Here is a 45,727-nt window from a genome sequence, read left to right as displayed (position 1 = left end):
TGGCGCGCTCCCGGGCCTGGCGCTGCGTCTGGGATCCACCGCGCTCCGCCGGGGCGGCGCGACGGCCCGCCGCGATGCCGCCTTCTGTCGCGAGACCGTCCCGCGTGGTGCGGCCGTACGCCCGCGCCGTCCGCGCGTGCGGGCGGCCGGCAGCTCGGCGGCGGGTGACGGTACGCGTCCGAGCGGAAGGACGGTGCCGGCCACGGCGGCCGCGCAGGGGCGTCAGGCTGCCGCGCGATCGTTTACGAACCGGGCGGGGAGGCTCAGGCCGCCAGCCACTCCTTGACCCCCGAGCGCAGGCGTTCCTTGAGCTCGGGGCGGGCGAAGGAGGCGTCGATCCCGGCCAGGGCCAGCTCCGCCAGCACCTCGTCCCCGTACCCGAAGACCTCCCGGACCCGCGCGTACTCGGCGGCGAGCTCGCTCTCGCCGTCGGTGTTGAGCGTGACGGCGAGCCCCGCCTCGCGCAGCCGCGGCAGCGGGTGGGCGGCGAGCGAGGGGACGATGCCGAGCAGGACGTTGGACGTGGGGCACACCTCCAGCGGGACGCCCCGCTCGCGCAGCTCCGCCACCAGCGACGGATCCTCCAGCACGCGGATGCCGTGGCCCAGCCGCTCGGCGTGGCCCAGCGTGAGGGCCTCGCGGACGCTGGCGGGCCCGGCGAACTCGCCCGCGTGGTGCACCAGCCGCAGCCCGGCGTCCCTGGCCGCGTCGAACACCTCGGCGAACGGGGCCAGCGGATGGCTCTCGTCACCGGCCAGCCCGATGCCGATCACCGCGTCGTAGCGGCGGGCCAGCTCGAAGGTGGCCCACAGCCGTTCGACGGGCCTGCGGCGCGAGTGGTCGAGCAGCACGCGGCACTCGACGCCGTAGCGGGAGCCGCCCTCGGCCAGGCCGTCGAGCACCGCCTCCAGCGGCATCTCCGGCGCGCCGAGCCGCTCGCCGTGGGAGGCGGCGGTGAACGTGACCTCGGCGTAGCCGGTGCCCTGGGCGGCCTCGTCGGCGCAGAACTCCAGGGCGATCCGGCGGAAGTCGTCCGCGGTGCGCAGCAGCCCGCGCACCAGCGCCCGGCGGTCGGCGAACTCGCGGAAGCTCGAGAAGCCCCGCTCGGCCCCCTGTCCGGGCAGGGCCTCGCCGCCGAGGTCGCGCACGGTCTCCGGGCGTACGGTGCTCTCCAGGTGGACGTGCAGGTGGGCCTTGGGCAGCAGGCGTACGTCTCTCACGCGCGCCACCCTAGGACACCGGCGGTCAGCTCCTGCGGGTGACCCGGATCTTCGACTGCTTGTGCGGGGTGCGCTCCCAGTCGTCCATGAACACCGCGTCGAGCCCGTGCTGCCCGGCCAGCCGCACCAGCGTCTCGGTGCGGTAGTAGAAGTCCTCGCGCAGCACCTGGTGCTCCTTGCCCTCGGTGCGGTCGAAGGTGAAGTCGAACCAGCCGTCGGGCCGCATGATCCGCCCGACGTGGGCGAAGCACTCGTCGATCACCTCCAGCGGCGAGTGCGAGAAGACGCTGTGCGCGTGCACGACGTCGAAGTGCTCGTCCGGCAGGAACGCGAAGCGCAGGTCGCGGACCGGGGTGAGGTGCGGCAGCTTGTCGCGCAGGCCGTGGTCGGCGACGGTGTCCTGCGCGGCCATGAGGATGTCGGGCGAGATGTCGATGCCGTAGTAGTTGCCGGTGTGCAGGTAGTCGATGAACAGCCGGCCGGCCCGCAGGTTGCCGCAGCCGATCTCCAGCATCCGGCACTCGGGTTTGAGCCCGTGCTCCAGCAGGTAGTCGAACTGCATCTGGCCCAGGGCCAGCCAGCGCTTGTGCGTGTGGGAGCCGACCGCGCCCTCGGGGCTGCGCGCCGTGTCGGACCGCATGACCGCCCGGTAGTAGGAGATGTGGTCGCGGCTGTGCAGGCGCAGCCAGGTGTCGCGGGCCAGCCGCCGCAGGTGCGGGATCACCTTGTGCGGGTGCCTGAGCGCGTAGGACGCCTGGTGCGCCAGGCTCGAACGGGGGCGTGTCACGAGGGGCACCGCCAAAAGTCAGTGGACTGGGCCTTCATGATGGGAATGTAAGTCAGCTACCCGGCCGTGCCCTCGGCTCACGTGAAAATCTTGGATGCCCGTTTGCCCAGGCTTTCTGGGCGGCGGAGCACCCGCTGGGAGTTCGATGCCACACGTCCGTTACGCGACCGCCGCCGCCCCGGCGCGGGGCGGCGAGCACCGCAACGAGGACTACGTCGTCGCCGGGCCGTCGTGGGTGGCGCTGTTCGACGGGGCGAGCGCGCCGCCCGGCGTCCCGTCCGGCTGCGTGCACGACGTCCGGTGGCTGGTGCGGGCGCTGGCCACCGGGGTGGCGGCGCGGATGGACGGCGGCGAGCCGCTGGCGGACGTGCTGGCCGGGGCGATCGCGGACGTGATGGCGCGGCACGCGGGCACCTGCGACCTGTCGAACCCCGATTCGCCGTCGGCCACGGCCGCGCTGGCCCGGCTGCGCGGCGACCGGCTCGACTACCTGGTGCTGTGCGACTCGGCGATCGGGTTGCGGGGGCGCGACGGCGGCGTGACGATGCTGCGCGACGACCGGCTCGACCGCCTGCCGGGCGGGCGGCCGTACTCGGTGGAGCTCGTGTCGTCGCTGCGCAACCGGCCGGGCGGCTTCTGGGTGGCGAGCACCTGCCCGTCGGCCGCCGCGCGGGCGCTGACCGGCACGGTCGAGGCCGCCGGGCTGAGCGGGGTCGCCCTGTTCACCGACGGCGTCACGCGGCTGGCCGACTGGTACGGGCGCGCCTGGGCGGACCTGGTCGAGGGGGCGCGGGAGCCGGAGGCGCTGATCGCCGAGGTGCGCCGCCTGGAGCGCGAGCGCGGCCCGGTCAGCGGCAAGCGCCACGACGACGCGACGGCGGCCTGGATGTCCGTGAGTGCTGTCCTGTGAGTCGGCCTGGGCCGACTCTGAGACGGCGGTCACAACCTGTCGTAGGCGTTGGGTAGCTTGAAGGGGAAGACGCGCTTTGGAGGTCGATGGCCCGCCCCTGTGACGCCCGATCCCGTCCGACCCGAGCGAGGAGATTGTCTTGACCCAAACAGCAGAGGCTCTCGAACTGGACGAAACCCCCGCTGACGGCGTGTCCGTCAGCGCCGATTCCGTCAAGACATACCTGAAGGAGATCGGGCGGGTGCCCCTCCTGACCGCCGATCAGGAGATCGAGCTGGCCAAGCGGATCGAGGCCGGGCTGTTCGCCAGGGAGCGCCTCGACACCGAGCCCGGCCTCGACCGCGAGCTGCGGGCCGACCTGGAGTGGATCGCCGACGACGGCGAGCGGGCCAAGCGCCGCATGCTGGAGGCCAACCTGCGGCTCGTGGTGTCGATCGCCAAGCGCTATACGGGCCGCGGCATGCTGTTCCTCGACCTGATCCAGGAAGGCAACCTGGGGCTGATCCGCACGATCGAGAAGTTCGACTACCGCCTGGGCTACAAGTTCTCCACCTACGCCACCTGGTGGATCAAGCAGGCGATCACCCGGGCGATGGCCGACCAGGCGCGGACGATCCGCATCCCGGTGCACATGGTCGAGCTGATCAACAAGGTGGCGCGGGCCCAGCGGCGCCTGCAGATCGACCTGGGCCGCGAGCCCACCCCCGAGGAGATCGCGGCCGAGACCGAGCTCGACCCGGCGCGGGTCGTCGAGGTGCAGGGCTACGGCCGCGAGCCGATCTCGCTGCACACGCCGCTGGGCGAGGAGGGCGACAGCGAGTTCGGCGACCTCATCGAGGACACCGAGGCGGTCTCCCCCGCCGACGCCGTCTCCTTCACGCTGCTCCAGCAGCAGTTGCGCGCCCTGCTCGACGAGCTGTCGGAGCGGGAGGCGGGGGTGATCTCGATGCGTTACGGGCTGGTCGACGGCAAGCCGATGACGCTGGACGAGATCGGGCGCATCTACGGGGTGACGCGCGAGCGCATCCGCCAGATCGAGGCCAAGACGATGTCCAAGCTGCGTCACCCGTCACGGGCGATGGCGCTGCGCGACTACCTGGGCTGAGCCGCTACCGGGCCGCCGGCCGGTCCGGGCCGACGAGCAGGAGCGACTTGCCGATCGTGCGGCGCTCCTCCAGCGAGACGTGGGCGTCGCGGGCCCGCTCCAGCGGGAAGGTGGCGCCGATGACCGGGCGCAGGCGGCCCCGGGCGACCAGGTCGAGCGCCTCGGCGAGCCACGCCCTGGAGTCCGCCGGGTCGGGCGGCCCCGACGCGAGGGCGTTGACCGCGTCCACGCGGCGGCGCGCGGCCTCCTCGGCGTCGACCTCGGTGAACCCGCCGTCGGCGGTGCCGTAGCTGACGAACCGGCCGCCGTCGGCGACGGCCTCGAAGGCCGCGCGGCCGAGCCCGCCGCCCGCGCCGTCGAAGACGAGCCGGGCGCCGCCGCCGGTCAGGTCGCGGACGCGCTCCTGCCAGCCTTCCTCGCTGTAGTCGACGGCGTGCTCGGCGCCCAGCTCGCGGGCGAGGCCGAGCTTGCGCTCGCCCCGGGCGGCGGCGACGACGCGGGCTCCGGCGTCGCGGGCGAGCTGCACGAGCGTCGATCCGGCGCCTCCGGCGGCGGCGGTCACCAGCACCCACTCGTCCTTCTCCGGGGGTCCCAGCCGGGTGAGCATGAGCGCGGTGACGCCGTCGTGCAGGACGGCGGCCGCCTGCTCGAAGCTCACCTTCCCGGGCAGCTCGGTGAGCTCCTCGACGCCGGCGACGACCTGCTCGGCGTAGCCGCTGCCGAGGCTGGCGACGACGCGCCGGCCGGTCCAGCCCGGGTCCACGCCTTCGCCGGTGGACAGGACGGTGCCCGCGCCGCCGGTGCCGGGCACGTACGGGGGCGTCCTGGGGAACATCTCGACGCCCCAGCCTCGGCGCAGCAGGGTGTCGAGGTAGATGACGTCGGCGGCGGCCAGCCCGATGACGACCTGGCCGGGGCCGGCGACGGGGTCGGGCAGCTCGGTGGCGGCGAGCACGTCGGGTCCGCCGAATTCACGCGCCTGGATCGCACGCACAGGGATCACTCCTCGGAGTCGGTGTCCGTTTCGGTGGACCCAGCCTCCAACCTCAACTTTGGATGAGGTCAAGCGCGATCGCCGCGTCCTTCTCACCGGCGAAGGCCAGCAGCCGCTCCCCCTCGGCGGTCAGCTCCTCCATGACCGGGCCGGGCAGCGGCCGGAAAGGGCGCAAGGTCAGAGTGTCGTCCTTGAGGTCCCACATGCCCGCGACGACGCCGTCGACCAGGAACGTCGGGTGGATGACCGCGCCCACGCAGACGGCCTTGCGCCGCTCGGCGGTCATGAGCCGGGACCGGTCGGCGTAGGCGACGATCAGGTTGTCGAAGTACGGCAGGAACCGTACGGGCGCGGGTGTCTCAGGGTCGGCCAGCGGCGCGTCCGGCAGGTCGTACAGGACGCGCCCGTCCTCGTCGCGGTAGGCGCGCAGGTCCATCGCCTCGATCACCGGGCGCAGCCGGGTCAGCCCGGACCACGCCTGCACGTCCATGACGCCCGCCGGGCCGAAGGCGGCCAGGTAGCGAGTGACCAGGCGTTCCACCGGGGGCGCGGTGTCGAGGGGGCGGCCGAGCCACTCCTCGGCGAGCGTGAACGGGACGGCGCCGCCCCGGTTCCACTCGCCGCTGGGCGGGGTGTGGATCACGGGGAGGACGGCCTGGACGGTCCAGTTGAGCGCGAGCCGGTCGACGCCGGGCCAGCGTTCGGCGAGCAGGTCGCGCACCTGGGTGCGGGTGAGGGTGCGCCCCTTCAGGTGGGCCCGGGTCAGGTGGGCACGGGCCAGGCGGGCGAGCTCGTCGAGGTCGACGTCGCGCAGCGCGCCGCCGAAGGCGCCCCGCAGGCCGCGTGACAGGCGCGGCTGCAGGAGCGGGCGCAGCCACACGTAGTCGCCGGCCAGCGTCAGGTGCTGGGTGGCGCGCAGCAGCGACCCGCGCACGACCTGCCTGCTGTGGAGCAGGGAGGTGAGGTCGTCCTGGGTGAAGGACGACAGCCGCGACCAGAGGCCGTAGTAGGGCGGGTTGACGTCCTGCCCCTGGAGGGCGACCAGCCGTTCGACGGCCTGCGCGGGCGTCATGGCCGAGCGGGCGAGCAGGAGCTGGCGGTCGAGCGTCGTGCGGTTGAGCGTGCGACGGTCGAGTACGCGGCTGTTCGGCGTCATGACGCCCACGGTAGGGACTATCGCGGCAAGGGAGGTTCCGCGTTGAGGAGCTCGTCGAGGGCGGCGCGGAGGTCGGCGGCCAGCTCCCAGGCGTCGGGCACCATGTCGCGGTCGGTGATGACGCCGATGTCGAGCGAGCCGTCGTAGGAGAACGCGGTGATGTTGATGCCGCCGCTCACGTCGGTGATCACCGAGACCGGGTAGAGGCTGAGCAGCCGCGCCCCGCACACGTACAGCGGGAACTGCGGCCCCGGCACGTTGGAGACGCCCACGTTGATGGGCGGCGCGGTCTGGCCGACGAGCTCGAACGCCGAGCGGGCGGCCAGCCCCATGAGGGCGGCGGGCATCGACTCGCTGAACTCGCGCAGCCAGCGGGCCGGCGACAGCGAGAACCGGTCCTTGATCCGCCGCATCGCCTGCCGCACCTGGGCCAGCCGGGCGGCGGGGTCCTCCAGGTGCACGCCGAGCGGCGCGGTCATGATCGCGACCTGGTTGCCGGGGGCCTCGTCGCCGGCGGCGCGCAGCGAGAGCGGGATGCCGGCGATCAGCGGCTGGCGCGGGACGCCGCCGTGCGCGGCCAGCCAGCGGCGCAGCGCGCCCGCGCACACGGCCATCACCACGTCGTTGACCGTGACGCCGAACGCCTTGCGCACCGCCTTGACCTCCTCCAGCGGCAGCGAGACGAACGAGAAGCGGCGGTGCCGGGAGACCGGGCCGCTGAACGGGGTGCGCGGCGCGGGCAGCACGGGCAGCTCCGGCGCCTGCCCGGTGCCGGCCGCCTTGCGGGCCAGCCGGGCGGCGACGCTGCTGCCGGGCAGCCACGACAGGACGGGGATCTCGTCCAGGTGCGGCACCGCCCGGGCGGCGAACCGCACCGCCTGCGCCGGGTTGCGGGCCATCCTGGCCAGGCCGCGCGCCAGCATCTCGGCGCGGGGCGGCAGCGGCGCGTCGGGCTCCGGCTCGCCCGAGGGCGGCGGCGCGGGCTCGGGACCGAGGTCGAGCAGCGCGGCCAGCACGTCGGCGCCGCCGATCCCGTCGACGGCCGCGTGGTGGATCTTCGTGTAGAGGCCGGTGCGGCCGCCGGCCAGGCCGTGGATGAGGTAGATCTCCCACAGCGGCCGGCTGCGGTCCAGGCGGCGCGGGTGCAGCCGCGACACCTGCTCGGCGAGCTGCCGGTCGTCGCCGGGCGGCGGCAGGCCGATCTCGCGCACGTGGTAGTCGAGGTCGAGGTCGTCCTCGCGCACCCAGTACGGGTGGTCCAGGTCGAACGGGACGCGGGCGAGCTTGCGGCGCAGCGCGGGCACGTGCGGCAGCCGGGCCTCCAGCAGGGACTGCAGGCTCGCGCGGTCGAGAGGGCCGTCGAGCACGGCCAGGCCGGCGATGTTGGCGACGTTGGTCTCGGTCTCGAAGTGGAGGAATCCCGCGTCGAGGGCGGTCAGCTGGGCCATGTCAGTCCTCCGCGACTTCGAGCGTGCGCTGCGTGGCGTCGGGTTCGGCGAAGGCCAGCAGCGCCGTCGCCTCCTCCTCCAGGATGTCCGGCCGGTGCGGCGCGAACGGGGTGACGATCAGCCTGGCCTTCTTGCCCGAGCGCTTGATCTGCCACGTCCCGGCGGCGAACCCGTCGATCAGGTACGTGGCGCGTACCCGCAGGTTCTTGGTCGTGACCAGGCCCCGGTGCTCGTCGGCGACGATGCGCCTGCGGTCGGCGTGGCCGAGGACGAGCGTGTCGAAGTCGGGCAGGAACCGCACCGGGGCGGGGACGTCGCCGCCCGGCCGGGGCGCGTCCGGCAGGTCGTACAGGACCCTGCCGTCCTCGCCGGTCAGCACCTCCAGCCGGTCGCGCATGCCGTCCAGGACGGGGGCCAGGCCGCCCAGCCCGGACCACGCCTGGAGGTCGGCGGCGGTGGCGGGGCCGAAGGCGGCCAGGTAGCGCTCGGCGAACGCCTCCGCCGAGGGCGCCGGGTCGAGGGTGACGCCGGCCGGGGCGAAGGCGGGGTCGCGCGGGAAGCTCCACCGGTCCTGCGTCGGCACCATGACCAGCGGCATCAGCATGCGCACCGCGTAGCCGAGGTGCCGCTGGTCCGCCTCGGGGAACTCCTTGAGCAGCTTCGGCCGCAGCTCGTTGAACGTGTGCGGCCCCTCGGCGAGCAGCCGCGCGGCGGCGGCCACCACGGCGTCGGCGTCGACGCCCTCGAAGCGGCGGGCGGCGGCGGCCAGCACCGGGTGCAGCAGCGGCCGGAACGCGGCGTAGTCGCCGGCGGTCACCAGGTGCAGCGTGGCGCGGTGCAGCGTCGCGCGGACGAGCGTGCCGGCGTGCAGGTCGCGGTGCAGCTCGTCGCGGCCGAACCCGGCGAGCCGGGTCCACACGCCCAGGTACGGCGGGCGCGGCTCCTGCGCCTGGAGACCGGCCAGGCGGTGCACGACGTCGGCCGCGCTGCCCTCGTGGCGTCGCAGGAGGTGCTGGCGGGCCAGGGTGGCCCGGTTGAGGTCGCGCAGGCTGAGCATGAACACATCATGCCTTTCCCCATCGAAGCTGTACGAGCCGCCTACCCCGCTCTCGCCGACGGCCACGCGTATCTGGACGGCGCCGCCGGCACGCAGGTCCCTCAGCCGGTGATCGACGCCATCGCCGGGGCCTACCGAGGCGGCCTCGGCAACGCGGGCGGGGCGTTCCCCGCCGCCCGCCGCTCCGAGGCGATCGTGGCGGCCTGCCGCCAGGCCGTGGCCGACCTGGTCGGCGGGCACCCGGACGGGGTGATCCTGGGGCCCAACATGACGACGCTCACCTATCGGCTGGCCGGCGCGCTGTCACGCGGGTGGGGCCCCGGCGACGAGGTCGTGCTGTCGCGGCTGGACCACGACGCGAACGTGCGGCCGTGGACGACGACCGGCGCGACCGTCCGGTGGGCGGAGGTCGATCCGGTGACCGGCGAGCTGCCGGTGGAGCAGTACGCCCGGCTCATCGGGCCGCGCACCCGGCTGGTGGCGGTGACGGCGGCGGGCAACGTGCTCGGCACCCGGCCCGACGTGGCCGCGATCAGCGCGCTGGCGCACGAGGCGGGCGCGCTCACGTACGTCGACGGCGTGCACGCCACCGCGCACGGGCCGGTCGACATGCGGGCGCTCGGCGCCGACTTCTACGCGACCAGCGCCTACAAGTGGTCGGGGCCGCACGTCGGCGCGGTGGTCGCCGATCCGGCGCTGCTGGAGACGATCCGGCCGGACAAGCTGGCCCCCGCGCCGGACACGGTGCCGGACCGGTTCGAGCGCGGCACGGCGCCGTTCGCGGACCTGGCCGGGGTGAGCGCCGCCGTGGACCACCTGGCCGGCCTGGTGCCGGGCACGGGGACGCGGCGCGAGCGGCTGACCGCCTCGCTGGCCGCGGCGGAGGCGCACGAGATGGAGCTGTTCGCGGTGCTGCTGGCGGGCCTGGAGACGATGCCGCACGTCACCCTGTACGGCAAGCCGGCCCGGCGGACGGCCACCGCCTACTTCACCGTCGCCGGGCGCACCCCGCGCCAGGTGGCCGAGCATCTGGCGGCGCGCGGCGTGAACGTGTGGAACGGGCACAACTACGCCTGGGAGCTGACCGGCGTGCTCGGCATCCGCGAGAGCGGCGCGGTGCGGGTCGGGCTGGTCCACTACAACGACCGCCCGGACGTGGACCGGCTGCTGGAAGGGGTGGCCGAGCTGCGGTAGCCGCCGGGCGTCGTGCCGTACCACTGCTTGAACGCCAGGTGGAAGCCCACCGTGGAGCCGTAGCCGACGCGGTGGGCGACGGCGGCGTGCGGGAGCCGGGTGGCGGTGAGCAGCCTGGCGGCCTCGTGCATGCGGCGGGCGGTCAGGTGGCGCATGGGCGTCTCGCCGACGAGCTCGCGGAAGGTCGCGGCGAAGGCGGAGCGGGACAGCCCGGCCTCGGCGGCCAGTGTCTCGACGGTCCACGGCTCGGCGTAGCGGGTCTGCACGGCCAGCAGCGCGGCCCCGACGGCCGGGTGGCGCAGCGCCCGCAGAACGGGCGCACCCCCCGATGTGCCTTCCGGGCCGGGTTCGGGCTCGGCCAGGGCGGCGCGCAGGGCCAGGACGAAGGCGAGCTCGAAGGCGCGCACGGCCACCAGGGGGAGCCCCGGCTCGTCGCCGTCCCACTCCCGCGCCAGCCCGGCCAGCGTGCCCGCGAGCAGCGGCTGCCGGGCGACGGCGGCCCGGCCGAGCACGAGCACGGGCGGCAGCGCCCGGTAGAGCGGCGGGGCGGGCTCGTCGTAGTGCAGGCCGGCGCAGAGCATGGTGGTGGCCGGGCCGTCCCCGTCGATGCGGACGGCGCCGGTCGCGCCGGGGTCGCGGGCGGGCAGCAGGCTCTCCAGCGGGACGGCCGGGCGGCCGGGCGCGTCGGCGAGGCGGTGGGCGGCGCCGTGCGGGAACACGGCCAGGTCCCCGGCGGCGAGCCGGACCGGCGCGGGCAGCCCGGGCAGCTCCACGACGCAGCCGCCGTCCTGGACGTAGTGGATCAGCGCGCACCGCTCCGCCGGGCCGGCCACGCCCCAGGGGGCGCGCATGGTCCAGCGGCTGTGGAAGACGGCCCGCAGGCGCAGGGGTGCCAGAAGCTCGCTCAGCAGATCCATCCGGACGATCCTTAAACAGCGGTGGAGGTCGCTTTATCGAGCGTATCGGGGATCGGCGCGAGGCTGGACCCATGAGATTCCTGGTGTTCGGCGCCACGGGCGCGCAGGGGGGCGCGGTGGCGCGCAGGCTGGTCGCGGAGGGGCACGCCGTGCGCGGCTTCGCCCGCACGGAGCGGGTCCCGGAGGGGGTGGAGGCGTTCGCGGGCGAGCTGGGGGACGCGGCGCGGGTGAAGGCGGCCTTCGACGGCGTCACGCACGCGTCGGTGACGCTGCCGCTGGTGTACGAGCCGGACCTGGTGCGCGCGTACACCCGCAACGTGATCGAGGGGGCACGGGCGGCCGGGGTGCGGCGGCTGGTGTTCGCCACGGGCAACCGGCTGCCGGACGCCGAGACGGGGGTGGCCGCGTTCGACACGCGGCGGGAGGCGGCGCGGGCGATGCTGGCGTCCGGGCTGCCGGTCGTGGTGCTGCGACCGGCGCTCTACCTGGACAACCTGCTCATGCCGGGCGTGCTGGAGGACGGGGTGCTGCGTTACCCGCTGCCGGGCGACCTGCCGGTGGCGTGGCTGAGCCATGCGGACCTGGGCGCGATCACGGTGGCGGCGCTGACGCGGGACGGCCTGGCGGGCGTGGTCGACGCGGGCGGCCCGGAGGCGGTGACGGGGGCCGAGCTGGCCGCCGCCGCCGGGGCCCGCTACGAGGAGCTGGACGTGGACGCGTTCGCCGCCGGGCTGGCCGGGGCGCTCGGCGCCGAGGTCGCCCGTGAGGTGGCGGCCACCTACCGCTGGATCGGCGCGGCCCGCCCGGCCGGGCTGTTCGCGGCCGATCCCTGGCACGGGCTGGCGCTGACGCCGCCGCGTGACTGGATGGTCGGCGCGGAGATCGTCCGGCATCACCGGGTGATCGAACGCTGGCTGGCCGGGACGGGCGGGTTCGAGGCGTTCGCGGAGGCGCACGCGCCGGACTTCACGCTGGTCACGCCCGACGGCCAGGCGCTGTCGCGGGAGCGGGTGCTGGCGGAGGTGGCGGCGGCGCGCGGGGCGGACCCGGGGCTGCGCGTGGAGATCCGCGACGCCCGCGTGGTGGCGGGGTCCGGGCCGCTGGTGGTGGCCGCCTACGAGGAGTGGCAGCGCGGGCGGGGCCGCCGGGCGACGGCGGTGCTGCGCCGCGAGGGCGGTGCCCTGCGCTGGGCGCACCTGCACGAGACCTGGATCGGCTGACCTCTCAGGCGGGGCCGGGCTCCAGCAGGCCGAACGCCACCCCGGCGGCGCGTACGGCCTCCGGCTCCAGCTCGGCCAGCGGCACGCCGTCGGCCAGCGCCCGCCAGTTGCGGCGGGCCAGCACCCGCTGGACGGCGAGCGCCTGCGCGGCCAGCAGGCTCGCGGTCAGCTCGTCGTACGGCCCCGTCAGCGCCTCGGCCAGCGTCCGCTCGTCGTGCTCGACGTACGTGGACACGCGCGCGCCCAGGCTCGGCGTGCCGAACACCATCCGGTGGAAGCCCATCACCTCCGGATGGTCGTTCAGTCCGGTGACGGGGTCGTGGCGGGCCAGGCCGTCGAGGAAGTGGCGGCGCAGGGCCGCGACCGGCGACTCGCCCGGCCCCCGCCCGCGCACCACGCGGGCCGGCTCGCCCCGGTGGTCGGCGATGCGGTGCAGGACCAGGTCCTCCTTGGTCGGGAAGTACTTGAACAGCGTCGGCTTGGACACCTGCGCCGCCGCCGCGATCTCGGTGACCGGCACCTCGTCGAAGCCGCGCGCCAGGAAGAGCCGGATGGCCGCCGAGGAGATGGCCTCACGCACCCGCTGCCGCTGCAGCTCCCGCAGTCCCGTCATGGGTCCACCCTACCAAAGTGTTAACCTGGTTAATCTATTAACCGAGTTAACGCCAGGAGGTGCCATGACCACACTCGACGAGGAGCGCAGGCACATCGAGCGCTGCGCCGCCGGGCTGCGCAGGATGCTCGACGCCGCCCGCGAGAACGTCGTCGTCGGCGAGACCGTCGCCGGCGACCGCTACAGCGCCGAACGGCTCGGCCGCCACCTGAAGAGCCTGGCCAAGCAGCTCGGCGAGGAGCCGGCCGGGCCGCCGTTCTTCGGCCGGCTCGACTTCGGGCCGGGCTCGGCCGACCATCCCGGCCGCAGCTACCACCTCGGCAGGCGGCACATCAGCGGCGAGCACGGCGGCCCGCCGGTCGTCGTCGACTGGCGGGCGCCGGTCTCGCGCGCCTTCTACCGGGCGAGCGCCCGCGACCCGCAGGGCGTGGCCGTGCGCCGCCGGTTCGGCTGGTCCGGCACCACGCTCACCTCCTACGAGGACGAGCGGCTCGACCGGGGCGAGGAGCAGCGCGACAGCCGCATTCTGGCCGCCGAGATCGAACGGCCGCGCGTCGGCCCCATGCGCGACATCGTCGCCACCATCCAGCCCGAGCAGGACGACCTGGTCAGGGCCGCCCTGTCCGAGTCGATCTGCGTGCAGGGCGCGCCCGGCACCGGCAAGACCGCCGTCGGCCTGCACCGGGCCGCGTTCCTGCTGTACGCGCACCGCCAGCGGCTGGAACGCGGCGGCGTGCTCGTGCTCGGCCCCAACCGGGCCTTCCTCGGCTACATCTCCGCCGTGCTGCCCGCGCTCGGCGAGATGGACGTCGAGCAGACCACGCTGGAGCGGCTGCTCGCCTCCGCCCCGGTGCGGGCCGCCGACAGCCCGGCCGCCGCGCTGGTCAAGCACGACGCCCGGATGGCCGAGGTGCTGCGCGAGGCCCTGTACGCGCGCGTACGCAAGCCGGTCGAGCCGCTGGCGGTGCCCGACGGCTCGGCCACCTGGCGGGTCGGCGAGGCCGAGCTGCGGCGGATCGTGGACGACACCCGCCGCGACGCGCTGCCGTACCTGACGGGCCGCGAGCGGGTCCGCGCCCGCGTGGTGGAGCTGGTGCGGCGGCAGGCCGAGGCGCGCGGGCTCAGCGCCACCGCCGCCTGGACCCGTAAGGCCGGGCGGGCGGTGACGCCGTTCCTTGACGCGGTGTGGCCGACCGTGCGGCCGGAGGAGGTGCTGTTCGAGGTGCTGAGCGGCCGCTCCCCCGCCACCGCGCTGACGGACGCCGAACGGGCGGCCGTCACCTGGGAGCGCCCGCCGCGCGGCCACCGCGGCGCCCGCTGGACGGAGGCCGACCTGGTGCTGCTCGACGAGCTGGCCGGGCTGCTGGAACGGCCGCGCGGCTACGGCCACGTCATCGTGGACGAGGCGCAGGATCTGTCCCCGATGCAGTGCCGGGCCGTCGCCCGGCGCAGCGAGCACGGCTCGCTCACCGTGCTCGGCGACCTGGCGCAGGGCACCACCCCGTGGGCGGCCCGCTCCTGGGCCCGGCACCTGGAGCTCCTGGGCAAGCCGGACGGCCGGATCGTCGAGCTGACCACCGGCTACCGGGTGCCCGCCACGGTCGTCGAGCTGGCCAACCGGCTGCTGCCCGCGCTCGACGCCGACGTGCCCGTCACCCGCTCGCACCGCTCCGACGGCAGGCTGCGGCTGATCCGCGCCGACCGGCTGGAGAGCGGCGTGACGGCGGCGGCGCGGGAGGCGCTGGAGTTCGAGGGCTCGATCGGCGTGATCGCCGCCGACGACGCCGCCGAGAAGGTCACGGCCGCGCTGTGGGACGACGGGCTCGACGTCGGCGGCCGGCTCGCCGTGGTGGCCGCGTCCACGGCCAAGGGGCTGGAGTACGACCACGTGGTCGTGTGCGAGCCCGCCGCCATCGCCGCGAGCAGGCCGCGCGGGCTCAACCTGCTGTACGTGGCGCTGACCCGGGCGGTGTCGCGGCTGGACGTCGTGCACGCCCTGCCGCTCCCCCGGCCGCTCGACAGCGCCCGCGCCCCGGGTGTGTGATGAGGGTCCCGTCCCTCCGAGGAGCGGCCATGGACGACCCGCTGCGGACCACGCAGGTTCTGTCGATCGCCGGGTTCGGGTGCGCGGCGGTCGCGCTGGTGTTCGTCCCGATCCTGTTCGGCCCGGCCGGGATCGTGCTGGGCCTGGTGGGGCACAGCCAGGGCGAGCGGCTCGGCAGGTGGGCGGCGGTCACGGCCGCCGTCGCGACGGCCGCCGGCATGGTTCTCGGCTACCTGCTGCTGCCGGCGTGAGATCCTGCCGGTGTGCTGCCCCCGATCGACGCCCTGCGTGAGCTGATCACCGCCCGGCTCGGCCGCTTCCCCAGGCGGGAGGTGCCGCCCGCCGCGGGCATCCGCCGCGCCGCCGTGACCGTGTGCGTGCTGGAGGACTCCGCGCGCGAGCCGTACACGATCCTCATCAGGCGGGCCCCGCACGGGCGCAACCCCGGCCAGTGGGCGCTGCCGGGCGGCCGGCTCGACGACGGCGAGCGGCCGGTGGAGGCGGCGCTGCGCGAGCTGGCCGAGGAGACGGCGGTGACCGGGGTGGAGGTGGCCGGGCTGCTCGACGACTTCGTCACCGACTCCGGGTTCGTGATCACGCCGGTGGTGGCGTTCGGCGGCGCGCAGCAGCCGGTCGCCGACCCGCGCGAGGTCGCCTCCGTGCACGCCGTGCCGCTGGAGCGCTTCCTCGCGCCGGGCGTGCCGCGCTGGCGCGACGGGCTGCTGCAGATGCCGCTCGGGCCGTCGATCGTCGTGCACGCGCCGACCGGGGCCATCCTGTGGCAGTTCGCCGAGGTGGCGCTGCGCGGCCGGGAGACCCGCGTCCTCGACGTCGCCCAGCCCCACTGGACCCGCACCTGATCTCGCTATCCTGCCCGTCATGACGCTCGAGGGCATGGCCTACGGCAAGAGCCACCTGCGCGGCCTGGCCAGGGGCGTGGGCGACATGGAGGAGGCCGTGCGCGGCGTGGCCGTCCGCTACGAGCCGGTCACGAAGGCCGTGCGGGTCGCGCTCGGCGCCGACGAGTACGGCGACGCCTACTGGCAGGCCAGGGGCGAGCGGATGGCGGCCATCGGGACGGCGCTGGACCTGCTCTCCGACGCGATGGGCAGGCAGAGCGACGACCTCACGCGCTCCAAGGGCAACTACGCGGCCGGCGAGGACGCCAGCACCCTCCGCACCTGAGAGCGGCGGGCCGAGGGGAATTCGCGGTGATTCGCGGGAGTTGGGTGGGGGCTGTGAGCTGGGCGTCCTTGGCGCCGGCCGGTCGCTGCGGACCAGAAGATGACCCGCTCTTTGGGCCCGGTGGAATACGGGCCGCCGGATGTCCGTTAGCATCGAAAGGCCGATGTGGTCTGTGTCCCCCGGGCCGCAAATTACCGCCTTCACGGAATACCGTTCGGCTGGAGCCGTGTTGTGCACCTCGCCGAGGAGGCGACCGCCACATCGGCCTTAACAGCTTCCCAGGCGCCCCGTCCCCGGACGGGGCGCCTGCCTTATGGTGGGTGGCCGAGCCGACGATCGTCCAGGAGAGCCCGTTGCTATATCAAGTGGTCAAGTTCGCCGCCGCGCCCCTCGCTCACGCGATGTGCCGTCCGTACATCTCGGGCGCCGCGCACGTGCCGCGGAGCGGACCGGCGATCCTGGCCGCCAACCATCTCTCGGTGCTCGACTCGTTCCTGCTGCCCGCGCTGCTGCCCCGGCACGTCACGTTCGCGGCCAAGAACGAGTATTTCTCCGGCAACCCGGTCGCCGGCTGGTTCATGCGGCTCGGCGGGAGCCTGCCGACCGACCGGGAGAGCGCGCACGCGGCCCAGGACATGCTCGACGCCGCCGCGGCGCTGCTGGAGCGCGGCGAGCTGTTCGGCATCCATCCGGAGGGCACCCGCTCCCCCGACGGCCGCCTCTACCGGGGGAAGATCGGCGTGGCGTGGCTGGCGCTGAAGACGGGCGCGCCGGTGCTGCCCGTGGCGCTCAGCGGCACCGAGAAGGTGCTGCCGCTCGGCGCCAAGGTGCCGCGCCCGGCCAGGATCGGCATCGCGATCGGCGCGCCGATGACGTTCACCGGCGACCACACCAGGGCCCAGGACCGCCGCCGCGTCACCGACGAGATCATGGCGGCCATCCAGGAGCTGTCCGGCCAGGAGTACGTGCCGACCTACGCGGCCAGCCACAAGGCGGCCATCGGAACCGGAGGGGGCTGACCCGTGGCGCGTGGCCGCACCATCGCGATCGTGTCCGGCGCCACCGTGCTGGCGCTGGGAGCCGCCGGCGGGGGCGCCTACTACCTGCTGCACACCCGCGGCACGCCCGCCGAGACCGCGCAGCGCTTCGCCGCGGCGTGGCAGGCGGGCGACCGGGCCCGGATGAGCGCCGAGCTGGCGGCGCCGCGGGAGCTCGGCGTCTACGACCAGTTCCGGCAGGGGCTCGGCGTGGAGTCCTCGACGATCCAGGTGGGCGCCCCGCGCGAGCGCGACGGCCGCGCCACCGTCCCCTACACCGCCACCCACCGGCTGAAGAACGCCGGGGAGTGGACGTACGAGGGCGAGCTCGCGCTGAAGGTCGCCGACCGCCACTGGAAGGTCGACTGGACGCCCGCCGCCCTGCACCCGCAGCTGACGCCGGGCGCGACGTTCGCGCTCAAGACGTCGTGGCCGGAGCGCGCGGCGATCACCGACGCGGGCGGCGGCCGCATCGACGGCGGCGACGTGGGCGGCTCGGTGCAGCAGCTCGTCGGCTATCTGGACAAGGCGACCAAGAAGGACGTGGCCAAGCTCGGCTCCGCCTACAAGGTGGGCCAGGCGGTCGGCCGGGGCGGGCTCCAGCAGGCGTTCCAGGAGCGGCTGGCCGGCACGCCGACGACGGAGATCCAGGCGGGCGGCAAGACCCTGGAGAAGATCGAGGGCACCGACGGCGAGCCGCTGCGCACCACGCTCGACCCCGGCGTGCAGGCCGCCGCCGTCACCGCCGTCAAGGACGTGGACAAGCCCGCCTCGATGGTGGCGATCGAGCCCGGCTCGGGTGAGATCCTGGCCGTGGTCAACAACCGGGGCGGCTTCAACCGGGCGCTCGACGGCCGCTACGCGCCCGGCTCGACGTTCAAGGCCGTCACCGCCATCGGGCTGCTCGCCGACGGGCTGTCGCCGCGCGACACCGTGACGTGCCCCAAGTACGTGACCGTCGGCGGGCTGCGGATCCGCAACTCGGAGAAGGCGGAGTTCGGGTCGCTGTCGTTCTCCGACTCCTTCGCCCACTCGTGCAACACGACGTTCGCGCCGCTGGCCGAGGAGCGGCTGGGGGCGGACAAGCTGCTCCGGACCGCCGAGCTGGTGGGCTTCAACCAGCCGCTGTCGATCGGCGTGCCGGCCACGAAGGCGAGCTTCCCCCGCGCCGAGACCGACGCGGAGCTGGCCGCCGAGTCGTTCGGCCAGGGCCGGATCACGGCCAGCCCGCTGTCGATGGCGTCGGTGGCCGCCGCGATCGCCGACGGCACCTGGCGCCCGCCGACGCTGGTCCCCGAGCTGAAGCAGAAGGCCGAGGCCCGCAAGCTGCCCGGCGGCGTCACCGAGGCGCTGCACGGCATGATGGCGGCCGTCGTCACCAAGGGCACCGCGAAGTCGGCCGGGCTGCCGTCGGGCACCCGCGGCAAGACGGGCACCGCCGAGTACGGCAGCGGGCCGAAGCTCGACTCGCACGCCTGGTTCATCGGCTTCACCGAGGACGTGGCGTTCGCGGTGGTGGTCGAGGGCGGCGGAGGCGGCGGCAAGGTCGCGGCCCCGATCGCCGCCGACTTCCTGCGCGCCCTCCCGTCCGTGTGACCGCGCGCCCTCCGGGGCGGGTGACCCGGTAGTCGGTCCGCTCGCGGCGCCGCCGGACGCGCGTCCGCGTCCCGTACGGGCGCCGCGCGCCCGGTGGATCTCCGGTGGAATCCTGGCGGCATGACGGAGATCACGGAGTGCGTCCGGTGCGGCGGCACGGTGGCCCCCGACGGGCACTGCTGGCACTGCGGCGCCGCGCAGCCGGCCTTCCGCGCGCACCTGGAGATCACCGCCGGTCCGGGCGCGGCCGGGGTGAGCGACCGCGGCCTGCGGCGTGAGGTGAACGCCGACGCGATGGCGCTGGCCACGCCGGGCCCGTGGACGGCGGGGGTGGTGTGCGACGGGGTGTCGATGTCGCCGAGAGCGGAGCGGGCCGCCCGGGTCGCCGCCGAGACGGGCGTCGCGGCGCTGGCCTCCCTGCTGGCCGTGCCGCTGCTGCCGGAGGAGGCGCTGGCGGCCTCCGCGGTCCGCGCCGGGCGCGCGGTGGCGGCGCTGGCGTCGTCCGTCCGGGCCGCCCCGGCCTGCACGTACGTGGCGGGGATCGCCGGGCCGCAGGGCGTGTGGTGCGCGTGGGTGGGCGACAGCAGGGCGTACTGGCTGCCCGACGAGGGCACGGCGATGGCGCTGACCGAGGACGACGTGGACGGCGACGAGGTGATCACCGCCTGGCTGGGCGCCGACGCGGGCGAGCCCGTGCCGCGCGTGCGCGGCTACCGGCCGCGCGGGCCGGGCCGCCTCCTGCTGTGCACGGACGGGCTGTGGCGATATCTGCCGGACGCGGCGTCGCTGCGGGAGGCGCTGGGGCCGGGCGGCGGCCCGCTGGAGGACGCGCGCCGGCTGGTCCGTCACGCGCTCGCCGAGGGCGGGCGGGACAACGTCACCGTCGTTTGCATGCAATGCATGCAATGACTAGGGTCAGGTGCCATGCAGAACGACGTGGCACATCGCCGGCTGCGCGAGCTGATCCTCGACGGCACCTACCCGCCGGGCGCGCGCCTGACGGAGCTGGACGCCGCGGCCGCCCTCCAGATGTCGCGCACCCCCGTCCGCGAGGCGCTGCGCGCGCTCGCGGCCCACGGGCTGGTGCGGCCCACCGGCCGGGGCGTGGTCGTGGTCGCCCTCGACCCGGCCGCCCTGGAGGACGCCTATCAGGTACGGGCCGCGCTGGAGGCGCTGACCGCCGAGACCGCCGCCCGCAGGCAGCGCGAGGGCCGCATCGCCCCCGCCGACCTGGCGGCCCTGGACGACCTGGCCGCCACCACCGCCGAGGCCACCGGCGCCGGGCGCCTGGCGGAGGCGGTCACGCTCAACCGGCGCTTCCACCGCCGCGTCGCCGAGCTGGCCGGCAACGCCATCGCCCTCGACACGCTGGACCGGGTGTGGGACCAGATCCACGTCTCCACCCTGCGTTCGCTGGCGCCCCCGGCCCGCCACGCGCACGTCAGCGCGCAGCACGACGACCTGCTCGCGGCGATCCGGCGCGGCGACGCCGAGGAGGCCGGCCGCGTCGCCCGCCTGCACGTCCTCGACACCCGCGCCAGCGCCGGCGACCCGCCCACCGATCACTGACACGAGGAGCACCCATGTCCCACCTGCACACCTACGCCACCACCGTCACCTGGACCGGCAACCTGGGGACGGGCACCAGCGGCTACCGCGCCTACGACCGCGCGCACGAGCTCACCGCCGACGGCCCGGCGCCCATCGCGGGCAGCTCGGACCCGGCCTTCCGCGGCGACCCCGCGCGCTGGAACCCCGAGCAGCTCCTGCTGGGCGCGCTCTCCCAGTGCCACCTGCTGTCCTACCTGCACGTGTGCGCCGTCGCGGGCGTCGTCGTCACCGCGTACGCCGACCACGCGACCGGCACCATGACGCAGACCGCGACCGGCGGGCACTTCACCGAGGCGACGCTGCGCCCGCACGTCACCGTGGCCTCGCCCGACATGGTGGAGGCCGCCGTCCGGCTGCACGAGGACGCGCAGAAGGCGTGCTTCATCGCGAGTTCGGTCAACTTCCCGGTGCACCACGAGCCGACGGTCGAGGTGGGCTGAGAGCGTACGAGCGGACCGCAGGCGGGCCGGGTCCGGCGGCGCGGGTCAGCGGCGGGCGGTGAGCGTGAGCGCTTCGGCGGCGGGCGGCGCGGCCTGGGCGGGCACGGGAACAGGGGCGGGACGGCTCGCGGAGCCGCTCATCGCCAGCGCGCCGGCGGCCTCGTGCCGCAGCACCATGATCAGGAGTGTGGTGACCAGCGTGGCGATGAGCAGCCAGCTGACCAGGATGATGACGGTCGACCTGCGGGGCCTGCGGCGCGCCCCCGGTGTCCGTCCGGACCTCTCCTCGCTGCGACGCACCCGCTCGTTGAACGACTCGAGCCGTGCCACGAGTCGCGGATCGTCCTCGACGAGGTGCTGCTCGATCTGGGCCAGCATCCGCTCCTCGTCCTGCGACCAGGCCATGGGTGCACCTCCGGAACGCAAGCTCTGTGCGGGGTTTCCTGCCCAACCATGAAGATCATTAGCCCCGCCCTGACCAGGTAATTGCGACCTCTTTCCATTTGCGATCACCGTCGAACCTTTGTTCTAATCATGGCATGCGCTGGGACAACCTGCGCCTGGCCGACTCCGGCCGGGACGATCCGGCCGCGCCGCTGTTCGCCCGCGGCGCGGTCACCCGCACGTTCGACACGCCCGGATTCCGGGGGATGACCTTTTACGAGATCCAGGCCCGTTCGATCATCAACCGGGTCCCGGCGGCGAGCCGGGTGCCGTTCGAGTTCACGATCAACCCCTACCGGGGCTGCGGCCACCGGTGCGTCTACTGCTTCGCCCGCAAGACCCACGAATACCTCGACCTCGACGCGGGCGCCGACTTCGACTCGAAGATCGTGGTCAAGGTCAACGCGGCCGAGCTGGCCCGCAGGGAGCTGGCCTCGCCGCGCTGGCGGGGGCAGCACGTGGCGATGGGCACCAACGTCGACTGCTACCAGCGCGCCGAGGGCCGCTACCGGCTCATGCGCGGCATCCTGTCGGCGCTGCGCGACGCGGCCAACCCGTTCTCGGTGCTGACCAAGGGCACGCTGATCCTGCGCGACCTCGACCTGCTCACCGAGGCCGCCGAGCGCGCCGAGGTGGGAGCCAACCTGTCGGTGGGGTTCGTCGACGCCGACGTGTGGCGCGCGGTCGAGCCCGGCACCCCCTCGCCCCGGCGCCGCCTGGAGACGTGCGCCACGCTCAACGACAACGGCATCGCGACCGGCGTGCTGATGGCGCCGATCCTGCCCTACCTCACCGACTCCCCCGCCCAGCTCGACCGCACGGTCCGGGAGATCGCCGAGGCGGGCGCGACCCACATCGCGCCCATCGTGCTGCACCTGCGGCCGGGGGCGCGCGAGTGGTGGCTGGCCTGGCTGTCGCGCGAGCACCCTCGGCTCGTCCCGCGTTACCTGGAGCTCTACGGCAGGGGCGCCTACGCGCCCAGGTCCTACCAGGAGCGCGTCACGGCCCAGGTCAGGGCCCTGGCCGAGCGTCACGGCGTGGGCCGCGCCACCCCGGCCACGGCCCGCCGCCTCCCGCCCCGCCCGGCCCCAGGCGGGGCCGCCCCGCAGGCCGCCCCTGAGCAGCTGACGCTCCTGTGAGCCCTTAGGATCAGGCCGTTCCCGGCGAAGATCAGTGCGTGGAGGTGGGGGGCATCAGCTTCCGGTTGGCGGCGTACGCCGTGTGTGTCGAGGACGGGCGGGTGCTGCTCGCCCGGCACGTGCCGCCCGAGGGCGGGTCCGCGTGGACGCTGCCCGGCGGGCGGGTCGGGCACGGGGAGGACCCGTTCGACGCGGTGATCCGCGAGGTCGCCGAGGAGACCGGCTGCGACGCGGTGGCCGAGCGGCTGCTGGGCGTGGACTCCCGGGTGATCCCGGCCGCCGAGGCCCGCGCGGGCGTCGAGCACCACAACGTCGGCGTCTTCTACCGGGTCCGGATCACGGGCGGGCGGCTGCGGCCCGAGCCCGGCGGCGAGATCGCCGAGTCGGTCTGGACCCCGGTGGCCGACGTCGTGGGTCTGCGCCGGTCGTCGCTGGTCGACGTGGGCCTCGCGCTGGCCCTGACCGTGCCGCCGACCGGCCACGTCGCCCCCGTCCCGGTCGGCGGGCTGGTCCAGCACTGACCGGCTGTCAGGCCGGGACCTGTTCGGGAGCCGGGCGGGGGTCCGGGCGGGGGTCCGGGTCGAGGGCGTCACGAGGGCTGACTGCGTGGGCCGGGAGGCCGCGTTCGGCGTACAGGAGGATGGCCGCGCCGGACAGGACCGTCACCGCGAGCACGGCCCACAGCAGCCACGGGCCGGCCTCCAGCAGAAACCCGAGCAGCAGGGGCGCGACGGTCCGGCACAGCGACCAGGAGAGTTGGTAGACCGACAGGTACCGGCCGCGCAGGTGCGCGGGGGCGGCCTGGACCGACAGGCTCTGCGCGGGCGCGGAGTGGACGAGCTCCCCGGCGGTGTAGACGGCCGCGACCGCCAGCACGGCGACGATCGCGTACGTGCCGGCCGCGACCTGCGGGAGGACGGCGAAGGCGGCGAAGGAGATCGCGAAGACGAGCGCGCCGAGCGCGGCTCCCCGGGTGCGCCGGCCGCGCAGGGCCAGGCGGGCGGCCGGGACGCCGAGCAGCGCGACGAGCGCGGTGTTGACCGCGAACACGACCCCGGCCAGCGCGCCCGGGAGGCCGGCGTCGCGGGTGAGGAAGATCGGCAGGGCGATGGCCTGGGCGGTGTAGCCGAAGGCGATGAGGAAGTTCGCGGCGGTGAGCAGCAGGTAGGGCCGGTCGGCGAGGACGCGGCGGTAGCCCTCCCCCGCCTCCCCGGGACGCCTGACGCCCCGGCGGGCGGCCGGGATGCGGGTGACCAGCACCGCGGCGACGGCGAAGACGGCGGCCAGGGCGACGGTGGCGGCGGTGTACCCGGCGTCGCCGTTGACGGCGAGCAGGCCCGCCGCGGCCAGGCTGCCGAAGCCCATGCCGCCGTTGCGCAGGCTGCGGTCCCAGGCGAGCAGCCGGTCGCGTTCGGCGCCTTCGGCGAGCTCGCCGATGAGCGCGTGCTGGCCGGGCGAGGAGGCCCACATGCCGACGGCGACGACCAGCGCGACCGCCAGGAACGCCGGGTAGCCGCCGGCGAACGGGTAGGCGGCGAACCCGGCGGCCCGCAGGACCAGCGCGCCGATCACCACGCGCCGGGCGCCGGCCCGGTCGATGAGGACGCCCACGACCGGCATGAACGCCAGCGCGCACAGCCCGGCGGCGGTCAGCCCGGCGCCGATCGCGGTCAGCGACAGGCCGGTGAGCGAGTGGATGAACAGCAGGGTGAGCGGCACGTAGATGCCGTCGCCTATCGACCCGGCCAGGCTCGCGGCGATGAGCCTGCGCGGCGCGCCGCGCTCAGGCGAGGTCGAGCGCACCGCGTCCCCGCTTGAGCTCGGCGAAGGCGCGCAGGCCGGCCAGGGTCCGTACGGCGTCGAACAGCCGGGCGGCCGCCTCGCCCGTGGGGGCGGCGGTGAGGACGGGGCCGAAGAACGCGGCGCCGTCCACGGTGACGACGGGCGTGCCGGCCTCCTCGCCGACGGCGTCCTGGGCGGCCTGGTGACTGGCGCGCAGGGCGGCGTCGAACCGGTCGCCGGTGGCGGCGCCGGCCAGCGACGCGGGCAGGCCCAGCTCGTCGAGGGCGGCGGCGATGACGGCGGGGTAGTCCTTGTCGCCCGCGCGGTGAATGCGCTCGCCGAGCGCGGTGTAGAGGTCGCGCAGGATCGCGGTGCCGTGCCCGGCCTCGGCGGCGGCGCACACGCGGGCGGGCCCCCAGGCGCGGTCGTTGAACTCCCGGTACCAGGGTTCGAGCTCGCGGTGCTCGTTGAGCACGGACAGGCTCATGATCCGGAAGGTCAGGTCGATCGGCCGGAGGCGTTCGACCTCCAGGAGCCAGCGGGAGGTGACCCAGGCGAAGGGGCAGGCGGGGTCGAAGTAGCAGACGACGGGCACGACGGCCGAAGAATCTTCCATGGAAGGCATTTTATCTTCCACGGAAGCTATAATGGAAGCCATGCAGCCAGACGCCATCGCCGCCATGGTCGAGCAGTGGAAACGCGAACGGCCGGACCTCGACACCGCCCCGATGCTCGTCATCGGCCGCCTCTTCCGGCTCACCGACGCGCTCGACCAGCGCCTGCGGCCGCCCTTCGCCGCCGCCGGGCTGGGCAACGGCGACTTCGACGTGCTCGCCGCGCTCCGGCGCGCCGGCGAGCCCTACACGCTGTCGGCGGGCGAGCTCAGCCGCACGGTCCTGGTCACCACCGGCGCGATCACCAAGCGGGTCGACCGGCTGGAGGCGCGCGGCCTGGTCAGCCGGAGCGTGGCCGAGGGCGACTCGCGCGGCCGGCTGATCACGCTCACCGCCGAGGGCGTGGCGCTGACCGGCGAGCTCATGGCCGCCCACCTGGACAACCAGCGCAGGCTCCTGGCCGGGCTCACCCCGGACGAGCGCGACCGGCTCGCCGCCCTCCTCGAACGGCTCGCCGCCACCCTGGACTGATCGCCGGTGGGCGATAGCCGCCTGAAAGGGTGTCGAAATAGTGGTATGTCGGATTATGGCGATAGATGGGTAGTAACGCCATTGGTTGCGCCAATCCGGCGCTCCTGTCCGTACAGGGGGGAAACACCATGGCTGACACGAAGAAGAAACCCAGCGCGAAGTCCGGCAAGGGCAAGAAGCAGGCGATCAAGGCGAATCGCCAGGCCAAGGAGACGAAGAAGGAAGCCACCACGCGCCCCGAAGAGGCGTGACGCGGTGACGTGATCAGGCAGCCGGGGTTCCGGCTGCCTGATCGGCTGTTGGGGAGGGCCTCATGTCCGGATATCTGCGCTTCCCCGCGGTGCTGCGGGACGTCGTGGTGTTCGCCGCCGAGGACGACCTGTGGATGGTGTCGGCCGAGGGCGGCCGGGCGTTCCGGCTGACGGCGGGCGTGGCCGAGGCCGGGTATCCGCGCATCTCGCCGCGCGGCGACCAGGTCGCGTTCGTGGGGCGGGAGGAGGGGCCCGAGGAGGTGTACGTGCTGCCGACCGGCGGCGGGGCGGCGCGGCGGGTGACGTTCCACGGGGCGCGCTGCACGGTGACCGGGTGGGATCCCGAGGGGCGCATCCTGTACGCCAGCGACCAGGGGCAGCCGTTCGAGGGGCGCAAGTGGCTGCACCGGGTGGAGCCGGGCGGGGTGCCGGAGAGGCTGCCGTACGGTCCGGCGAACTCGATCGCCCACGGACCGGGCGGCATGATCGTGCTGGGCCGGAACACGGCCGATCCGGCGCGGTGGAAGCGCTACCGGGGCGGCACGGTGGGCGACCTGTGGATCGACCGCGAGGGCGACGGCGAGTTCCGGCGGCTCATCCGGCTGCCGGGCAACCTGGCCTCGCCCTGCTGGAGCGGCGAGCGGGTGTGCTTCCTGTCCGACCACGAGGGCGTCGGCAACGTCTACTCGTGCACGCCCGGCGGCGACGACCTGCGCAAGCACACCCACCACGACGGCTACTACGCGCGCAACCTGTCGAGCGACGGGCACCGGCTCGTCTACCACGCGGGCGCCGACCTGTACCTGCTGGACCCGGGCGAGGAGCCGCGCCGGCTGCGGGTGTCGCTGGCCAGCACGCGCACGCAGCGCAACCGCCGCTTCGTCGACGCCGCCGACTACCTCGACCACGCCACGCTCAGCCCGGACGGCAGCGCGCTGGCCGTCACCGCGCGCGGCAAGGCGTACGGGATGGCGGGCTGGGAGGGGCCGGTGCGGCAGTACGGGGAGCCGGACGGGGTCCGCTACCGGTTCCTCACCTGGCTGAACGACGGCAGCCGCCTGATCGCCGCCGCCAGCGGTGACGGCGACGAGGAGGAGCTGGTCGTCCTGCACGGCAGCGACCGGACGGGCGGCGGGGGCGCGCGGCCGGTGGCGCGGCTGGGGCGGATCACCGCGCTGGCTCCCGACCCGGCCCATGACCGGGTGGCCGTCACCAACCACCGGCACGAGCTGCACCTGGTGGACCTGGCGGCGGGCCGTACCGTGCTGGTGGAGGCCAACCCGCACGGCGCGCCCGAGGATCCGGCGTGGTCGCACGACGGCGAGTGGCTCGCGTACGCCGGGCCGCTCAACGCGCAGACCACCGCGATCAAGCTGTACCACCCCGGCACGGCCCGCACGGTGACGGCCACCGAGCCGCTGCTGCGCGACTCGCGGCCGAGCTTCGACCCCGAGGGCCGCTACCTGTACTTCATCGGCCAGCGGGTCTTCTCCCCCGCCTACGACCAGCTCCAGTTCGACCTGTGCTTCCCGCTGGGCACCCGCCCGTACGCGGTGGCGCTGCGCGCGGACGCGGCCGACCCGTTCGTGCCGGAGCCGAGGCCGCTGCACGCCAAGGACGACGAGGACGCCGAGCCGGAGCCGGTGCGGGTCGACGAGGACGGGCTGGCGCGGCGCGTCACCGCGTTCCCGCTGCCGGAGGGCCGCTACGAGCGGGTGGCCGGGCTCAAGGGCAAGGCGCTCGTGCTCGCCGGCCCGCTCCAGGGCGACAGCAAGCTGCTGCTGTACGACTTCGCCAAGGGAGAGGCCGAGACGTTCGCCGAGGGGGTGGCGGACTTCGAGCTGGGCCGCGACCACCGCACGCTGCTCTACCGCACGACGGGCGAGCGGCTGCGGGTGGTGAAGGCGGGCGAGCAGCCGGGCGACGACGACACGCCGGGGCGCGAGAGCGGCTGGATCGACCTGTCGCGGATCAGGGTGTCGGTGTGCCCGGAGGCGGAGTGGCGGCAGATGTTCCGCGAGGCGTGGCGGCTGCAGCGCGAGCACTTCTGGACCGAGGACATGGCGGGCGTCGACTGGCCGGCCGTGTACGACCGCTACCGGCCGCTGGTGGAGCGGGTCACGACCCGGGGCGAGTTCTCCGACCTGCTGTGGGAGCTGCACGGCGAGCTGGCCACCAGCCACGCCTACGAGAGCGGCGGCGAGTACCGGCCCGGACCCGACTACAGCCAGGGCAAGCTGGGCGTCGACTGGGAGCACCATGACGGCGTCTACCACATCCGCGCGATCGTCACCGGCGACCCGTGGGACCCGCGCGCGACCTCACCGCTGAACCGGCTCGGCCTGGACGTGCGGCCCGGCGACGCTGTGCTGGCGATCAACGGGGCGCCGATCGGCGCGGCGGCCACCCCGAACGAGCGGCTGGTCAACCAGGCCGGGGAGGAGGTGGAGCTGACGCTGCGGCGCGGCGAGCGGGTGTTCGCGGTGACGGTGCGGGCGATCGCCGACGAGCGGCCGGCCCGCTACCGCGACTGGGTGAACCTCAACCGGGCGCGCTGCCACCAGCGTTCCGGCGGCCGGATCGGCTACCTGCACGTGCCGGACATGGGGCGGGCCGGGTTCGCCGAGTTCCACCGGGGGTTCCTGGCCGAGTACGACCGGCACGCGCTGATCGTGGACGTGCGCTTCAACGGCGGCGGGAACGTGTCGGCGCTGCTGCTGGAGAAGCTGGCCCGGCGCCGCCTGGGCTACGACTACCCGCGCTGGGGCGACCCCGAGCCGTACCCGCCGGAGTCGCCGCGCGGCCCGCTGGTGGCGATCACGAACGAGTGGGCGGGCTCCGACGGCGACATCTTCAGCCACACCTTCAAGCTGCTCGGGCTCGGCCCGCTGGTGGGCAAGCGGACGTGGGGCGGGGTGATCGGCATCTGGCCGCGGCACACGCTGGCCGACGGGACGGTGACGACGCAGCCGGAGTTCTCCTTCGCCTTCGACGACGTGGGCTGGCAGGTGGAGAACTACGGCACCGACCCGGACATCGAGGTGGACATCACCCCGCAGGACTACGCGGCGGGCGTGGACCGGCAGCTGGAGAAGGCGATCGAAGTGGCGCTCGACCTGCTGGAGAAGGGGCCGGTGCACACTCCTGATCCATCGCATAGACCGCGGATGCAACCTTAATACCCCCTATGGCGTCTAAAGATCATAGAAGTGGATAGCGCCACGGGGATGGACGGTGCAGACCACTCGCTCGACACGCTGCCGGTGGTGAGATCCGCTCTCGCCGCCGGCCTCGCGTTTGACCGTATTGTCGGCTGATCGGGGGTTCTACAGGTGCGCGGACTGGCGCGTAAAGGCAAATCGGCGATGGCCCGCCTGTATCGGGGCTACAACCAGCGCAAGGCACGGCATGCGCCACCGCCGTCCACCCGGCGCATCAGGATCCTCCTGCTGCACGCCAACGGGATGGGCGGCACCATCAAGACCGTGTTCAACCTGGCGGGCTACCTGGCCGAACGGCACGAGGTGGAGATCGTCAGCATCCTGCGCGAGGCCGAGGAGCCGTTCTTCCCCATCGACCCGCGGGTGCGTTTAACGTATCTGGACGACCGGCTGAACCCCGGGCCCGACCCGGTGCGCACGCTGCTGTCGAAGCGGCCCAGCAAGCTCATCCCCGAGGAGGAGAGCGCCTACCACCGCTTCAACCTCTGGACCGACCTCAAGCTCGCGCGCTTCATCCGCTCCCTCGACAGCGGCGTGCTGATGGCCACCCGGCCGGGCCTGAACCTGGCCGTCGCCCAGCTCGCGCTGCCCAGCGTGATCACGATCGGCCAGGAGCACGTGGCGCTGCGCACCCAGCCCGAATCGGTGCAGAAGCTCATCAAGTGGCGCTACCGGCGGCTGGACGCGCTCGTCTCGCTGACCAAGGCCGACCAGCGCGACTACCGCGAGGCCCTGCCCAAGGGCCCCAAGCTCGCCCGCATCCCGAACGGCGTGCCGCCGATGGCCGGCGACCTGGCCAAGCTGGACGCCAAGGTGGCGATCGCGATCGGCCGGATGACCCGCATCAAGGGCTTCCACCGGCTCATCACCGCCTGGGAGCAGGTGGCCGAGGCGCATCCCGACTGGCAGCTGCGCATCCTGGGCGCCGGCCCGCAGGAGCCCAAGCTGCGCGAGCAGATCGCCGAGGCGGGGCTGGAGGGCAAGGTCGTGCTGCCCGGCCCCACCGCCGACGTCGGCGCGGAGCTGGAGAAGGCGTCGATCTACGTGATGAGCTCGCGGCACGAGGGCTTCTCGATGACGCTCCTGGAGGCGATGACCAAGGGCCTGGCGATCGTCAGCTTCAACAGCCCGCACGGGCCGAAGGAGATGCTGACCGACGAGGTCGACGCGGTCATGGTCAAGCCGCGCACCAACGCCAACCTGGCCGCCGCCATCAACCGGGTGATCGAGGACGAGCCGCTGCGCCGCCGCCTGGCCGCCGGCGGGCTGGAGACGGTCCGGGCCTACGACATCGACGCGGTCGGGCAGCAGTGGGACGCGCTGCTGGACGACCTGCTGGCGCGCCGCGAACGGGCCGCGCTCAAAGCCCGGAACCGGTGAGCTCCACCGGCTCGGCGTGCCGGTGAGCCGGGGATCACCTCGACCACCCGCAGCGCGCTGTCCTGCCCGGTGCTCCGGCGCAGCGGCTCCGGCAGCGGGGCGGGCGAGGTGACCAGGCCGAGGAAGGCCCGGCGGACGCGCCCGTCCCGGACGAGGGCGGCGATGATGGCGCGGGTGGTCGCGTTGACCGGGACGGCAGGAACCCGTCGGCCGTGAAGACCACCGCCGACCCGCTCCCCCGCCCCGGCCGATGACGACTCCCCCGTCGATACACATCCGTTAGAAAAGCCCCCGTATCAAAAGCGGGGCGGCGTGCTCTAAAGGGCGTGGGCGCGGGCACGGGGGCCCCGCGCCCGGTCGCCCCTGTCACGGATCACCGCCGTGGCAGGGGAAGTGCGCCCTGGTCGGGCCGGGCACGACGGGGATCGTGGCGAGCGTCGTGCCCGGCCACGCCGGGCGCGGGCCTACAGCACGGCGTGGGCCAGGGCCGCTCCGCCGGCGGCGGCCAGGAGACCGGCGGCGACACTGGCCAGCACGTTGGCGGCGGCCTTGCGGCTCGCGCCCTCCTCGGCCAGCCGCACGGTCTCGTACCCGAGCGTGGAGTACGTGGTGAGTGCCCCGCAGAAGCCGGTGGCGGCGAACGCGGTCCAGCCGGGGCCGGCGGGCAGGGCGGTGAGGAAGCCGAGCACGGCGGATCCGGCGACGTTGACGGCGAGCGTCCCCCAGGGGAACGTGCCGCCGTGACGGGACTGGACGGCCCGGTCGGCGAGGTAGCGCAGCGGCGCCCCGACGGCGGCGCCGAGCACGACGAGCAGGACCGTCACGAGGCCGCCCACCGGGTCAGGCGCATCCCGGCCCACACCGCCGCGAGGGCGGCGGCCAGGGTGCCCGCCAGGTAGAGGACGCCGACCAGCGGGGCGCCGTCGGCGACGACCCGGCGCGCCTCCACGACGTAGGTGGAGAACGTGGTGAAGCCGCCGAGCACCCCGACGCCGAGGAACGGCCGGACCAGCCGGTGCGCGCGGCGTACCTCGGTGATGGTCACCATGAGGACGCCGATCAGCGCGCAGCCCGAGACGTTCACCAGGAACGTCGCCCACGGGAAGGCGCCGGGCGCGGCGGGGAGCAGGGCCTGCGCGCCGTGGCGGGCGAGGGCGCCGAGCGCGCCTCCGGCGGCGATGGCGGCGAGCACCGCCCAGCCCACCTCGGCGCGCTGGCCGGGCACCCGCAGGTCCACATCCGGATCAATCGGCCGTTCGGCCACACATTCCTCCCTGAACGGTCACCGTGTCAGATCAGCCGGGCCCGGGAACCTCTCTAGAGAAGCCGATCACCACGGAGGCGTGCTTGAGCACGAAGGACGCCGTCGCCATCCTCGCAGGGGCCATTCTCGTCGCCGCCGCCGTCAACGGCGCCGGGTCGGCCCCGCCGGCGACCGCCACGAGCCCGCTGGGCAACGTCAGCGGCACCCGGCCCGGCCTGGCGCCGATCACCTCCGCCGAGGACAGGGCGGCCGCCCGGCGCGTGATCGAGCGGGTCCGCGTCGCGGCGCGCGGCTCCAGCTCCGGCTACCGCCGCACCCGTTACGGCGGCAACTGGGCCGACACCGCCTCCGGTGTCCCCTACGCGCGCAACGGCTGCCGCACCCGCGACGACCTGCTGGCCCGCGACGGCCACAATATCCGCTACCGCGCGGGCTCCGACTGCGAGGTCGTCGCCATGGACCTCGTCGACCCCTACACCGGCCAGCGCATCGACTGGAGCAAGCGCGACGCCGACGAGGTGCAGGTGGACCATGTGGTCCCGCTCGCCTACGGCTGGCGGATGGGCGCGCGGCGCTGGCCGATGGGCAAGCGGGTGGCCTTCGCCCAGGACCCGCTCAACCTGCTGCCGGTCAAGGGCAGCGCGAACGAGGCCAAGGACGCCTCCGGCCCGGCGAGCTGGCTGCCGCCCCGGCGGCAGGTGCGCTGCGCGTACGTGACACGGTTCGCGCAGGTGGCCGTCAAGTACGACCTGCCGGTGACGCGGGCCGACAAGACGGCGATGCTACGGCAGTGTCGTTGACGCCGGGTCCAGCCAGTCGAAGCCGCGTGTGAACGTGCGCTCGGCCAGCGCCCGCTGGCCGGCGGCGTTCGGGTGGAAGTAGTCCCACTTGCTCAGGTGGCCGATCGTGAACGGGTAGGAGAAGACCGCGCCGCCGTCGGTCCGGCACGAGGGTCCCATCAGCGCGCACGCCCGCGCGGCCTCGCGGTTGTAGGCGATGACGCGCTCGCGCACGCGGGCCCGCCGGTCGGCGTCGGCCTTCTTGGCGGAGGCGGGGCGGGCCAGCATCGTCTGGCAGATCCGCCCGACGGTCCAGAACGTGCGCGCCAGCGGGTTGTCCTTGCCGACCTGCCAGAGCCTGCGCAGGTCGGGGATGCTCGCGAGGAACACCCGCGCCTGCGGCACGCCGGCTCGCAGCGCGGCCAGGGCGGCGTCGATGCGGCTTCGGTAGACGGAGACGGAGGTCATCTCCCGCTCGGTGCGCTTGCAGGCGTCCTGGGCGCCGATGAGCACGGTGACGTAGTCGGCCTTGGCCTCGATCGCCTGGCGCACCTGGCCCATCAGGTCGGCGCTGGTCGAGCCGGGCACGGCGAAGTTGCGGTTGTGCCCCTTGAGACCGGGGCCGAGGCGCAGCAGCCGGGTGTAGTGGCTGTCGACGGCGGCGTGGTCGCCGGCCGACCAGGACCGGGAGGCGCAGGAGACGTACCAGCCGCAGCTGTTGAAGCCCGACGAGATGGAGTCGCCGAGCGCCGCCATCACGTGGGGCGCCGGCTCCGCCGCGGCGGCGGCGTGCACGGGGCCGGAGGCGGCCAGGACGGCGAGGGCGGCCACGGCGGGCCCCAGGCGACCGATCATGCGGCCAAGGTAGAGAGCAGGTCACGGGCCCGTCCCGGCGTCGGGGTGAGGACTGCCGTGTCGGGACCGAGTTCATATCGCGGCTTGACGTGCGACGCCGGCTCTGGGTGCCCCTCTTTGCGGGTTGTGGCCGTAACGACGCATTCACGGGGGTCCGAGTCGAACGTGTTCAGTTCCCGCATAGAGTGTGTCGAGTGAGTGTCGCGCTCGGAACAACCCGCCCGCTACCGGTTCGCACCACCCCTGTCCGCGACCCCGGTAACCTGCTGGCGTCCCTCCCCAGGACCGCCCCGTACGCCTGGGTGAGGCACGGCGAAGGGCTCGTCGGCTGGGGCGAGGCCGCCCGTGCCGAGGTGCCGCCCGGCCCCGGCCGGTTCACCTGGGCGCGCCGCTGGCTGTCGGCCGTCTTCGCCGGCGCCACCGTCGACGACGCGGTGCGGACGCCGGGCAGCGGCCCGGTGGCCTTCGGCACCTTCACCTTCGACGAGGACGCGCCGGGCTCCACGCTGGTCGTGCCGCAGGCGGTCCTGGCCCGCAAGGGCGGGCAGGCGTGGCTGACGACGATCGGCGAGGACCCGCCGCTGGAGACGTTCACGCCGCTGGCCGACCCGGGCCGCATCAGCTACGGCGACGGCAGCCTGACCGCCCCCGAATGGGAGCACGTGGTGGCGCGGGCGGCGCAGCGCATCCGCGACGGCGAGCTGGAGAAGGTGGTGCTGGCCCGCGACCTGCTGGCGACCGCCGAGCACCCGATCGACGTGCGGCTGCTGCTGATCCGGCTGGCCCGCCGCTACCCGGAGTGCTACACGTTCTCGGTCGCGGGGCTGGTCGGGGCGACGCCGGAGCTGCTGATCCGGCGCACCGGGCAGGAGATCGAGTCGCTGGTGCTGGCAGGCACGACGCCGCGCGGCACCGGCCCGGCCGACGACCTGGCGCGCGGCAGGGCGCTGCTGGCCTCGGCCAAGGACCGGCACGAGCACGAGTGCGCGATCGCCTCCGTCCGCCAGACGCTGGCGCCGCTGTGCTCGTCGCTGCGCACGCCCGACGAGCCGGAGCTGATGGTGCTGCCGAACGTGCAGCACCTGGCCAGCCACGTGAGCGGGCGGCTGGCCGACGGGGCGTCGGTGCTCGACGTGGTCGCCGCGATGCATCCGACGGCGGCGGTCGGCGGCACCCCGACGCGCACCGCTATCCGGGTGATCCGCGAGCTCGAGGGCATGGACCGGGCCGGTTACGCGGGCCCGGTGGGCTGGATCGACGCCCACGGCGACGGCGAGTGGGGCATCGCGCTGCGCTCGGGCATTGTGGAGGGCCGCCAGGCCAGGCTGTTCGCGGGCGGCGGCATCATGGGCGACTCCGACCCGACGGCCGAGCTGGCCGAGGCTCAGGCCAAGTTCCGCGTCATGCAGTACGCGCTGGAGGGCTAGCGGCTCCGTCCTGTCAGCCGCTCTGCCCTGTGCGGTCCGGCACGTGGATGGCCGTGCCGGGGGTGACCCGGGCGCGGCCGGCCGTCAGCGTGGCCACCCAGTCGGTGAAGCCCGCCACCTCGTCCTCCCCGACGGCCACGGCGAACTCGACGCGGGAGCCGTAGGAGACGTCGCGGACCGGGTGGCGTGAGGCGCGCAGGTCGTTCTCGACGCGCCCGGCCTGGTCGTGCGCGACCGACACGCTCATCAGCCGGGCCGGCACCATGCGCGCCACCGCGTGCTCGGCCTCGGCGTGGTCGAGCGTCTCGGTCACGGCGGAGCCGTAGGCGCGCACGAGGCCGCCCGCGCCGAGCAGGATGCCGCCGAAGTAGCGGGTCACGACGGCGACCACGTGGTCGAAGCCGCGCCCGGTCAGGGCCTGCACCATCGGCGTGCCCGCGGTGCCGCCGGGCTCGCCGTCGTCGTCGCCCTTCTGCGCGCCGCCGACCGCGTAGGCGGTGCAGTTGTGGGTGGCCGAGGCGTGCAGGGCGCGCCGTTCGGCGATGAACGCGGCAGCTTCCTCGACCGTCGCGACCGGCGCCATCGCGCAGACGAACCGCGAGCGGCGCGCTTCGGTCTCGTGCTCGACGCGGGTCTTCAGGGTGAGGTACGGCACCGGACAAATCTAGCGAGCGGCTTGCGCGCCGCGAACCGTATGCTGTACGGTACAGCGTACCGAACAATTGAGGAGAACGCTTGAACGACGTCCGGCCCTTCCGCCTCGACACCGCCCAGGCCGAGCTCGACGACCTGCGCGCGCGGCTCGACCGGGTGCGCTGGCCCGACGAGGTCCCCGGTGCCGGCTGGCGCCTGGGCGCGCCGCTCGCCCACGTCAAGGAACTCGCCGCCCGCTGGCGCGACGGCTACGACTGGCGGGCCGCCGAGACCGAGATCAACCGGCACGACCAGTACGTCACCGAGATCGACGGCCAGCGGATCCACTTCCTGCACGTGCGCTCGGCCGACCCCGGCGCCACGCCGCTGCTGATCACCCACGGCTGGCCCAGCTCGCCGGTGGAGTACCTCGACGTCATCGAGCCGCTCAGCCGCGACTTCCACCTGGTGATCCCGTCCCTGCCCGGCTACGGGCTGTCGGGCCCCACGACCGAGATGGACTGGGGCTCCACCCGCATCGCCGGGGCGTGGCTGGAGCTGATGACCCGGCTCGGCTACGACCGGTTCGGCGTCCAGGGCGGCGACTGGGGCACCTGGATCTCCCGCGAGGTCGGCGTGCTGGCCCCCGAGCGGGTGATCGGCATGCACGGCAACGGGATCATCTGCTTCCCGATCGGCGCCCCGGGCGAGCTCGACGGGCTCACCGAGGTCGAGCGGGAGCGGCTGGCCTTCCGTGAGAGCTACCTGACCGAGCAGTACGGTTACAAGCTCATCCAGTCGGCCCGCCCGCAGACGTTCGCCTACGGCATGGCCGACTCCCCCGTGGCGCTGCTGTCGTGGTTCGCGAGCGTCTACCACGAGTGGAGCGACGGCGGCATCGACCCCGACCGGTTGCTCACGACCACGACGATCTACTGGCTGACCAACACGGCCGGATCGGCGGCGCGCTCGTTCGTCGAGACGCCCGACACCGAGCAGGACACCAGCGTGGAGTGGGAGCTCAAGCCCGCCACCGTGCCCACCTCGATCTCGGTGTTCCCCAAGGACGTGCTGCGGCCGATCCGCCGCTTCGCCGAGCGTGACAACAACATCGTCGGCTGGGTGGAGCACGAGCGCGGCGGCACGTTCGCCGCCCTGGAGCGGCCGGAGGAGTTCACCGCCGACGTGCGGGCGTTCTTCCAGTCGCTGCGCTGAGCACTGCTCACTCGCCTGGCCTGTGCACCCCGCACAGGCCGGGCGGCGGGGGTCGGCATACGGTCGGTCCATGAGCTATCGCGTCGCCATGGACATCGGCGGCACCTTCACCGACGTCGTCTGCTACGACGAGCGGACCGGGGCCGTCACCGCGTCGAAGGCGCCCACCACGCCGGGCGACCTGGCCGAGGGCGTCTTCGCCGCGCTGGGCCGGGTCGTGGACGACCCGTCGGCCATCTCGTTCTTCGTGCACGGCACCACCCAGGGCCTAAATGCGCTGCTGGAGCGCAAGGGCGCCCGGGTGCTGCTGCTGGCGAGCGAGGGCGGCGGCGACGTCTACCGGATCGCCCGGGGCAACCGCGACCGCATGTTCGACCTGCGCTACCGCAAGCCCACCCCGCTGGTGCCGCCCGGCGACGTCATGGAGGCGGGCGGGCGGCTCGACTGGCGCGGCGCGGAGCTCGTACCCCTGGACGAGGAGGCGGTGCGGCGGGCCGGGCGGCGGGCCCGCGAGGAGGGCTTCGACGCGGTGGCCGTGTGCCTGCTGTTCTCCTACGCCGATCCGGCGCACGAGATCAGGGCGGGCGAGATCCTGGCCGAGGAGCTCGGCGAGGACGTGCTCGTGGTGCTCTCGCACGAGGTCGCGCGCGAGTGGCGCGAGTACGAGCGGACCTCCTCGGCCGTGCTGGAGGCCTACACCGGGCCGGTGGTGCGCCGCTACCTGGCCGACATCGAGCGGCGCTTCGCCGGGCGCGGCCTGACCGTGCCGGTGCACGTCATGCAGTCGTCCGGCGGGCTGGTCAACGCCTCCTACGCGATGCGCCGGCCGCTGCAGACGCTGCTGTCGGGGCCGGTCGGCGGCACGATGGGCGGCGTGGCGGCGGCCCGGCTGCTGGGCGGACGGCGCAACGTCATCTGCGTGGACATGGGCGGCACCTCGTTCGACGTGTCGCTGGTCGTGGACGGCCGGCCCGACGTCAGCTCCGAGGCGCGCATCGAGGGCTTCCCGGTGCTCATGCCGATCGTCAACCTGCACACCATCGGCGCGGGCGGCGGCTCGCTGGCCTACGCCGAGGCCGGGGCGCTGCGGGTCGGCCCCGAGTCGGCCGGTGCGGTGCCCGGACCCGCCTGCTACGGCCGGGGCGGCACCCGGGCGACCGTCACCGACGCGAACGTGGCGCTGGGCCGGGTGGATCCGGCCTGGTTCGCCGGGGGGCTCATGACGCTGGACGCCGAGGCCGCCGGGGCGGCGGTCGCGGAGCTGGCCGGCGAGCTGGACCTGGACCCGCTGCGGCTGGCCGAGGGCATCTGCGACGTGGCCAACGCCAAGATGGCGCAGGCGATCCGGACGCTCACGGTGGAGCACGGGGTGGAGCCGCGCGAGTTCTCGCTGGTCGCCTTCGGCGGGGCGGGGGCCATGCACGCGGTGTTCATCGCCCGCGAGCTGGGCATCGGCGAGGTCGTCATCCCGCGCTTCCCCGGCGCGTTCTCGGCGTGGGGGATGCTGGAGGCGGACGTGCGGCGGGACCTGACGCGGCCGTACTTCCGGCCGCAGGACACGCTCGACGGCCCCGACATGTCCCAGAATTTCGCCTCATTGGAGGCGGAGGCGTTGGACGCGCTCACCGCCCAGGGCGTCCCCGCCGACCGCCGCCGCGTCGAGCACGCCGTCGACATGCGCTACGAGGGCCAGGACTACACGCTCACCATCCCGCTGCTCGACGCCGCCGAACCCGCCCGCCCCGGCTTCCTCGCCGCGATCGCGGCCCGCTACGCCGAGGCGCACACCAGCCGCTACGGGCACGCCACCCCGGAGGCGCCCGTCGAGTTCGTCATGCTGCGCAGCACCGGCTTCGGCTCCTTCCCCCGCACCGACGCCGCCGCCGCGGAACCCCCCGCCCCGGCCGAGCCCGCCGTCCGGGACGTGATCTTCGACGGCGAGGTGCACGCCACCCCGGTGCTGCGCCGCGCCGGACTGTCCGGCTCCTTCGCCGGGCCCGCGATCGTGGTCGAGGAGACCGCCACCACGGTCGTCCCGCCCGGCTGCCTGGCGAGCGTCGACGACAACGGATTCCTCATCGTGAAGGTGGAGGCCCACCAGTGATCGACCCCATCACCACGGAGATCATCCGCTGCGCCCTGCTGCAGGCCGCGGAGGACATGAACACCACCCTCATCCGCAGCTCCTACACCCCCGTCATCTACGAGGCCAAGGACTGCGCCGTCGCCCTGCTCGACCGCGACCACCACGTGCTCGGCCAGTCGTCCGGCCTGCCGATCTTCCTGGGCAACCTGGAGGTGTGCACCCGCGAGACCGAGCGCCGGTACGGCCGCGACGTGTGGCGCGAGGGCGACGTGTGGGTGCTCAACGACTCCTACATCGGCGGCACCCACCTCAACGACGTCACCGTCTACGGCCCGATCTTCGCCGACGGGGAGCTGGCCGGGTTCGCCGCCTCCCGCGCCCACTGGCTCGACGTCGGCTCCAAGGACCCCGGCGGGTCGATGGACTCCACCTCCATCTTCCAGGAGGGGCTGCGGCTCGGCCCGGTCAAGGTGTACGAGGGCGGGCAGCCCTGCCGCGACCTGCACGAGGTCATCGGCCGCAACGTACGCTTCCCGCACGCCACGCTCGGCGACCTGCGCGCCCAGGTGAGCTGCGCGATGACCGGGCAGCGGCGGCTGCGCGAGATCGTCACCCGGTGGGGCCTCGACACCGTCATGGCCGCCCGCGACGAGATCTTCGCCCAGACCGAGCGGCTGGAGCGCGCCGCCATCGCCGCCATCCCCGACGGCCGCTACGAGGCGTCCGGGTTCCTCGACAACGACGGCATCGACCTCGGCACGCCGCTGCCCGTGACCGTCCGGGTGACGGTGTCCGGCGAGTCGATCGCCGTGGACCTCACCGACTGCGCCGACCAGGCCACCGGCCCGGTCAACTGCGGCGCCGCCCAGGCCGTCGCCGCCGTCCGCGTCGGCTACAAGCTGCTCGTCTCCGGCGACGTGCCGCTCAACGGCGGCTCCTTCCGGCCGCTCACCGTCGAGACCCGGCCCGGCTCGATGCTGGCCGCCGAGTCGCCCGCCGCCTGCCAGTACTACTACTCCCACCTCGGGCTGCTCATCGACCTGGTCGTCAAGGCGCTCGCCCCGGTGCTGCCGGACAAGGCCGCCGCCGCCTCCTACGGCGACTCCATGATCGTCCAGTTCACCGGGACCGACCCGCGCACCGGCAAGCTGTACGTCTCCCAGGAGGCCACCGTCGGCGGCTGGGGCGCCTGGGAGGGCGGCGACGGCGAGACCGCGCTGATCAACAACGTCAACGGGTCGCTGCGCGACATGCCGATCGAGGTCCTGGAGACGCTCTTCCCCGTCCGCGTCACCCGGTACGAGATCCGTCCCGGCACCGGCGGCGCCGGGCGCTGGCGGGGCGGCGACGGCGTGGTCCGCGAGTACGAGTTCTGCGGCGACACCTCCCTCTCGCTGTGGTTCGAGCGTTCCGTGACGCCCGCGTGGGGGCTGGCGGGCGGCGAGGACGGCGCTCCCCCGCGCGTCACGCTCAACCCGGGCACCCCAGGCGAGCGCGCCATGCTCAAGGCCAACGCCGTCCCCGTCAGGGCCGGTGACGTGCTGCGCTGCGAGTCCGGCGGCGGAGGCGGCTACGGCCCCGCCCAGGGCTGACCAGCCCGCCCGGGCCGCGGCCCGTACCGGCCGGTTCCCCTCGGCGGCGCGGCCCGCGGCGGTGAATGCGGTGGTGAATACGGCGGTGAATACAGTGGCGTCATGACCCGCGAAACCCCCGCCGCGAAGCGGCGCCGCCGCGAGCAGCTCAGCGACTTCCTGCGCGCCCGCCGGGCCCGGCTCACGCCCGGCGACGTCGGGATGGCGAGCGCGGGCCGGCGGCGCACGCCGGGCCTGCGGCGCGAGGAGGTCGCCGTGCTCGCCGGGGTCGGCGTGTCCTGGTACACCTGGCTGGAGCAGGGCCGCGACATCAACGTCTCCACCGAGGTGCTCGACGCGATCGCCCGCGCGCTGCGGCTGAGCGACCCCGAGCGCGTCCACCTCTACCTGCTGGCCGGGCTCAACCCGCCACGGCCCGGCGGCGGGCGCGACACCGAGGTCTCACCGGAGCTGCGGCACCTGCTCGACGCGTGGATGCCGCGCCCGGCGATCCTGCGCGATCGCTACTGGAACCTGCTCGCGATCAACGACGCGACCCGTACGGTGTTCGGCTACGACGACGTCGACCACAACTGCCTGGTCTCGTTCTTCACCAACGCCCGCTACCGGGGCATGCACGTGCAGTGGGAGTCGGCCGCCCCGGCCGTCGTGGCCGCCTTCCGCGCCACCACGGCCCACTTCACCGACGACCCCGAGTTCGACCGGGTGGTCGGCGAGCTGAGCGCGGCCAGCCCCGAGTTCGCCGAGCTGTGGGCGCGCCACGAGGTCGGCTCCCCGCCCCAGACGGTCAAGGCGGTGCGCCACCCCGAGGCCGGCGACCTGTTCTTCGACACCACCACCCTGGCCGTCACCGACCGGCCGCACTGGTATCTGGAGCTGTACAACCCGCGCGCCGGCACCGGGACCGCCGGCCGGGTCGAACGGCTGCTGGGCGACCGGCTCGCCGCCCACGCCTGACCGTCCCGCCGCAGGGTGGTGGTGTCACTCCCCGGACAGCCGCGCACTGTCTGCCCGCCCCGCCGGTCGGCACGCTGGGTCCCATGACACAGCAGACCTCCAGGTTCACCGGCAAGATCGCGCTCATCACCGGCGGCGGCAGCGGCATGGGACTCGCCACCGCGCGCAGGCTGCTCGACGAGGGCGCCGACGTGGTCATCACCGGCCGCGACCAGGCCCGGCTCGACGCCGCCGCCCGGCAGCTCGGCGGCGGCGACCGCGTCCTGGCGCTGCGCGGCGACGCCGCGAGCCCCGCCGACCTCGACACGATCGCCGACGCCGTACGGGACCGGCACGGGCGGCTGGACGTGCTCTTCGCCAACGCCGGCATCGCCGCGTTCCAGCCGCCCGGCGACGTCACCGAGGCCGCCTTCGACCACATCTTCGGCATCAACGTCAAAGGCGTGTTCTTCACCGTCCAGAAGAGCCTCCCGCTGCTCACCGACGGGGCCGCGATCGTCGTCAACGCGTCGTGGACGCTGCACCGCGGCCTGGCCGGCGGCTCCCTCTACGCCGCGACCAAGGCCGCGGCGCACAACCTGGCCCGCACGCTCGCGGCCGACCTGGCGCCGCGCGGCATCCGGGTCAACTCCGTGAGCCCCGGCTACATCGAGACCCCGATGTTCCACGGCAACGTCACCGCCGAGACGCGGGCCGCGGTGGTCGCCGCGGTGCCCGCGGGGCGGATCGGCACCGCCGAGGACGTGGCGGCCGCCGTCGCCTTCCTGGCCTCCGACGAGGCGTCCTACGTCAACGGGCAGGACCTCGTCATCGACGGCGGCCTCGTCGCCACGGCCTCCGGGCTGTAGCGCGGGCCCCAGGATCGGCCCGGGGGTCAGGCCCGGCCGCGGAACACCTCGACGAGGCTGGCGTAGCTGGTGCCGGCGTGGCCGCCCTCGATCGCGCGCTCGGTCAGGGCCTGGATGCGGGCGGGCCACTCGGTGTCCACGCCCGCCGCCGCGCTCTCCCGGACCAGGTACTTCATCGTGGCCAGATGGGTCTCCAGCGTGGCGTCCTCCGCCGGGTAGGCGCCCCGGTCGATCTGGGCGGCGTACGCGGTGATGAACCCCGTCACGCTGCCCACCCACTGCGTGGCGAACGGCGCGAACGCCGACGCCTCGACCTTGGCCTCACCCAGCAGCGCGGCGCCGTGCAGGAACGCGTTCAGCGTGCCCCACATGACGCCGAGCAGCGCCACGTCGTACAGCGACGCCAGCCCCGGGTCGGTGCCGAAGAACGTCGCGGTGCCGAGCCGCCCCAGGCTGTCACGATGCCGGTCGAACGCCTCCTGCGAGCCGCTGAACAGCAGGAACGCCTCCGGGCTGCCGATCACCTCGGGGACCGCCATGATCGCGCCGTCCACGTAGGAGGCCGTCAGCGCCGCCAGCTCGCGGGCCTCGCCGGACGTGCCGGACGTCAGGTTGACCAGCGTCCGGCCGGCCAGCTCGGCCCGGTGCGCGCCGAGCGTGTCGCGCACCGCGTCCGCGTCGGTGAGGCAGACGACCACCAGGGAGCTCGCCCGCACGGCGTCCGCCACGGAGGGCGCGAGCACGGCCCCGCGCTCGACCAGGCCGGCGGCCTTGCCGGGCGTGCGGTTCCACACGGTGGTCGGGTGGCCCGCCGCGAGGAAGGCGGCGGCCAGGGCCTGGCCCATGAGGCCGAGGCCGATGACAGTAACGGATTCATCAGGTGTGTTCGTCATGGCTCCACTGTGCGGGAGGGGGGTTCCGGACGGTCTCCGGAAAGGTTGTGGGTAACGTTGCGGCGTGCGTTTCGGAGTGCTGGGCCCCCTGGAGGTGCGGACGTCGGGCGGGGAGCCCGTCCACGTCCCCGAGGCGAGGATCCGCACCCTGCTGGCCGCGCTCCTGGTCCACCGGGGCCACGCCGTCTCCGTGGACCGGCTCGCCGACGTCCTGTGGGGCGACGCGCCCCCTGCCGGCGCCGTGCGCACGCTGCGGTCCAAGGTGTCGCTGCTGCGGCGCGTCCTGGAGGACGCCGAGCCCGGCGGGCACGACCTGATCGAGTCCCGGCCGTCGGCGTACCTGCTGCGGGCCGACGGCGACGCCGTCGACGCCGGGCGCTTCGAGACGCTGCTGCGCCGCGCGTACGGGATCACCGGCGACCCGCGCGCGAAGGCGCGGCTGCTGGGTGAGGCCGTCGGCCTGTGGCGGGGCACGGCCGCGTTCGCCGAGCACGCCGACGAGGAGTTCGCCCGCGCCGAGGCCCGGCGGCTGGAGGAGCAGCGGCTGGCCGCGATGGAGGAGCTCGCCGTCGCCCGGCTCGACCTCGGCGAGCACGCCGCGGTCGCGGCCGAGCTGGGCGGGCTCGTCGCCGCCCACCCGCTGCGCGAGCGGCTCCGGCACGCGCACGTCCGCGCCCTGTACCTCGCGGGCCGCCAGGACGAGGCCCTGGCCGGCCTCGCCGAGCTGCGCGAACGCCTGCGCGACGACCTCGGCCTCGACCCCGGCCCCGACCTGGCCCGCCTCCACGAGGCGATCCTCCGCCAGGACCCCGCCCTCACCCCCGCCCCCGACCCCGACGCTGCCGGCTTCGCCGACGGGACGGGGGCGCGGGCCCGGGGGAACCTGCCCGCGCCGCTGACCGGGCTGATCGGCCGGGAGGAGGAGGTGCGCCGCATCGGCGCGCTGCTCGCCGACGAGCGGCTGATCACGCTGACCGGCGCGGGCGGCGTCGGCAAGACGCGGCTGGCGCTGGAGGCGGCCGGGCAGGTCGCCGCCCGCCACCCCGACGGGGCCTGGCTGGTGGAGCTCGCCCCCGCGCGCACCGCCACCGAGGTGCACGAGGCCGTGGCGGCGGTGCTCGGCCTGCGCGACGACGTCCGCGCCCCCGCCCGCTCCCGGCCCGGCCGCCTCGCCGACGCCCTCGCCGGCCGCGACCTCCTGCTCGTCCTGGACAACTGCGAACACGTCGTCGAGCCCGTCGCCGAGCTGACCACGCGCCTGCTGCGCGCCGCCCCCGCCCTGCGCGTCCTGGCCACCAGCCAGGAGCCGCTCGCCGTCGCGGGTGAGCGCCTGTGGCCCGTCGCCCCGCTGTCCCTGCCCGATCCGTACGACGAGCGCCCCGAACGCTCGGACGCGGTGCGGCTCTTCGTCGCCCGCGCCACCGCCGCCGACCCGGGCTTCCGCCTGGGACCGGGCGACGCGGAGGCGGTGGCCACGATCTGCCGCCGCCTCGACGGCATCCCGCTCGCTCTGGAGATGGCCGCCGCGCGGGTGCGCGCCATGCCCGTCACCGATCTCGCCGCCCGCCTCGACGACCGCTTCCGCCTGCTGACCGCGACCCTGCGCGGCGCCCCGGCACGGCAGCGCACGCTGCGCGCGGCCATCGACTGGAGCTGGGGCCTGCTCAGCGAGCCGGAGCGGATCGTGCTGCGCCGCCTGGCCGTCTGCGCCGACGGCTGCACCCTGGAGGCGGCCGAGGCCGTCTGCGCGGGCGGGCCGGTGGGCCGTGACGACGTGTTCGGCCTGCTCGCCCGGCTGGTCGACCGGTCCCTCGTGCATCAGCGCGAGGGCCGCTACCGGCTGCTGGAGTCGGTCGCCGCCTACTGCGCGGAGCGCCTGGCCGGAGCCGGTGACGACGACCGGGCCACGCGCGACCGCCACCTCGCCCACTACACCGCCTTCGCCGAGCACGCCGACGCCCGGCTGCGCGGCCCCGAGCAGCGCCTGTGGCTGCGGCGGCTGGAGGGCGAGACGGCCAACACCCGCGCCGCCCTCGCCCACGCCGCCCGGACGAACCCCAGCACCAGCCCCGGCACCGGCACCGGCACCGGCACCAGCCTCGGCACCGGGACTGGCGTCAGGACCGGTGGCGGTGCCGCGTTGCGGCTGGTCGGCGCGCTGGCCTGGTTCTGGTTCCTGCGGGGCCGGTTCGCCGAGGCGCGGCGCTCGTTCGACCTGGCGCTGTCGACCGGCGGCGGCCCGGAGCTGAAGGCGGCCGCCCGCGCCTGGCGGGCGGGCATGTCCCTGTTCCTCCTGGACGCCGACGACCCGGGCGAGACCGGCGAGGCGGGCAGCCGGGCCGCGCTCAAGCTGTACGACACGGTCGCCGACCCGGCCGGGCAGGCTCGGGCGCGCTGGTTCGTGGCGCTGGCCAGGGCCGGGTTCGGCGACCCCGGCGTGCCGCTCCGCCTGGCCGGGCTGGCCCACGACGCCTTCGACGCCCTGGGCGACCAGTGGGGGGCCGCCGCCGCCCTGTCGGTCCGCGCCGAGGTCCATCTCTACCAGGGCAGGGCCGTCGAGGCGGACGCGGACGCCCGCCGGGCGCGGGCGCTCTTCCGCGACGTCGGCGACGGCTGGGGCCTGCTCCAGACCGCCTACGTCCTGGGCGACCTGGCCGAGATGTCCGGCGACTACGGCGAGGCAGGGCGCCTGCGCGAGGAGGGGCACCGGCTCGCCCGCGACCTGGAGCTGTGGAGCGACGCCTCCAAGATGCTGTCCAGGCTGGGCCGCACCGCCATCCTCACCGGCGACCTCGACCACGCCCGCGACCTGCACGAACGCGCCCGCCGGCTGGCCGCGGCCCACGCCTACCGGCGCGGCGAGGAGTTCGCCGAGGTCGGCCTCGGGATCGTGGCCCGCCGCCAGGGCCGCTTCGACGACGCCGAGGCCCACCTGCGCGCCTGGCTCGACTGGTGCCGCCGCTGGGAGGGCGACCACGGGACGGCGTTCATCCTGGCGGAGCTCGGCTTCATCGCCGAACAGCGCGGCGACGCCGCCGCCGCGCTGGCGCTCCACCGGGAGGGGCTCGGCCACGCCCGCCGCACCGGCGACCCGCGCGCGCTCGCCCTCGCCTGCGAAGGGCTGGCCGGCGCCGCGGCCCTCGCCGGTGACCACACCCGGGCGGCCCGGCTGCTCGGCGCCGCCGCCGCGGCCCGCGACGCGGTCCCCGCCCCCCAGCCCCCCGCCGAGCGCGCCGGCGGCGACCGCCTCACGCGGGCCGGCAGGGGGGCACCCACCCCCCA

43 protein-coding genes are annotated in these 45,727 nt (G+C 74.7%); 27 read left to right on the top strand and 16 right to left on the bottom strand.

Features of this window, described 5'->3' with window-relative positions:
* Positions 1 to 263: 263 nt before the first annotated feature.
* Together add and AB0G11_RS46165 are read right to left on the bottom strand one after the other, a co-directional pair.
* Positions 264 to 1,220: an adenosine deaminase gene (add, locus tag AB0G11_RS46170; RefSeq protein ID WP_219508117.1), complete on the bottom strand. Its 957-nt coding sequence runs from the start codon at positions 1,218 to 1,220 to the stop codon at positions 264 to 266.
* A 25-nt stretch (positions 1,221 to 1,245) separates the two neighbouring features.
* Entirely contained in the window at positions 1,246 to 2,007 is a 762-nt protein-coding gene (locus AB0G11_RS46165; RefSeq protein ID WP_219508115.1) for a class I SAM-dependent methyltransferase, read from the bottom strand.
* Positions 2,008 to 2,152: 145 nt separating this feature from the next.
* On the opposite strand from AB0G11_RS46165, the gene AB0G11_RS46160 reads away from it, so the two are divergent.
* Complete coding sequence (locus AB0G11_RS46160; RefSeq protein WP_357593431.1) at positions 2,153 to 2,917, top strand: protein phosphatase 2C domain-containing protein; 765 nt, start codon at positions 2,153 to 2,155, stop codon at positions 2,915 to 2,917.
* A gap of 109 nt (positions 2,918 to 3,026) precedes the next feature.
* Positions 3,027 to 4,022 (top strand): RNA polymerase sigma factor, encoded by a 996-nt coding sequence (locus tag AB0G11_RS46155; RefSeq protein WP_308125891.1) that lies wholly within the window; start codon positions 3,027 to 3,029, stop codon positions 4,020 to 4,022.
* A 4-nt stretch (positions 4,023 to 4,026) separates the two neighbouring features.
* Here the strand turns inward: AB0G11_RS46155 and AB0G11_RS46150 are convergent, their stop codons facing one another.
* The 4 genes from AB0G11_RS46150 to AB0G11_RS46135 are packed head-to-tail and all read right to left on the bottom strand — an operon-like array spanning position 4,027 to position 8,677.
* Positions 4,027 to 5,016 carry a zinc-binding dehydrogenase gene (locus tag AB0G11_RS46150; protein WP_357593429.1) on the bottom strand — a complete coding sequence of 330 codons (990 nt, stop codon included), beginning with the start codon at positions 5,014 to 5,016 and terminating at the stop codon, positions 4,027 to 4,029.
* Between the two features lie 52 nt (positions 5,017 to 5,068).
* Complete coding sequence (locus AB0G11_RS46145; protein WP_357593427.1) at positions 5,069 to 6,172, bottom strand: winged helix DNA-binding domain-containing protein; 1,104 nt, start codon at positions 6,170 to 6,172, stop codon at positions 5,069 to 5,071.
* Positions 6,173 to 6,189: 17 nt separating this feature from the next.
* Entirely contained in the window at positions 6,190 to 7,620 is a 1,431-nt protein-coding gene (locus tag AB0G11_RS46140) for a wax ester/triacylglycerol synthase family O-acyltransferase (protein ID WP_219508107.1), read from the bottom strand.
* A 1-nt stretch (position 7,621) separates the two neighbouring features.
* On the bottom strand, positions 7,622 to 8,677 hold the full coding sequence (locus AB0G11_RS46135) for a winged helix DNA-binding domain-containing protein (protein WP_357593425.1): 1,056 nt from the start codon (positions 8,675 to 8,677) through the stop codon (positions 7,622 to 7,624).
* Positions 8,678 to 8,686: 9 nt separating this feature from the next.
* Here AB0G11_RS46135 and AB0G11_RS46130 point away from each other — a divergent pair, with 9 nt between their 5' ends.
* Positions 8,687 to 9,871 (top strand): cysteine desulfurase-like protein, encoded by a 1,185-nt coding sequence (locus tag AB0G11_RS46130; RefSeq protein ID WP_219508105.1) that lies wholly within the window; start codon positions 8,687 to 8,689, stop codon positions 9,869 to 9,871.
* On the opposite strand, the gene AB0G11_RS46125 is transcribed toward AB0G11_RS46130, so the two are convergent.
* Complete coding sequence (locus AB0G11_RS46125) at positions 9,814 to 10,788, bottom strand: AraC family transcriptional regulator (RefSeq protein ID WP_357593423.1); 975 nt, start codon at positions 10,786 to 10,788, stop codon at positions 9,814 to 9,816. The two genes, AB0G11_RS46130 and AB0G11_RS46125, sit on opposite strands and share 58 nt — an antisense overlap.
* Before the next feature lie 71 nt (positions 10,789 to 10,859).
* On the opposite strand from AB0G11_RS46125, the gene AB0G11_RS46120 reads away from it, so the two are divergent.
* Complete coding sequence (locus AB0G11_RS46120; protein ID WP_246645467.1) at positions 10,860 to 12,008, top strand: NmrA family NAD(P)-binding protein; 1,149 nt, start codon at positions 10,860 to 10,862, stop codon at positions 12,006 to 12,008.
* A gap of 4 nt (positions 12,009 to 12,012) precedes the next feature.
* On the opposite strand, the gene AB0G11_RS46115 is transcribed toward AB0G11_RS46120, so the two are convergent.
* Complete coding sequence (locus AB0G11_RS46115) at positions 12,013 to 12,621, bottom strand: TetR family transcriptional regulator (RefSeq protein ID WP_219508102.1); 609 nt, start codon at positions 12,619 to 12,621, stop codon at positions 12,013 to 12,015.
* Positions 12,622 to 12,685: 64 nt separating this feature from the next.
* Here AB0G11_RS46115 and AB0G11_RS46110 point away from each other — a divergent pair, with 64 nt between their 5' ends.
* The 9 genes from AB0G11_RS46110 (at position 12,686) to AB0G11_RS46070 (ending at position 20,534) form a co-directional block, all read left to right on the top strand.
* The gene (locus AB0G11_RS46110; protein ID WP_357593421.1) at positions 12,686 to 14,665 is read left to right on the top strand and encodes an ATP-binding domain-containing protein; all 1,980 of its coding nucleotides are present in this window, start codon (positions 12,686 to 12,688) and stop codon (positions 14,663 to 14,665) included.
* Between the two features lie 29 nt (positions 14,666 to 14,694).
* The gene (locus AB0G11_RS46105; protein WP_357593419.1) at positions 14,695 to 14,916 is read left to right on the top strand and encodes a hypothetical protein; all 222 of its coding nucleotides are present in this window, start codon (positions 14,695 to 14,697) and stop codon (positions 14,914 to 14,916) included.
* A 12-nt stretch (positions 14,917 to 14,928) separates the two neighbouring features.
* On the top strand, positions 14,929 to 15,525 hold the full coding sequence (locus AB0G11_RS46100) for a CoA pyrophosphatase (protein WP_357593418.1): 597 nt from the start codon (positions 14,929 to 14,931) through the stop codon (positions 15,523 to 15,525).
* Between the two features lie 19 nt (positions 15,526 to 15,544).
* Positions 15,545 to 15,850: a hypothetical protein gene (locus AB0G11_RS46095; RefSeq protein ID WP_357593416.1), complete on the top strand. Its 306-nt coding sequence runs from the start codon at positions 15,545 to 15,547 to the stop codon at positions 15,848 to 15,850.
* Positions 15,851 to 16,170: 320 nt separating this feature from the next.
* A complete protein-coding gene (locus tag AB0G11_RS46090; protein ID WP_308125890.1) occupies positions 16,171 to 16,869 on the top strand; it encodes a lysophospholipid acyltransferase family protein in 699 nt (232 codons plus the stop codon).
* 30 nt (positions 16,870 to 16,899) lie between these two features.
* Positions 16,900 to 18,483 (top strand): penicillin-binding transpeptidase domain-containing protein, encoded by a 1,584-nt coding sequence (locus AB0G11_RS46085; RefSeq protein WP_357593414.1) that lies wholly within the window; start codon positions 16,900 to 16,902, stop codon positions 18,481 to 18,483.
* Positions 18,484 to 18,603: 120 nt separating this feature from the next.
* Complete coding sequence (locus AB0G11_RS46080; RefSeq protein ID WP_219508090.1) at positions 18,604 to 19,392, top strand: protein phosphatase 2C domain-containing protein; 789 nt, start codon at positions 18,604 to 18,606, stop codon at positions 19,390 to 19,392.
* Between the two features lie 15 nt (positions 19,393 to 19,407).
* Positions 19,408 to 20,052 (top strand): GntR family transcriptional regulator, encoded by a 645-nt coding sequence (locus AB0G11_RS46075; protein ID WP_219508089.1) that lies wholly within the window; start codon positions 19,408 to 19,410, stop codon positions 20,050 to 20,052.
* Positions 20,053 to 20,066: 14 nt separating this feature from the next.
* The gene (locus AB0G11_RS46070; protein ID WP_357593412.1) at positions 20,067 to 20,534 is read left to right on the top strand and encodes an OsmC family protein; all 468 of its coding nucleotides are present in this window, start codon (positions 20,067 to 20,069) and stop codon (positions 20,532 to 20,534) included.
* A 45-nt stretch (positions 20,535 to 20,579) separates the two neighbouring features.
* On the opposite strand, the gene AB0G11_RS46065 is transcribed toward AB0G11_RS46070, so the two are convergent.
* The gene (locus AB0G11_RS46065) at positions 20,580 to 20,939 is read right to left on the bottom strand and encodes a DUF3040 domain-containing protein (RefSeq protein WP_219508087.1); all 360 of its coding nucleotides are present in this window, start codon (positions 20,937 to 20,939) and stop codon (positions 20,580 to 20,582) included.
* Between the two features lie 134 nt (positions 20,940 to 21,073).
* Here AB0G11_RS46065 and AB0G11_RS46060 point away from each other — a divergent pair, with 134 nt between their 5' ends.
* Positions 21,074 to 22,117, top strand: coding sequence for an Rv2578c family radical SAM protein (locus AB0G11_RS46060; protein ID WP_219508086.1), 1,044 nt, complete (start codon positions 21,074 to 21,076; stop codon positions 22,115 to 22,117).
* A 38-nt stretch (positions 22,118 to 22,155) separates the two neighbouring features.
* Positions 22,156 to 22,638: an NUDIX domain-containing protein gene (locus AB0G11_RS46055; RefSeq protein WP_357593410.1), complete on the top strand. Its 483-nt coding sequence runs from the start codon at positions 22,156 to 22,158 to the stop codon at positions 22,636 to 22,638.
* 7 nt (positions 22,639 to 22,645) lie between these two features.
* Here the strand turns inward: AB0G11_RS46055 and AB0G11_RS46050 are convergent, their stop codons facing one another.
* The gene (locus AB0G11_RS46050) at positions 22,646 to 23,920 is read right to left on the bottom strand and encodes an MFS transporter (RefSeq protein WP_357593408.1); all 1,275 of its coding nucleotides are present in this window, start codon (positions 23,918 to 23,920) and stop codon (positions 22,646 to 22,648) included.
* The gene (locus AB0G11_RS46045) at positions 23,901 to 24,515 is read right to left on the bottom strand and encodes a disulfide bond formation protein DsbA (protein WP_357593406.1); all 615 of its coding nucleotides are present in this window, start codon (positions 24,513 to 24,515) and stop codon (positions 23,901 to 23,903) included. Before AB0G11_RS46045 ends, AB0G11_RS46050 begins: the two co-directional genes overlap by 20 nt.
* A gap of 40 nt (positions 24,516 to 24,555) precedes the next feature.
* On the opposite strand from AB0G11_RS46045, the gene AB0G11_RS46040 reads away from it, so the two are divergent.
* The 4 genes from AB0G11_RS46040 to AB0G11_RS46025 all read left to right on the top strand — a co-directional run bounded on the left by AB0G11_RS46040 (position 24,556) and on the right by AB0G11_RS46025 (position 29,896).
* Positions 24,556 to 25,044, top strand: a complete 489-nt coding sequence (locus tag AB0G11_RS46040; protein WP_357593404.1) for a MarR family transcriptional regulator — start codon at positions 24,556 to 24,558, stop codon at positions 25,042 to 25,044.
* Between the two features lie 128 nt (positions 25,045 to 25,172).
* On the top strand, positions 25,173 to 25,295 hold the full coding sequence (locus tag AB0G11_RS46035; RefSeq protein WP_281427120.1) for a hypothetical protein: 123 nt from the start codon (positions 25,173 to 25,175) through the stop codon (positions 25,293 to 25,295).
* A 62-nt stretch (positions 25,296 to 25,357) separates the two neighbouring features.
* Positions 25,358 to 28,474: a PDZ domain-containing protein gene (locus AB0G11_RS46030; RefSeq protein WP_357593402.1), complete on the top strand. Its 3,117-nt coding sequence runs from the start codon at positions 25,358 to 25,360 to the stop codon at positions 28,472 to 28,474.
* A 186-nt stretch (positions 28,475 to 28,660) separates the two neighbouring features.
* Complete coding sequence (locus AB0G11_RS46025) at positions 28,661 to 29,896, top strand: glycosyltransferase family 4 protein (RefSeq protein ID WP_246645465.1); 1,236 nt, start codon at positions 28,661 to 28,663, stop codon at positions 29,894 to 29,896.
* A 464-nt stretch (positions 29,897 to 30,360) separates the two neighbouring features.
* Here the strand turns inward: AB0G11_RS46025 and crcB are convergent, their stop codons facing one another.
* Both crcB and AB0G11_RS46015 read right to left on the bottom strand, forming a co-directional pair.
* Complete coding sequence (gene crcB / locus AB0G11_RS46020; protein ID WP_357593400.1) at positions 30,361 to 30,720, bottom strand: fluoride efflux transporter CrcB; 360 nt, start codon at positions 30,718 to 30,720, stop codon at positions 30,361 to 30,363.
* Complete coding sequence (locus tag AB0G11_RS46015) at positions 30,717 to 31,160, bottom strand: CrcB family protein (RefSeq protein WP_357593398.1); 444 nt, start codon at positions 31,158 to 31,160, stop codon at positions 30,717 to 30,719. The genes crcB and AB0G11_RS46015 overlap by 4 nt, the downstream gene beginning before the upstream one ends.
* Positions 31,161 to 31,243: 83 nt before the next feature.
* Between AB0G11_RS46015 and AB0G11_RS46010 the strand changes: the two genes are divergently transcribed.
* Positions 31,244 to 31,960 (top strand): HNH endonuclease family protein, encoded by a 717-nt coding sequence (locus AB0G11_RS46010; RefSeq protein WP_357593396.1) that lies wholly within the window; start codon positions 31,244 to 31,246, stop codon positions 31,958 to 31,960.
* Here the strand turns inward: AB0G11_RS46010 and AB0G11_RS46005 are convergent.
* A complete protein-coding gene (locus AB0G11_RS46005; RefSeq protein WP_219508076.1) occupies positions 31,943 to 32,794 on the bottom strand; it encodes a GDSL-type esterase/lipase family protein in 852 nt (283 codons plus the stop codon). The two genes, AB0G11_RS46010 and AB0G11_RS46005, sit on opposite strands and share 18 nt — an antisense overlap.
* Before the next feature lie 194 nt (positions 32,795 to 32,988).
* Here AB0G11_RS46005 and AB0G11_RS46000 point away from each other — a divergent pair, with 194 nt between their 5' ends.
* Positions 32,989 to 34,221 carry an isochorismate synthase gene (locus AB0G11_RS46000; protein ID WP_357593394.1) on the top strand — a complete coding sequence of 411 codons (1,233 nt, stop codon included), beginning with the start codon at positions 32,989 to 32,991 and terminating at the stop codon, positions 34,219 to 34,221.
* Positions 34,222 to 34,234: 13 nt separating this feature from the next.
* Here the strand turns inward: AB0G11_RS46000 and AB0G11_RS45995 are convergent, their stop codons facing one another.
* On the bottom strand, positions 34,235 to 34,876 hold the full coding sequence (locus AB0G11_RS45995; protein ID WP_357593392.1) for a YigZ family protein: 642 nt from the start codon (positions 34,874 to 34,876) through the stop codon (positions 34,235 to 34,237).
* Between the two features lie 80 nt (positions 34,877 to 34,956).
* On the opposite strand from AB0G11_RS45995, the gene AB0G11_RS45990 reads away from it, so the two are divergent.
* From AB0G11_RS45990 to AB0G11_RS45970, 5 genes are all read left to right on the top strand, one after another.
* Positions 34,957 to 36,069, top strand: a complete 1,113-nt coding sequence (locus AB0G11_RS45990) for an epoxide hydrolase family protein (RefSeq protein WP_357593390.1) — start codon at positions 34,957 to 34,959, stop codon at positions 36,067 to 36,069.
* A gap of 70 nt (positions 36,070 to 36,139) precedes the next feature.
* Complete coding sequence (locus tag AB0G11_RS45985; RefSeq protein WP_357593388.1) at positions 36,140 to 38,173, top strand: hydantoinase/oxoprolinase family protein; 2,034 nt, start codon at positions 36,140 to 36,142, stop codon at positions 38,171 to 38,173.
* Positions 38,170 to 39,747 carry a hydantoinase B/oxoprolinase family protein gene (locus AB0G11_RS45980; protein WP_219508062.1) on the top strand — a complete coding sequence of 526 codons (1,578 nt, stop codon included), beginning with the start codon at positions 38,170 to 38,172 and terminating at the stop codon, positions 39,745 to 39,747. Before AB0G11_RS45985 ends, AB0G11_RS45980 begins: the two co-directional genes overlap by 4 nt.
* Positions 39,748 to 39,849: 102 nt before the next feature.
* Positions 39,850 to 40,704 (top strand): helix-turn-helix transcriptional regulator, encoded by an 855-nt coding sequence (locus tag AB0G11_RS45975; protein WP_219508061.1) that lies wholly within the window; start codon positions 39,850 to 39,852, stop codon positions 40,702 to 40,704.
* An 83-nt stretch (positions 40,705 to 40,787) separates the two neighbouring features.
* Positions 40,788 to 41,552, top strand: coding sequence for a glucose 1-dehydrogenase (locus AB0G11_RS45970; RefSeq protein WP_219508060.1), 765 nt, complete (start codon positions 40,788 to 40,790; stop codon positions 41,550 to 41,552).
* A 26-nt stretch (positions 41,553 to 41,578) separates the two neighbouring features.
* On the opposite strand, the gene AB0G11_RS45965 is transcribed toward AB0G11_RS45970, so the two are convergent.
* Entirely contained in the window at positions 41,579 to 42,445 is an 867-nt protein-coding gene (locus AB0G11_RS45965; RefSeq protein WP_357593386.1) for an NAD(P)-binding domain-containing protein, read from the bottom strand.
* A 64-nt stretch (positions 42,446 to 42,509) separates the two neighbouring features.
* On the opposite strand from AB0G11_RS45965, the gene AB0G11_RS45960 reads away from it, so the two are divergent.
* The coding region (locus tag AB0G11_RS45960) for a BTAD domain-containing putative transcriptional regulator (RefSeq protein ID WP_357593384.1) at positions 42,510 to 45,727 on the top strand (3,218 nt) is incomplete at its 3' end.

This window comes from Nonomuraea sp. NPDC023979 (assembly GCF_040639085.1).
In the GTDB taxonomy this organism is placed as follows: Bacteria; Actinomycetota; Actinomycetes; order Streptosporangiales; family Streptosporangiaceae; genus Nonomuraea; species Nonomuraea ceibae.
The sequence above is the reverse complement of the archived record's forward strand: the minus strand, read 5'-3'. Positions and strand labels throughout refer to the sequence as shown.

Excerpts from the sequence above, each read along its gene's own strand:
- AB0G11_RS46160 (WP_357593431.1), top strand. The coding sequence starts at position 2,153 with ATGCCACACGTCCGTTACGCGACCGCCGCCGCCCCGGCGCGGGGCGGC.
- AB0G11_RS46145 (WP_357593427.1), bottom strand. The coding sequence starts at position 6,172 with ATGACGCCGAACAGCCGCGTACTCGACCGTCGCACGCTCAACCGCACG.
- AB0G11_RS46140 (WP_219508107.1), bottom strand. The coding sequence starts at position 7,620 with ATGGCCCAGCTGACCGCCCTCGACGCGGGATTCCTCCACTTCGAGACC.
- AB0G11_RS46135 (WP_357593425.1), bottom strand. The coding sequence starts at position 8,677 with ATGCTCAGCCTGCGCGACCTCAACCGGGCCACCCTGGCCCGCCAGCAC.
- AB0G11_RS46130 (WP_219508105.1), top strand. The coding sequence starts at position 8,687 with ATGCCTTTCCCCATCGAAGCTGTACGAGCCGCCTACCCCGCTCTCGCC.
- AB0G11_RS46125 (WP_357593423.1), bottom strand. The coding sequence starts at position 10,788 with ATGGATCTGCTGAGCGAGCTTCTGGCACCCCTGCGCCTGCGGGCCGTC.
- AB0G11_RS46120 (WP_246645467.1), top strand. The coding sequence starts at position 10,860 with ATGAGATTCCTGGTGTTCGGCGCCACGGGCGCGCAGGGGGGCGCGGTG.
- AB0G11_RS46115 (WP_219508102.1), bottom strand. The coding sequence starts at position 12,621 with ATGACGGGACTGCGGGAGCTGCAGCGGCAGCGGGTGCGTGAGGCCATC.
- AB0G11_RS46110 (WP_357593421.1), top strand. The coding sequence starts at position 12,686 with ATGACCACACTCGACGAGGAGCGCAGGCACATCGAGCGCTGCGCCGCC.
- AB0G11_RS46105 (WP_357593419.1), top strand. The coding sequence starts at position 14,695 with ATGGACGACCCGCTGCGGACCACGCAGGTTCTGTCGATCGCCGGGTTC.
- AB0G11_RS46095 (WP_357593416.1), top strand. The coding sequence starts at position 15,545 with ATGACGCTCGAGGGCATGGCCTACGGCAAGAGCCACCTGCGCGGCCTG.
- AB0G11_RS46080 (WP_219508090.1), top strand. The coding sequence starts at position 18,604 with ATGACGGAGATCACGGAGTGCGTCCGGTGCGGCGGCACGGTGGCCCCC.
- AB0G11_RS46075 (WP_219508089.1), top strand. The coding sequence starts at position 19,408 with ATGCAGAACGACGTGGCACATCGCCGGCTGCGCGAGCTGATCCTCGAC.
- AB0G11_RS46070 (WP_357593412.1), top strand. The coding sequence starts at position 20,067 with ATGTCCCACCTGCACACCTACGCCACCACCGTCACCTGGACCGGCAAC.
- AB0G11_RS46065 (WP_219508087.1), bottom strand. The coding sequence starts at position 20,939 with ATGGCCTGGTCGCAGGACGAGGAGCGGATGCTGGCCCAGATCGAGCAG.
- AB0G11_RS46060 (WP_219508086.1), top strand. The coding sequence starts at position 21,074 with ATGCGCTGGGACAACCTGCGCCTGGCCGACTCCGGCCGGGACGATCCG.
- AB0G11_RS46045 (WP_357593406.1), bottom strand. The coding sequence starts at position 24,515 with ATGGAAGATTCTTCGGCCGTCGTGCCCGTCGTCTGCTACTTCGACCCC.
- AB0G11_RS46040 (WP_357593404.1), top strand. The coding sequence starts at position 24,556 with ATGCAGCCAGACGCCATCGCCGCCATGGTCGAGCAGTGGAAACGCGAA.
- AB0G11_RS46035 (WP_281427120.1), top strand. The coding sequence starts at position 25,173 with ATGGCTGACACGAAGAAGAAACCCAGCGCGAAGTCCGGCAAGGGCAAG.
- AB0G11_RS46030 (WP_357593402.1), top strand. The coding sequence starts at position 25,358 with ATGTCCGGATATCTGCGCTTCCCCGCGGTGCTGCGGGACGTCGTGGTG.
- AB0G11_RS46025 (WP_246645465.1), top strand. The coding sequence starts at position 28,661 with ATGGCCCGCCTGTATCGGGGCTACAACCAGCGCAAGGCACGGCATGCG.
- AB0G11_RS46005 (WP_219508076.1), bottom strand. The coding sequence starts at position 32,794 with ATGATCGGTCGCCTGGGGCCCGCCGTGGCCGCCCTCGCCGTCCTGGCC.
- AB0G11_RS45985 (WP_357593388.1), top strand. The coding sequence starts at position 36,140 with ATGAGCTATCGCGTCGCCATGGACATCGGCGGCACCTTCACCGACGTC.
- AB0G11_RS45975 (WP_219508061.1), top strand. The coding sequence starts at position 39,850 with ATGACCCGCGAAACCCCCGCCGCGAAGCGGCGCCGCCGCGAGCAGCTC.
- AB0G11_RS45970 (WP_219508060.1), top strand. The coding sequence starts at position 40,788 with ATGACACAGCAGACCTCCAGGTTCACCGGCAAGATCGCGCTCATCACC.
- AB0G11_RS45965 (WP_357593386.1), bottom strand. The coding sequence starts at position 42,445 with ATGACGAACACACCTGATGAATCCGTTACTGTCATCGGCCTCGGCCTC.